This window comes from Ruminococcus sp. FMBCY1, from assembly GCF_023921805.1.
Taxonomy (GTDB): domain Bacteria; phylum Bacillota; class Clostridia; order Oscillospirales; family Acutalibacteraceae; genus Ruminococcoides; species Ruminococcoides intestinale_A.
In genome coordinates, this window is sequence record NZ_CP074197.1 from 1,610,646 (window position 1) to 1,668,316 (window position 57,671).

At 38.3% G+C, this 57,671-nt stretch carries 51 protein-coding genes, 3 tRNA genes and 3 rRNA genes (2 of these 57 cut by a window edge); 13 read left to right on the forward strand and 44 right to left on the reverse strand.

All coding sequences use genetic code 11. The annotated features are described in order from the left end of the window. From KGF34_RS07930 to KGF34_RS08045, 24 genes are all read right to left on the reverse strand, one after another. Positions 1–26: the 5' end (the start) of a hypothetical protein gene (locus KGF34_RS07930; protein WP_249377091.1), read on the reverse strand. Its footprint begins 376 nt before the window's first position; 26 of the gene's 402 nt are visible here — the first part of the coding sequence; it begins with the start codon at positions 24–26; its stop codon lies beyond the left edge, outside the window. A 52-nt stretch (positions 27–78) separates the two neighbouring features. Next, on the reverse strand, positions 79–1,164 hold the full coding sequence (locus KGF34_RS07935) for a GH25 family lysozyme (RefSeq protein WP_252558663.1): 1,086 nt from the start codon (positions 1,162–1,164) through the stop codon (positions 79–81). A 27-nt stretch (positions 1,165–1,191) separates the two neighbouring features. Next, on the reverse strand, positions 1,192–1,380 hold the full coding sequence (locus KGF34_RS07940; RefSeq protein WP_252558664.1) for a hypothetical protein: 189 nt from the start codon (positions 1,378–1,380) through the stop codon (positions 1,192–1,194). A 27-nt stretch (positions 1,381–1,407) separates the two neighbouring features. Next, positions 1,408–1,653: a helix-turn-helix transcriptional regulator gene (locus KGF34_RS07945; protein ID WP_252558665.1), complete on the reverse strand. Its 246-nt coding sequence runs from the start codon at positions 1,651–1,653 to the stop codon at positions 1,408–1,410. Between the two features lie 413 nt (positions 1,654–2,066). After that, on the reverse strand, positions 2,067–2,390 hold the full coding sequence (locus tag KGF34_RS07950) for a hypothetical protein (protein ID WP_252558666.1): 324 nt from the start codon (positions 2,388–2,390) through the stop codon (positions 2,067–2,069). 87 nt (positions 2,391–2,477) lie between these two features. After that, positions 2,478–2,960 (reverse strand): macro domain-containing protein, encoded by a 483-nt coding sequence (locus KGF34_RS07955; protein WP_249377321.1) that lies wholly within the window; start codon positions 2,958–2,960, stop codon positions 2,478–2,480. Beyond that, positions 2,957–3,172 carry a hypothetical protein gene (locus tag KGF34_RS07960; protein ID WP_252558667.1) on the reverse strand — a complete coding sequence of 72 codons (216 nt, stop codon included), beginning with the start codon at positions 3,170–3,172 and terminating at the stop codon, positions 2,957–2,959. Before KGF34_RS07960 ends, KGF34_RS07955 begins: the two co-directional genes overlap by 4 nt. Positions 3,173–3,440: 268 nt before the next feature. After that, a complete protein-coding gene (locus KGF34_RS07965; protein WP_252558668.1) occupies positions 3,441–3,722 on the reverse strand; it encodes a hypothetical protein in 282 nt (93 codons plus the stop codon). A 32-nt stretch (positions 3,723–3,754) separates the two neighbouring features. Beyond that, complete coding sequence (locus KGF34_RS07970) at positions 3,755–4,660, reverse strand: class C sortase (protein ID WP_252558669.1); 906 nt, start codon at positions 4,658–4,660, stop codon at positions 3,755–3,757. Positions 4,661–4,716: 56 nt separating this feature from the next. Further along, entirely contained in the window at positions 4,717–6,210 is a 1,494-nt protein-coding gene (locus tag KGF34_RS07975) for a SpaH/EbpB family LPXTG-anchored major pilin (protein ID WP_252558670.1), read from the reverse strand. A gap of 67 nt (positions 6,211–6,277) precedes the next feature. Beyond that, positions 6,278–9,367: a SpaA isopeptide-forming pilin-related protein gene (locus KGF34_RS07980; protein ID WP_252558671.1), complete on the reverse strand. Its 3,090-nt coding sequence runs from the start codon at positions 9,365–9,367 to the stop codon at positions 6,278–6,280. Between the two features lie 151 nt (positions 9,368–9,518). Continuing rightward, a complete protein-coding gene (locus tag KGF34_RS07985; RefSeq protein ID WP_252558672.1) occupies positions 9,519–10,463 on the reverse strand; it encodes a hypothetical protein in 945 nt (314 codons plus the stop codon). Between the two features lie 136 nt (positions 10,464–10,599). Continuing rightward, complete coding sequence (locus tag KGF34_RS07990) at positions 10,600–11,160, reverse strand: molecular chaperone GrpE (protein WP_252558673.1); 561 nt, start codon at positions 11,158–11,160, stop codon at positions 10,600–10,602. 150 nt (positions 11,161–11,310) lie between these two features. Continuing rightward, positions 11,311–11,496 (reverse strand): hypothetical protein, encoded by a 186-nt coding sequence (locus KGF34_RS07995; RefSeq protein WP_252558674.1) that lies wholly within the window; start codon positions 11,494–11,496, stop codon positions 11,311–11,313. Between the two features lie 100 nt (positions 11,497–11,596). Next, complete coding sequence (locus tag KGF34_RS08000; RefSeq protein ID WP_252558675.1) at positions 11,597–11,923, reverse strand: BlaI/MecI/CopY family transcriptional regulator; 327 nt, start codon at positions 11,921–11,923, stop codon at positions 11,597–11,599. Between the two features lie 33 nt (positions 11,924–11,956). Beyond that, positions 11,957–12,544, reverse strand: a complete 588-nt coding sequence (locus KGF34_RS08005) for a leucine-rich repeat protein (protein WP_252558676.1) — start codon at positions 12,542–12,544, stop codon at positions 11,957–11,959. Positions 12,545–12,563: 19 nt separating this feature from the next. Beyond that, entirely contained in the window at positions 12,564–13,034 is a 471-nt protein-coding gene (locus KGF34_RS08010; protein WP_252558677.1) for a hypothetical protein, read from the reverse strand. 21 nt (positions 13,035–13,055) lie between these two features. Then, a complete protein-coding gene (locus KGF34_RS08015; protein WP_252558678.1) occupies positions 13,056–13,946 on the reverse strand; it encodes a 3'-5' exonuclease in 891 nt (296 codons plus the stop codon). A gap of 17 nt (positions 13,947–13,963) precedes the next feature. After that, the gene (locus KGF34_RS08020; RefSeq protein WP_252558679.1) at positions 13,964–14,992 is read right to left on the reverse strand and encodes a replication initiator protein A; all 1,029 of its coding nucleotides are present in this window, start codon (positions 14,990–14,992) and stop codon (positions 13,964–13,966) included. Then, complete coding sequence (locus KGF34_RS08025) at positions 14,989–15,198, reverse strand: hypothetical protein (protein ID WP_249377310.1); 210 nt, start codon at positions 15,196–15,198, stop codon at positions 14,989–14,991. The genes KGF34_RS08020 and KGF34_RS08025 overlap by 4 nt, the downstream gene beginning before the upstream one ends. Next, positions 15,198–15,470 carry a septation protein SpoVG family protein gene (locus KGF34_RS08030; protein ID WP_252558680.1) on the reverse strand — a complete coding sequence of 91 codons (273 nt, stop codon included), beginning with the start codon at positions 15,468–15,470 and terminating at the stop codon, positions 15,198–15,200. The genes KGF34_RS08025 and KGF34_RS08030 overlap by 1 nt, the downstream gene beginning before the upstream one ends. Next, positions 15,460–16,740 (reverse strand): ParB/RepB/Spo0J family partition protein, encoded by a 1,281-nt coding sequence (locus KGF34_RS08035; protein WP_252558681.1) that lies wholly within the window; start codon positions 16,738–16,740, stop codon positions 15,460–15,462. The genes KGF34_RS08030 and KGF34_RS08035 overlap by 11 nt, the downstream gene beginning before the upstream one ends. Positions 16,741–16,743: 3 nt before the next feature. After that, complete coding sequence (locus KGF34_RS08040) at positions 16,744–17,532, reverse strand: ParA family protein (protein ID WP_252558682.1); 789 nt, start codon at positions 17,530–17,532, stop codon at positions 16,744–16,746. Positions 17,533–17,617: 85 nt separating this feature from the next. Then, positions 17,618–18,646, reverse strand: coding sequence for a site-specific integrase (locus KGF34_RS08045; RefSeq protein WP_252558683.1), 1,029 nt, complete (start codon positions 18,644–18,646; stop codon positions 17,618–17,620). A 347-nt stretch (positions 18,647–18,993) separates the two neighbouring features. Between KGF34_RS08045 and KGF34_RS08050 the strand changes: the two genes are divergently transcribed. The 3 genes from KGF34_RS08050 (at position 18,994) to KGF34_RS08060 (ending at position 21,507) form a co-directional block, all read left to right on the forward strand. Next, positions 18,994–19,950 (forward strand): glycosyltransferase family 2 protein, encoded by a 957-nt coding sequence (locus KGF34_RS08050; RefSeq protein WP_022234670.1) that lies wholly within the window; start codon positions 18,994–18,996, stop codon positions 19,948–19,950. Positions 19,951–19,952: 2 nt separating this feature from the next. Further along, positions 19,953–20,411: a GtrA family protein gene (locus tag KGF34_RS08055; protein WP_022234671.1), complete on the forward strand. Its 459-nt coding sequence runs from the start codon at positions 19,953–19,955 to the stop codon at positions 20,409–20,411. Between the two features lie 187 nt (positions 20,412–20,598). Continuing rightward, positions 20,599–21,507 (forward strand): glycosyltransferase, encoded by a 909-nt coding sequence (locus KGF34_RS08060; protein ID WP_252558684.1) that lies wholly within the window; start codon positions 20,599–20,601, stop codon positions 21,505–21,507. Positions 21,508–21,794: 287 nt separating this feature from the next. On the opposite strand, the gene KGF34_RS08065 is transcribed toward KGF34_RS08060, so the two are convergent. Then, the gene (locus KGF34_RS08065) at positions 21,795–22,559 is read right to left on the reverse strand and encodes a dockerin type I repeat-containing protein (RefSeq protein WP_252558685.1); all 765 of its coding nucleotides are present in this window, start codon (positions 22,557–22,559) and stop codon (positions 21,795–21,797) included. 296 nt (positions 22,560–22,855) lie between these two features. On the opposite strand from KGF34_RS08065, the gene KGF34_RS08070 reads away from it, so the two are divergent. Then, entirely contained in the window at positions 22,856–25,630 is a 2,775-nt protein-coding gene (locus tag KGF34_RS08070) for a YfhO family protein (RefSeq protein ID WP_252558686.1), read from the forward strand. Positions 25,631–26,379: 749 nt separating this feature from the next. Here KGF34_RS08070 and KGF34_RS08075 read toward each other — a convergent pair. Continuing rightward, the gene (locus KGF34_RS08075; protein ID WP_252558687.1) at positions 26,380–28,275 is read right to left on the reverse strand and encodes a glycoside hydrolase family 13 protein; all 1,896 of its coding nucleotides are present in this window, start codon (positions 28,273–28,275) and stop codon (positions 26,380–26,382) included. A gap of 365 nt (positions 28,276–28,640) precedes the next feature. Between KGF34_RS08075 and zapA the strand changes: the two genes are divergently transcribed. From zapA to lexA, 6 genes are all read left to right on the forward strand, one after another. Next, the gene (zapA, locus tag KGF34_RS08080) at positions 28,641–29,135 is read left to right on the forward strand and encodes a cell division protein ZapA (protein ID WP_252558688.1); all 495 of its coding nucleotides are present in this window, start codon (positions 28,641–28,643) and stop codon (positions 29,133–29,135) included. A gap of 26 nt (positions 29,136–29,161) precedes the next feature. Further along, a complete protein-coding gene (locus KGF34_RS08085; RefSeq protein ID WP_252558689.1) occupies positions 29,162–31,228 on the forward strand; it encodes a U32 family peptidase in 2,067 nt (688 codons plus the stop codon). Between the two features lie 200 nt (positions 31,229–31,428). Further along, the gene (dut, locus tag KGF34_RS08090; RefSeq protein WP_022234248.1) at positions 31,429–31,869 is read left to right on the forward strand and encodes a dUTP diphosphatase; all 441 of its coding nucleotides are present in this window, start codon (positions 31,429–31,431) and stop codon (positions 31,867–31,869) included. Positions 31,870–31,929: 60 nt separating this feature from the next. After that, positions 31,930–32,436 carry a flavin reductase gene (locus KGF34_RS08095; RefSeq protein WP_252558690.1) on the forward strand — a complete coding sequence of 169 codons (507 nt, stop codon included), beginning with the start codon at positions 31,930–31,932 and terminating at the stop codon, positions 32,434–32,436. Between the two features lie 301 nt (positions 32,437–32,737). Then, entirely contained in the window at positions 32,738–34,432 is a 1,695-nt protein-coding gene (locus KGF34_RS08100) for a hypothetical protein (RefSeq protein WP_252558691.1), read from the forward strand. Between the two features lie 593 nt (positions 34,433–35,025). Beyond that, positions 35,026–35,613, forward strand: coding sequence for a transcriptional repressor LexA (gene lexA / locus KGF34_RS08105; protein ID WP_022234250.1), 588 nt, complete (start codon positions 35,026–35,028; stop codon positions 35,611–35,613). Between the two features lie 563 nt (positions 35,614–36,176). Here lexA and KGF34_RS08110 read toward each other — a convergent pair. From KGF34_RS08110 to KGF34_RS08135, 7 genes are all read right to left on the reverse strand, one after another. Further along, entirely contained in the window at positions 36,177–36,350 is a 174-nt protein-coding gene (locus tag KGF34_RS08110; protein WP_252558692.1) for a hypothetical protein, read from the reverse strand. A gap of 58 nt (positions 36,351–36,408) precedes the next feature. Beyond that, positions 36,409–36,843 carry a hypothetical protein gene (locus KGF34_RS08115; protein WP_252558693.1) on the reverse strand — a complete coding sequence of 145 codons (435 nt, stop codon included), beginning with the start codon at positions 36,841–36,843 and terminating at the stop codon, positions 36,409–36,411. A gap of 11 nt (positions 36,844–36,854) precedes the next feature. After that, on the reverse strand, positions 36,855–38,984 hold the full coding sequence (locus KGF34_RS08120) for a hypothetical protein (RefSeq protein WP_252558694.1): 2,130 nt from the start codon (positions 38,982–38,984) through the stop codon (positions 36,855–36,857). Positions 38,985–39,108: 124 nt separating this feature from the next. After that, on the reverse strand, positions 39,109–39,306 hold the full coding sequence (locus tag KGF34_RS08125; RefSeq protein WP_186935618.1) for a hypothetical protein: 198 nt from the start codon (positions 39,304–39,306) through the stop codon (positions 39,109–39,111). Between the two features lie 75 nt (positions 39,307–39,381). Next, positions 39,382–39,510, reverse strand: coding sequence for a hypothetical protein (locus KGF34_RS11765; RefSeq protein WP_271229671.1), 129 nt, complete (start codon positions 39,508–39,510; stop codon positions 39,382–39,384). 402 nt (positions 39,511–39,912) lie between these two features. After that, positions 39,913–40,086 carry a DUF6472 family protein gene (locus KGF34_RS08130; protein WP_022234144.1) on the reverse strand — a complete coding sequence of 58 codons (174 nt, stop codon included), beginning with the start codon at positions 40,084–40,086 and terminating at the stop codon, positions 39,913–39,915. Then, complete coding sequence (locus KGF34_RS08135; RefSeq protein WP_186935619.1) at positions 40,079–40,669, reverse strand: TIGR00730 family Rossman fold protein; 591 nt, start codon at positions 40,667–40,669, stop codon at positions 40,079–40,081. Before KGF34_RS08135 ends, KGF34_RS08130 begins: the two co-directional genes overlap by 8 nt. A gap of 128 nt (positions 40,670–40,797) precedes the next feature. On the opposite strand from KGF34_RS08135, the gene KGF34_RS08140 reads away from it, so the two are divergent. From KGF34_RS08140 to KGF34_RS08150, 3 genes are all read left to right on the forward strand, one after another. Beyond that, positions 40,798–42,174, forward strand: a complete 1,377-nt coding sequence (locus tag KGF34_RS08140; protein ID WP_252558695.1) for an MATE family efflux transporter — start codon at positions 40,798–40,800, stop codon at positions 42,172–42,174. Between the two features lie 253 nt (positions 42,175–42,427). Then, positions 42,428–43,537, forward strand: coding sequence for a hypothetical protein (locus tag KGF34_RS08145; RefSeq protein ID WP_252558696.1), 1,110 nt, complete (start codon positions 42,428–42,430; stop codon positions 43,535–43,537). A gap of 112 nt (positions 43,538–43,649) precedes the next feature. After that, positions 43,650–44,453, forward strand: coding sequence for a hypothetical protein (locus KGF34_RS08150; RefSeq protein ID WP_252558697.1), 804 nt, complete (start codon positions 43,650–43,652; stop codon positions 44,451–44,453). A 180-nt stretch (positions 44,454–44,633) separates the two neighbouring features. Here the strand turns inward: KGF34_RS08150 and KGF34_RS08155 are convergent, their stop codons facing one another. The 11 genes from KGF34_RS08155 to KGF34_RS08205 form a co-directional block, all read right to left on the reverse strand. After that, positions 44,634–45,722 carry a hypothetical protein gene (locus tag KGF34_RS08155; protein WP_252558698.1) on the reverse strand — a complete coding sequence of 363 codons (1,089 nt, stop codon included), beginning with the start codon at positions 45,720–45,722 and terminating at the stop codon, positions 44,634–44,636. Next, the gene (locus KGF34_RS08160; protein ID WP_022234138.1) at positions 45,715–46,209 is read right to left on the reverse strand and encodes an RNA polymerase sigma factor; all 495 of its coding nucleotides are present in this window, start codon (positions 46,207–46,209) and stop codon (positions 45,715–45,717) included. Before KGF34_RS08160 ends, KGF34_RS08155 begins: the two co-directional genes overlap by 8 nt. Positions 46,210–46,531: 322 nt before the next feature. Then, on the reverse strand, positions 46,532–47,029 hold the full coding sequence (locus tag KGF34_RS08165; protein ID WP_252558699.1) for a DUF4854 domain-containing protein: 498 nt from the start codon (positions 47,027–47,029) through the stop codon (positions 46,532–46,534). A gap of 102 nt (positions 47,030–47,131) precedes the next feature. Then, positions 47,132–47,689: a DUF4854 domain-containing protein gene (locus KGF34_RS08170; RefSeq protein ID WP_252558700.1), complete on the reverse strand. Its 558-nt coding sequence runs from the start codon at positions 47,687–47,689 to the stop codon at positions 47,132–47,134. 227 nt (positions 47,690–47,916) lie between these two features. Continuing rightward, positions 47,917–48,141 (reverse strand): hypothetical protein, encoded by a 225-nt coding sequence (locus KGF34_RS08175; RefSeq protein ID WP_252558701.1) that lies wholly within the window; start codon positions 48,139–48,141, stop codon positions 47,917–47,919. A gap of 197 nt (positions 48,142–48,338) precedes the next feature. Then, positions 48,339–51,169 (reverse strand): 23S ribosomal RNA (locus KGF34_RS08180). Between the two features lie 371 nt (positions 51,170–51,540). Continuing rightward, a tRNA-Ile gene (locus KGF34_RS08185) sits at positions 51,541–51,617 on the reverse strand. Between the two features lie 35 nt (positions 51,618–51,652). Beyond that, a tRNA-Ala gene (locus KGF34_RS08190) sits at positions 51,653–51,728 on the reverse strand. Between the two features lie 107 nt (positions 51,729–51,835). Next, positions 51,836–53,367 (reverse strand): 16S ribosomal RNA (locus KGF34_RS08195). Between the two features lie 1,039 nt (positions 53,368–54,406). Continuing rightward, a 23S ribosomal RNA gene (locus KGF34_RS08200) occupies positions 54,407–57,237 on the reverse strand. Together the 16S and 23S rRNA genes with 3 tRNA genes alongside form the textbook arrangement of a ribosomal RNA operon. Positions 57,238–57,608: 371 nt before the next feature. Beyond that, positions 57,609–57,671, reverse strand: a tRNA-Ile gene (locus tag KGF34_RS08205) (it continues 14 nt past the right edge of the window).

The following is a 57,671-nucleotide window of genomic DNA, read 5'->3' on the forward strand; positions in this document are numbered from 1 at the left end:
GTTTTTTTGTATTCGGAAATACTCATTTTCATCCTCCAATAATTTAATATTAATACTTGTGATAATGTTTTCTTACAATTAACAGTTTAAATTATATATGTAATTCATATCAACCTTTTCGGAAATTCCATCAACCTTGCCTTTCCAACTGTACTGATGAATGTCAACAAATGGCGGAAGCTCATTGTACGAATTATTTGGTGCTGCCATCCAAATTAAATATTTGCTTGCAAGCTCATCAGGATAAGCACTGTCAACAAGCATTGATTTTGCACTATACATTCCAACATCAAATCCATAACCCTTTACTCCGTCACAAAAGGTTGAAATAATATCAGTCAATGTTCTGCGTGGCAAAACAGCCTGTCTGTATTCTTCAACATCAAGAAAAACAGGCAAGTCAAACTCTTTGCCCCTAATGGTTTTCATACAATTTCTTACTTCCGCTTTTGCGGCATCGACAGATGTAGCGTAACTATACCAATACGCACCTACATTCAGTCCTGCGGCTTTAGCCTGTCTATAATACTCATTGAATTTATTATCTTCTTGGTTCGGGTCTTTGCCATAGCCTGCTCGGAGAATAACACAAGTTATGCCTGCGTTTTTTACTTTGCTAAAATTAATATCACCGTTCCATTCAGAAACATCAATACATTTTGCTTTTTCAACTTTTACTTTTGTTGTAATTATTTTATTACATTGTTTTATAGTAACAGTTGCATTGCCAACTTTATTCACTTTTACTTTTGCCAAACTTTTTTCCGTTGAAATAATTTTAGCAACAGAACTGTCAGATGATGTAAAGGTGATCTCATTTACATCATTATTTGTATCAACAGAAATCGTAAAAGTATCACCGACATTTTTGCAATATTCTTTTGTTGATATACTTATCTGTGTATTATTTTCTACGCTCTGATTGCTGATTTCAATTTGTAAAAACGATACATCGTTTACATCAATTCTACCGTCACTGTTCAGGTCATAGTCCATATTGTCGGTAAATTCTGATATTTCGCCCTGTAAAAAGGTTACATCGTTTACACTAACGCTATCATCGTTATTCACATCAAAGCCGGCAGCAAATACAGATGTGCTGTAACAGATGACTGACAATATTGCTGTTGCTGTAATCAGCAATTTCTTGAATATCTTATTCATTTTCCGTTCCTCTTTCTTTTCTCTAACTTAATCGTCAGTAAAAAATATTATAATTGCGGTTATGAACCATAAACCTACATAAATCAGTGTAGGTGACAACACATACCACCAGCTCCAATTAGTTACATTAAGCAGCTTTAATCCAATAAATACAATTTGCACTAATGTCACAAGCACTGCTGCACAGCAAATGTTAAAAGATGAATTATCGTTCATTTTTTCACTCCCTTTCGTTTATTTGTATTAATTTGGGGTTTGAAGGTCATAGCAGAGCAAGGTATTGAAGTCAACAGAAAAGTATCTTGCAAGCATTAGTATAGTTACATATGTCATTGTAGAAGTTCCCAATTCGTAGTTAGTATAGGTACTTCTGTCGACTCCCAAATAGTCTGCAACTACTTTCTGAGAAACACCTTTTTGATTTCGCAGCTGTTTTAGTCTTTGTCCTACTTGCTTATAAATAAAGCGTGATTTAATTCTATATCCCATAAGTAATATCTCTCCTTAACAAAAAGCAAAGCTGCTTTTTCATATATTCAATTATTTTCTACACATCGATAAAAATATTTTTTTAATGCCTTGTTCTAATGCTAAATAGGTTATAATATATAAACCGTATTTAAAAATCATATATGCAACAAAATATACAATAAAACATAAAATAAAAGGAGAACTGCCTTTATCAAACACGAATATTAATATACTCATTAAATGGTTAATTTCATCGTGAAAGCAATATAAAAATAATGCTAAAGGAAACAAATTTGCAAAGATAATGCAAAAACATTCTTTTAATGCTTTTGTCAAAGGTTCTGTAAAAAGACAAATCCAAACTTGAAAATAGATGTAAAACACCATAATATTTAAATATAAAAACATTTCTTTGCCACTCCATTTTGTACTTAATAATTATTTTGCAAAGTCTTAACTAATATACAAATCCATTTTGAAAAAGCAAATGCAACTTTGTCATTGTGAGTCCAAGTTTCGTGCTTGAAAATTGTTTTTTCAAGTTCGTCAGCACGCATAATTTTATAATACAAAACTTCTAAATCCAGTTGCTTTTCGATTAGCTCCTTATGATTTTCGATTGAATCAATATAATCAATATCGAAACTTTTTGCCTTTTCAAAATCATCTTTTGGAAAAAACACTGCAAAACTTTCAAATCCTGTTTTGTCGTAATTATAAAAATCGTATTTATTTAGTAGTTCTTTGACTGTCATTTTATTTAATAACTCCTTACATCTTTCAGTAGCTTATTTAATCATCAAATAAGAAGATTTCAGCTAACATTAATAAAACATCATAAATCAATAAGGTAATACAATATAAAAAATCACTTTGCTGCTTACAAGATTATTTATCAGTAGTTCTTTAACCGCTTTGCGATTAAGTTTTCCTGTACCTGTACCAAGCAAAGGCACTGCTACAGAGCGAAGATTTAATTTTTCGGCTGTCAATTTTATTTTAGGTATAAGTTTTTCTATTGTTTCAAATTTCGCTTTACCACCCGGAAATCGCATTGTTACAGCGTGAATAATTTTTTTATATTCCATATTTGGAGCATCTGTAACAAACACCTCTCCGGGAGCATAGCCGAATATATGATGAGCTTTACATTCTTTTTTAGCAAGCTTCTCAACTGCTCCTTTTGTAACATACTGTATACTTTCGGCTACACCTTTATGTAATTCCTTAACGCACACTCTTCCACCCATATAGCCAATACCGTTAGAAGCATTCACAATAGCTTCTATATCATCGAGCTTTGTTATATCACCGTAAATAATCATATATACTCCTCAAATGCCTGTTTAGCTTCACATTCGCTGAAAAAAGCGTTTTCACCAATAGTCCAAAATTCATTGCCTGATGTTTTGCACCTTACGCTCATACCGTTTTCTTCTATAAGAATTGCGGTAACGGTATCACTGCACATCAGCATTTCTCCGTCACCTAAGTCATCAATCAAGAAAACTTTTTTGCCTATCATATTTTCTACCATATCAGTACCTCCCTTTATCATAACTGGAACTTTTGAGATTGTTTTCTGTTTTTTAATTTCCTTTTGCTCTTTTTCCCTTCCGCAACATTTAAAAGCATTGTAGATAAAAAAGATATATAATATAATTAATGAAAGTAATAAATAAAAAAGATAATTATGTATAGTATCAAAAAATTCTGTATTGGAAGACAAGAAGAGTATAGGTGTGATATTAATATTCATTTTATTATACACCTTATAATTTTTTATAATATATTGTTTAATTCGGTTATATATTTGAATATAGGTCACTTGTTTGACTTGAAAAAATGTAATTTGTATCGATTTTTCTTTTTGACATCATTGATAAAATTTCATTTCTTTTGTTATAAATTAATTCTTCTTTTTGGCTTAATGGCAAAGAATTTTCAATAGGACTCGGTTTAATATATTCATCTATAATAATTCTATCTATGATAGTAACCAATGTATCTGCTATATCGTCATCACAAGTGAGATTTTGCAAAAATTCAGATATATTTCCTTTTAAATCAATTTTTAACTTTAACAAAAAATCAGTCCTTTCAGAATTGAATTAACAGATTATTTTTGCTTTAGTAATCTGCGTATCCATTTAATTTTTGCAATAGTCCATTCTTTAATCGCCTTAAAGGGATAGAAAGGTGATCCACGAAATACATAAATAACAAACATAAGAAAACAGAGCAATGCAGAGAAATAAACCAAATCCCACCAAGTATAAACACGATTACTTTTATTACTAATCACCTCATCAGCTGTTGCAGTATCAGTAATCGTATCTTCAACCCTTTCGCCACGAACGCAAAGCCGGTGTGTATTAATTGAGTACGGATAGCAAGTGACTAATGTCACATAGTCTTTGCCGTTCTCAATTTCAAGTTTACTTGAATCGTCAGGGTCAACTATATTAATCTCACACACCTTGTATGTGAGTGTTTTATTCAGTACATTTATTTTAAAGGTATCTCCGATTTGCAGTTTGTCCAACTCATCAAAGAACACCTGTTCAGGATAACCGGAGTGAGCGGATATAACAGCGTGTGTGCTTGCACCGCCAATGGGCAAGGAAGTGTTTGCCAAATGTACACAGCCGTTTTTGAGTTTTTCTTCTCTGTTGGTGCTGTCGTGATACACCGGTAAGTCAACATTTATCTTTGGAATTTCGATAGTACACATTATATCGTCATAGTTGAGAATGTTCTCATACTCTGACATTGCTGCATTGTATTCGTCTTTTTCTTCATCGTTTAACGCACTCTTTGCGAGCAATTCGTTAAAATTTTGAGCCTTAGCAAGCTCATTGTCGATTTCATAATCAGACATTGTTTGAGTGCTTTCACTGTAGTTTTTTATAACTGTTTCATTGCTTTTACTGTTGATGTAATCGGCAATGTTGGGATATACTATAAAGCCTATTCCGACCGCAGCAAGAACGCAGAGGGATATAAAAAATATTTTAGTTTTCATAATTTTTTGTGAGCAAGGGCCACCGATAAATCGGCAGCCCTTTTGTTATAGTTTAATTATTTAGCTGTCTTAGCTGATTTCTTCTTGATGAGGTATGCAAGTACCAATGCAAGAGAAATGCCTACACAAGCCACACCAGCCACTCTGATGAAGCCTACATATCCGCCTGTCTTAGGGAAGAATACGATTGTATCTGTTACAGTAATTTCTACTGTGCCGTTATCAGGTGCGTTCTGTACCCAAGTGTTTTTAGTGAATACTGAATTATACTGTACAGGGATTTCAACTTCAATTACCTTGCCGTAAACATTGTAGCCTGCAGGAGCAACAGTTTCTACAATGTAATATGTTCCGCTCTGTAATGAGATTTCCTCATTTGCTGAATTTTTAAAAATTACATTACCGTTGCTGTCTGATGTACCCGTTCCAATAACATTTGTATGAGCTTTATCGTTATACAGGTCAAAGGTTGCACCTGCAAGCGGATTGCCTGCCTCATCGAGCTTGTTTACACCAATGCGATAAGTGTAAACATATACCTTATTGCCCGGAACGCTGTCAACACCTGAATCATTACCGTATTCAAGTTTTACATCTTCATTCGGGTTGCCTGCTGTACCGACTACAGCGTATTTGTTGACTGTTGTAGAATATGTTACAATAACAAATTTTGTGTTGCTTGTATAAAAATCTGACTTTGCAAGATACTCGGAAGTAAGTGCAACATTAAACTTTGTGTTTTTGCCCTCACCCTCGCTTGTTACATTTACCTTGTAATCTGTGCCTTTGGTGAGGTCGGCTACTTTAGCACCTTTAGCGTCAACAAGTGTAACCTTGAATGAACTTTTGTTAAGTGTAAGACCTGCTGACATATCATCATATACAGCATATGTTGTGAGCTTAATGTCATTTGAGCCTGCTACTGTATTCTTGAGCTTAAAGTTTACAGTGTCGCCAAGGCTTACATCTGTATAGTTAGTATTGTTCTTTGTGCTGTTGGTAATTGACTTTTCTGTTGACGGTGTGCTGTCAGCTACCTTGCTTGCAAGATTGATTTCAGCGTAGCTGTATACCCAACCGTTATTGTAATATGGGAGAGCAAGAACAGAGTTTGTGATACTTGTAACACCGGCAGGGTACTTAACACACTTGATGTAATAAATACCCTGTTTAAGGTTTGAAAAGCTCTGTGTTGTGTTTGTTGCTGATGAAGTAAATGTACCCTGTGATACTGCCGTACTTAAATCAGCGTTATCGAGTGCGTCAAGAGCAGCCTTTGAATCGCCTGCAAGAATTTCTGCGCTGATTGAATTTACAAGAGATGTGTACTCTGTTTTGAACGGAGTAGCTGTTGTGCTCTTGAGGTCCGCAACTCTGAAAAGTTCAAAAGTATAGCCCGGTTTAGTGCATTTTACACTGATATTTACCTTTTGGTCTGTCTTAAGTGCAGTAGCCGCACTTGCTGTTGGGATCGCCGCAAAGAGTAATGTCAACATCATTACTACTGCGAGCAGTTTGCCTGTGAATGATTTTCTAATTGATTTTCTCATAAGAAAACCCCTCCTTAAAAATTTTTTGCGGACAATTTGTCCGTTGTATGGAAAAAGCCCAACAGATTTACTGTTGAGCCTTTTTGCCGATGTGTTTCTTCTTTTTCCTTATACCAAAACCAATAGCACCCACAAGAAAAGTAAATGCTAATACAGCGGCGCCGATTTCAATGTAAATCGGTCTGTTGTTGCCTGTTCCGCCGGTTTCAGGAATGAAGACGCTGTTATTCTTAACCGTAAGCTGTATATCAAGTGTATCTAAGCTGTCGGGCGAAATGGTAAAGTTAATTTTGCCTGCATACGGCATATTACCTTTGCTGTCTGTTTCAATGAAGTAATAATCACCAGGCAAGAGGTTATTTACAATAATTCTGCCGTCGCTGTCGGTAACGAGCTTTGTTACCGTATCAGCCGTCTTGCTGTCGGCAGCTTCGTACATAATACTGCTGTTTTTATTTATAACATTAACAATGCCTGTTTTTGTGTTGTAGAGTTCAAACTCAATACCCTCAAGCGGATTGCTGTTGCCGTCTGTTTTTAAAAGCTCTACACTGCCACGCTTGAGCAGGTTTTTCATCGTAACTACAAAGCTTTTGCCGTCCTCAAGTGTAACTGTCTGAGCCGCAGGCTTTACATACTTAGCAGGGAAGTAATATGTACCGTCTGCATTTTTAAAGCCTAATTCGTCAATTGTGTATTTAACCTTTTCGTTGCTTGTATTATATACAGCAAGGTTAGTAAGCTGAGCAGTGCCGTCCTCGCCTGTTACAAGCACCTTATTTGTTTTGCCGTCATCAGACTTTACCGAGAAGTAAAAGCCGCTTACAATGCCGTCCTCAGACTCTTTTTGAACGATTAAGCCTGTCTTTTGCAGTCTGTTTGCAAAATAAAATGAAAGAGTAACATTTTCCTTTAGCGTAACGGTTTTTTTAGCAGGAGGAATATATCTGTCAGGTATCGAGTATGTACCGTCTGCATTTTTGTAGCCAAGCTCTGTGATTATGTATTTTACATATTCTCCGCTTGCTTTGTAAACAGGCAAGTCGCTGAGCGTTGCTGCACCGTCTATGCCCTTGCTTTTTGTTACTATGTTTTCGTCTGTCACTCCGTCATCAGACTTGACATTAAACCATACATCCTTAGCAGTATTAGCTCCTCGCTTACTGTCATCTGCGGTTTTGTAGATTGTAAGATTACCATAAACAGTATCTCTGGGTTCAGGTACTTCAATCTCGTTAAAGGTTGTGATTGAGCCTGTGGCTTCATCAACCTTAATTTGTCGGATAAACAATTCAGGATTGATTTTGTAGCCTGTCGGGGCTTTGGTTTCTTGCACAGTAAAAGTTCCTAATGGTAAGGTAGGATTGCCTGTTGTTGTAACATAGAATTTTTCGTTATAGTCACTATCTGCTCTATATTCATCAGCTAAGCGACAGTAACCGTCACCGTCAGTCTTTAACACCCATTTTCGTTCAGGCTTTTTCCCCTCAAGTTCACTTTCAGAGTAATAATATCCCTGATAATAACATAATGTAAATTCAGCATCAGCCATATTAGTTGTCTGACCTGTTATAGCATCTTTCTTTCGTAAAACAATACGAACGGGGTCATTTTCAGGTCTATCGATAATAGTAGCAGATAGAATAGCAAAACCGTTATCGGTATCACTTAATGTGAACTTTGTGGCTGATTTATTTAGCATATAGCCTTTAGGTGCTACCATTTCGACAGCATAATAGCTGTCACTGTATGCAATTTTATACAGGTCTGAATTTGCGTTATAGTCCCAAGAGTTGCCGTCTTTAGATATAGCTTTACAATCACCGTTGCTGTCGGTGATGAAGTATCTAACGATGTTATTCTTTACACTGTTATCTGCAAGATAATCATAAGCACTCTTTTTGTTTGCAAATACAGCAAACATACCACCGTCTAATGAATAGCAGTCATTGTCTGTTGTCAAATCAGGATTACTGCTTTCTTTTTTGAATTTCAGCTTAACGATTTCGGTATCAGACAGTTGAAGAATATCAAGTATTCTTTCGTTATTGCAATCATCTGTTGTGACTGTAACATTGTATTTCTTGTCGCTAAGAGCGAAGTAACCGTTTGCCGGGGCTTTGGTTTCCTTGAGGTAATACTGACCTGAAACAATCTCAAAGTAATTCTTTGTAATCCAGTCCTGATTGGAATACGAATACTTAATTTTAGCAATGTTACCGTTTTTATCAAGCTCCGCAACTGCAACTGCTTTGTTATCATCGCTATACAAGGTGTACTGTGCACCTGCGAAATTCAAGTAATCTTTATCAGTTGTCTGTTCTGTCAGGTTTTTGATTTCTTCGCTTGTACCTGACTTTTCAAGATATAATTTAGCTTTTTTCGGTATTCTTACTATTAAGTGTTGGCAATATGTACCGTCAGACGGCTTCGGCTGACAAATGTAAAAGTTACTGCTTTCACTTCTTTTTTTAATTACCGACCAGTTACTTGACGATTTAGCAATACTATGGGCAAAATCAGCAAGCTCGTTAATGATTGTATCGGTATCGCCATACCAAGCTTTCCATTCAGATGTTGGATCACCTAACATCTGATGTTCTAACTGGCTTAAAGTATAGTGAGATAAAATATAATACTTTTTCTCGTTTGCTTTGCTGCCAAATTCCTTATCAATTTTGGCAAACAACGGCTCATACAAAGAGTTGTTAATATATTTATCCAAAATGCTTTTAGCTGATTTTCCATTAACCTCAAAGTTGCTGAAATAATCACCATAAGCTACACCGTAAAAGGTATTAAGAGCAGCTATTAGTGCTTTTTCATTCTCGTTATTGGAATTTGGGTCAAGTTTAATTACTTCTTTGCCTGTTTCTCCAAAAAAGTCCGTAAATTCAACAGTCTTGCCCTCTGTTTTCTGTGCAGGTGTATTTGGGTCTATGCAATACCCAATCTCACCGTTAATTTTAAACTCATAAGCTACAAGGCTGTCTGTCCAAGGGATAGGCTTTGCTGACGATTCAAGCAAAATTTTGTTACCAATTTCAGACAGCCCTGTATATGAATAAGCACTTGCCGTAATATTAGCAATAGGAAACATCGCAAAGACAGTAACAAGCGAAATGATTACGGCTGTAAACTTTTTAAGAATTTTCATTATTAAGTTTTTCTCTCCTTTCAATGAGATAGTATATATCTTATTAGTTTGGTGGACTTCTGCTCATATTGGTGCTCCTTTCAGATTTTTTGTAATAAAAAAAGCAGCTAAGTTCAAAACTTAACTGCTTTAATTGATGTATTTTATTTGATTAATACCAACCTGCTGCTCTTACGAGAGTTGTTTTTGTTTCATAATGACCTTTTTCGGGAACTGTTTCAGTTTCATAGCCAACAATTGTTGATACAGTTTCGACACGATAACTAAAATCATCGCCGTTTGGTAAATGAACCGCTTCATCGTGACCTTGAACATTGCCAGTGATTTCTGCACCGCATATATTACATATTGTAACTGTACGGTCTTCATATATCGGACATTGCCAAGTGTAACCTTCTTCATCAACTACCCAAACTTTTTCGGTTTTGTACTCTGCATCGTGCCAAGTTTTGCCCTCGTGTGGGTCTTTTGTTGCAGGCTGTGTAGCCGGTGCCGGTTCAGGCTTACTTGAAGATGATGAGCCGGAGCCACTTGACGGCTTGCTCTGACTTGAGCTGCTTGATGAACCGCCTGACGGTTTACTCTGACTTGATGAACCGCTTGAGCCTGAATTGCTTGCAGGCTTGTTTGTGCTGCCTGATGAGCCGTTGCTCTTGCTTGTCTGACCGTTGCCGCCATTGTTATTATTGTTGTTAGTCTGATTGCTGTTGCCGTTGCTGTTATTGTTGCTCTGACCGCCGTTGTTCTGCTTGCTGTCGGTCTTTGCTACATTCTGTGCCTGAGCTTCCGTAGCTTTTTCCGACTTCTCCGCAGGCTGTGTCTGCTTAACCTCAACGACTTTTGTTTCTTCTTCAATATGTGTATTGCCCTGACTGTCCGTCACAACCTGTGTAACAGTCTGAACAGATGTGCCAATAACCTCATCTGCTGTTTCCGTAGGCTGTTTATTTTCGCAAGCGGTCAGCATAGCAATAATGACCGCCGCCACCGTTACTGCCGCAACCGCAACAATACCAATAGCCTTTTTCTTATTCGTCTTTTTCTCTGCTGATTCATTCGTATTTGTAATGTTTGTGTTCATTTCCTGTGTAGTCATAACTCTGACCCCTTTCGTATATGTCTTTATATCTTAATTTTACAATTCACATTTTTGTTTGTCAATATCAATATTCTTTCAAATTTTTGGATATAAAAAGCAGTCAAGAAATTTACTTAACTGCTTTGGTCTTGTCCTATTCATTGATTAACCTCTCCTTTGCTTTCCACCATTCGTTGACTTTTTCGACTTCTTTCTCCCAGTCGGCTTTCTCATTCTTTTTGAGATAGTCCGATTTGATTTCTGCGATTTGCTTCTCCCAGTCATCAATATCGGTTTTCAAAAATTCGATTTCTTCCTCGTCAAAAACACTCTGGTCTTTTTTGTAATCTTCCAGTTCTGCATATCCATTTTCAATATCATCTATGATTTCTAAAAAATCATCATACACATCATAACCCGTGTGCAAAAGAAATTTTAAAAGTGTTTCTTCGGGGAACATTCCAAACCAACAACGCTCGAACCACTTGTTGGCATAATCTCTTTCATCACTTCCGTTTGAGTAAGTACCACCAACTAAATCTCCGACAAAATTCTCTATCAGCTCTCCAATAGTCAGACCATACTCCCCACATTTTCTCGCCAGTCGGTCACAATCTGCGTCCGAAAGCCTTACAGTGATTTTTCTCTCTTTTATTGTTTCAATTTCTTTCTTCTGTTCGTTGTCCCAACTCATATTCTTTACTTTTACTTTCATATGCTATCTCCTTATTTCATATAATAAAAAAACAGTCAATTTTTTTATACTTAACAGCTTAATTTTAGATTATTTAATTGTCAGTTTTTTCAAATTTTTCAGAATTTACTTTTAACATTTTTATTTCCTTCCTTTGATAATTGGATAATCTCAATTTAGTAAAATTGGGAACAAACATACTAAACCTATGACTTCAACTGCAAACCAATAAGCTGCCATTAATATTCCATATTTATCTACATATTTTATTTTTCTGTATATTTCAATGATGTTGTAAAGTGAAATTGTTATAAAAATCGGTGAAACAGTTATCATAATAAGATAGATTATATTCATAAATTACCTCACTTATTAATGCATAATGCAAAGGTACAACAGCTCCGCACAAGCTGTTGTGCTTTTGCCATTTGTTAAAAAGGAGAATAGGGTTAAATCATCAAGTGCGGTTTGTAAGTAAATCATTGCATAATGATACAAGTTCTTTAGCGTCTTGCTCATTTGGATTGAGCAAGTAAAAACAAAATTCTGCTTTGGTAAATGTTGGCTTATACACTATTGAGCATCGTGTAACACCGGCACGCAAGCCACAAGATTTAATGAAATTGCGTTTTTCTAATTGTCTTACAACATTAAATATGTATGTATCAGTATATGGATATTTTAATTTTGCACAATGCTCTGCTATTTCATTGCGTGTGCATTCTTTGTATTTCCAAAAAAGGTTCATTATCCTTAATTCAGCTTCTTTAACGTATTCAACCATAATCTTTTCTCCTCTATCGGACAATTTGTCCGCTTATCCAAATTTAAAACTACTTATCGGACAGTTTTCAAATGATGAACTGTCAATATGGCACTTATCATTTTTTATTGTAACTGTAGTTAAGTTTTTGCAATTTGCAAAAGCATAATCTCCGATTTTTCTTATATTATCTGCAATAGTTACTTCTGTAAGCTGATATTTACCATACAAAGCTTTGTTACCTATTGCTGTGACTTTGATTGCTTCCTGCTTATCTGTATACATATAATTGGGGACGCTGAGCTTTTTAGCTGTACCTCTGTAGTTAGTTATCGTTGCAGTGTTGTTTGCAACGGTATAAAAGAAATCGTTATATATGAATAATTGATTAGTCATATACAGTTGTATAGCTGATATATCATTGACGGTTATACTGCCGTCACCATTGAAATCAGCGTAATACAAAGTGAAATTAGCGGGGGTATGACCGGCTATATATATTTGTGTAAGTGTTACATCGGTAATGTTAATATTACCGTCTTTATTTACATCGCCTTTTTGGTATGTAGCAGCTTGTCCAACTGTCGAACAAGTTGCTACTGCTATAACCACAAGAACAAAAGAAACTATTTTTTTAAACACGCAAATCCTCCTTATTCTGTTATACAAAAGTGTATTCATAAGTTGTAACTATAAAAAGACTTCTTAAATCAAAGTTTTTATTTTCTGTAATTATCAATTTTTTCGGAGTATTATTTTGCACTTCAATTGAGGTAATTGAATCATTTTTGATTTCTCCTAAGATGTCGACTCTAACATTGTTATATACTGTATTGTCAGCTGTAGTGTATGTATATTCATTAGTATCAAAAAAGCAATCATCTTTTAGTGTATTATCTTTTATAATTTTGAATTCTGTTATTTCGATACTTTTAGTGGATATTGATGATTCTGTAGGAATTGGTGGAATGACGATACAAAGTAAATATGTAAAAATACATATTAAAACACAAATAAATCCATATAAAGACATAACCAGAATCTTTTCATCTTTATCATAATAATTATTTTTTAAGTTGATAATCATCTTAACAATCACAACTACAAATGCAACTAAACCCAACCAAATCATATATATTTTTCTCCTTTTTCTCTACTCCTTCAACATTTTTTGGTAGCAATATAATGTTGCACGACAATCAGCCAAACTATCGTGAGCAATGTCTGTTCCCCAATCATATCCGTAATATTCTGCACACTTAGTTAGTTTCTGACATTTATTGCAGCCATACTTATCACTCCATTCGCCGTATATGTCTGCAAAATCTTGCATAACATCTATGGCAGTCGCCTTGCTGTTTTCGATACCAAAAGCAGCAAGAAATTCTAAATCGAAAAGTATGTTGTATCCAACAATCACATTCGCTGAATTAATTATCTTGTTAATTTCTTGCTTGACTTCAATGATGTTGGGTGCGTTTGCTACCATTTCGGGGGTTATATGATTTACCGCCATAGCTCCATCCCAATTTTCTGTGAAAAGCGGCTTAATATAGCTATTAAATAGCGTATTTCCCTGACTGTCTATAATTGACACCTGTAACAGCTCATCGGTATCGGCATTAAGTCCTGTTGTTTCTGTATCTATGACTATTTCGTCATATTCTATGCCTGAGTCAAAATTTTGAGCTGTAAAAGTGTTTTTAATAATGTCCTGTGTGATTTCTCGACGCAGTTGCAGTAACTCTTCCTCCTTCTTTACCTTTTGTTGCTGTAAGAAGGCTTTTTGATGAGCAACTCGCTTTTCTTTCTCTTTTGTTCGGCAGGCTGTAAGTTCTTCATCAGTCATTTTGCGTACTTCCTCATCCCATAGATACAGTTTTTGATTAGGACAATAAGCATTAACCCATAGATACTTACCGCATTTATCGTTAAGCTTAACATAATGCTTGAGCTTCCACTGCCTTTCGGTCAGCAAAAGTCTATCTTGCTTAACATTTATCCTTGTCCTTACGCTTGTTTTATAATCGTCCCAAATGCTCATATATACGCTCCTTTCTATCAATCACCTTTATAAGCTAACTGTGAATCAATATCAATATCAATTATCACAGGTGCATTGTATAGACAGCTTATAGTGTATTTTCGAATGTTTTTGATTTGTTGCGATTTAAAAGCCTGCTTTAGCTTGCTAATCACATATGTTATGTGTGTATCATCAAGCAAGCTAAAGCGTTTGGCAACTCTTGCAGAAGAAACGCTTATGTTGTTGATATTAAACATATCGCCTGAATTTTGATTGATATATACATCGGCAATCAGACTTATGATGAAATTAAGATAATTTTCTTCTGTACCTTGTGAATACAAACTATCGTATGATATTTGTTCTTTAATATTTTCAATACATTGAGAATATTCCACTATTCCGTCACTCAATCCCTCAGAGATAGAAGATAGATTGTTCTGACTATTCTCAGTATGACTATTCTCAGTATTATTACATTCCGATTTTTGGAAGTCTTGACTTTCAATTTTCGGGGGTCTTGAACTGTCTTTTTCGGAGTTTAAGACTTCTGACTTTTGAAGGTCTTGACTTTCATTTTTTGGAAGTCTTGACTTCCTTTTTATCTGTTTCAGACTTTCACTTTTCGTAAGTCTTAAGTTGTCTTTTTTGGCATTCAAGACTTCCATTTTGCTTTTTTCAGACTTCTGATTTTCGGAGGTCTGAGCCTGAGATAATGGTTTTGCAAAATTCATAACATAAATCTTACAAGGATTGCCTTGCCCTTGTCGGATACGAATTATCAGTCCTATTTCATCAAGCTCGCTGAATATCTTAGTAGCCTTGCCTGTTCCAATGTTGAGCTTTTCTTTGGCTTCGTCTTGCGTGAAATACACATAGACTTTGCCGTCCTCGTCAGTCCACTTATTTTTAGCTGATAGAGCCGTTCTGTCAAGCAAGAAACCATACAGCAGTTTAGCTTCAGACGAAATATATCTAAATTCATCATCAGTAAAAAGAACTTGTGGTACTCTGTAGAACAAGTATTGTTCACATTCGTTTCCTCTGAAAAAATCGAATTTCATACTGCACACTCTCTTTCGATTTTTTTAAACTCCTTATGATAAGTATTGATTTTTGCAGCTCCAATGTTTTCGATAAGACTTGCTACTTGCATAATGCTTGTGGCTGTTGCAGAATTGGTAAGCAAGATTGAAAATAACAATTTTGCTTCTGCTGAGTAATTTTTGTATTCAGCTGTCATTAATGATTTTGGTATATAAATATCCATTAGTGATCCTCTTTCATTATATCAGTGTAACTATCAATCACTGCTTTAGTAATTGTCTGACGGATTTTATTGTTAATCGGCACTATACTTTCTTGCCCGATTTTTTCAGCAACTTTAGTTGCCGGAAATTTCAAGTGATATTTGTCGGCAATCTTAATAAGCTGTATGTCATTGATGATAAAAGAATCATCAATGACAACAGAAGCAATAGCTTTGATGTTAGAACCTTTGCGGTATCGTTTAATGCGGAGCTGTATGTTACTAATCTTCATTTTCTACTCCAATCTTTATGATTTTGACAATATCATCTGTGGTATAATGTTCCCGAATATACTGTCTTACTATGCGTTCAAGGATTTTATGCTGCATAATATATGTTGTTTTATTAACCTTGATTGAAAACATATTGTGAGCTGCCCGAAAATTATACGATACCCTGCAGTCGTCAATTTTTACCCCGACAGCACTGTAATAGCCTTCAATATAATTCTTCTTAAGGTAGTTATAACAATCATTTGCATCAAAAAATTCTCTGATAATGTAATAGTCAATTCTTGTAGCAGTAATTACTGTCTTTGCAATTATGCTTCTGTCAGATAAAGAAATATTTTCAGGAGCAATTACTTGAATGGTGTCAGCATCAGTTTGTCTTGTTTTTTCTACTGCTGGTGATACTGATAACTGTTCTGATGTCAGAGAACTTTCTGTATTCTCTTTCTTAACTCGTTCCTCAGCCTTTTCTTCTTTTGTATCTGAAACGGCAGATAAATTATCTGTTTCAGTATCAGAAAAATCATTTGTCGGATTATTTACAATATAATTGTCATAATCAAAGTGCCAAAAGTAATATTCATAATTTGCAAAATCTTTTTTGAGAGCTTTTGCTATTTTAAAACTCACTTTACAGCTTGTATTGTTCAGCAGAAATTCAAAAAGCTTTGTTTGTTCATTCTCGCTTAAATACGAAAGCTCTACTGCAGCAAGCACCGGGATTTTCTCGTTATCCGTCATATCAAGCAACGGCTTGATTAAGTTATTAAGTCTTATATACCTGTAAATTTTCTTTTCGTCAGTATCGGTTTCCGCTGACATCTGCTGACGAGTGTAACCAAGTTCCTGCAACTCCTTGTAACCATAAGCAAGCTCCGAGGGGAGATAGTCGTTATTTCTTGCAAGGTTAGTAGTAAGCTGAACCTTTTTATATGCAACCTTATCGGTTGCTAAATCGTTGCGAATGATACATTTTACAAACGGCAAGCCTGCTTCTTTGACAGCTAAATATCTGTGTCTGCCGTCAACTATTTGATACTTATTATCAGTGAGAGGAATAACAATGCAAGGTGAAATTTGACCATCAGTCTTAATGCACTTTGCAAGAAAACTTATAGTATCATTATGTATTTTAAACTGTTGTTCATTGTCTATAGAGAGCTTGTCAGTTTCAATTTCTACAACAGTATTATCGTTGAGAATAGCGGTAGGGTTTCCTGTGCCTGTTACATTAAAATTAAGACTACCTGTCTGAATTGACATCTTTTTCATTGTTTAGCCCTCCATTCTCTCAACGATTTCATTGACAACTGACATATATTCCTGACCTAATGTATTCGCTTTAGCATTCGATTTAACGCTACTCTGATGATAGCCAACAGCGTTTTTGGCAGCTGTCTTATAAGAAATAGTTGTATTAAACACTAAATCTTCATAAGACGCTTTGAGTGCATCATATACTTCTTTGCTGTGGGTTGTGCCTTTCTGATACATTGTACCTAAGATACCAAGTATATACTTCGATACATCAGTATCATTTTTTGTGTTGACGAGTTGCTGAAGAATGTCATTGACCTTGTTGTATGACATTATGTCGCACTGCACCGGGATAAGCAGCTTGTCTGCTGCTGCAATAGCGTTAGTTACAAGTAGGTCAGTTGCAGGAGAACAATCAATGAGTATGTAATCATATTCACTAAAGCTATCTGCAGATAACAGCTTTTTTAAAATATTTGTGCAATCGTTTTTGCCGGCGAGGTAGGAAGGAATACCGTCAAGACTTGCACTCAATGCCGGTATATAATCAAAACCCTCAGAAGAAAAATGTCTGATACAAGCGTTGTAATCAATATACATTCCGCTGACTGAAAACATTATCATCTCTGCGATAGTAGGTTTGCCGTCAAACTCATAGTTGAGCCAAAACGATAGATTGGCTTGCTGGTCGAGGTCGATGAGCAATACCCTTTTGCCCTCTTTTGAAAGTCCTGCTGCTAAGTTAAGTGCAGTTGTTGTCTTGCCTACTCCACCTTTTTTGTTTACGATTGCGATTGTCTTTTTCATAAGTCTTACTCCTTTTCTGGACAAATTGTCCACTTTTTATAAAATAAAAAAGCCGACTACAATGTAATCGACTTTTGTTTACTAATTAAATATTTTCTATGTCTAAATCTGACTGAATATAATTGTCAAATTTGCTTATATTTAGTTCTCTAAATTGCTCGTCAAGATGTGTATATATTTTAAGAGTTATTTCTATGTTGCTATGTCCTAACAGCTCCGACGCTGTAAGCACATCAACTCCTGATATATACAGAAGCGTTGCATATGTATGTCTGAGCTGATGAGCACTAAATGTATTTATAATTTTTGGAATACCTGTTGGAGTATGTTTGCTTTCAGGTTTTATTCCTGCATCGGCACATTTTTTGCAATAGGCTGTGTAGTTTATTTCGTTCTGATAGGATTTCCATAAACTTCTCCATTGAGTTGGAGATTGGAGCTCTCCGACTCTATTTGGAATCACAAGGTATGAATTTGATATATCCTTTTGTTTTTTTAACCAAGCTCCTAAATTAACAGGAATTGAAACATAACGGCACTTGCCATTTTTTGTACCTTCTGTTACAATATACTTATTGCTCGAAATTCTTTGCGTTCTTTTATTGACAGAGAGCTTATAGTTGACTAAATCAATATCTCCCCATTCAAGAGCAAGCACTTCACCGGTTCGCAATCCCATAAACATCATTATTACAGCTGCAATTTTGGCTCGGTGTTCTGTATCAATTACGAGTTGCTGCTGTTCGGGAGTGATTGCACCAACTATTTTTGTCGGTGCATTTTTTGGAATGACTTTCTTTTTGTTTCTTGCTGGATTTTTGTAGATTAGCTCGTTTTCGATAGCGTAATCAAAAATTCGAGTAGCACAGTCAACTATATTTTTCAAGACTTTTTTGGAAGTCGGTTTTTTGGTGTTCGGGTTTTCTATATACAGCCGTCTTATTATTTCGTCAATATGAGCAGGCTTTACATCAGTCACTTTACATTCACCTATTCCATTATTAAGGTGATTGATGTAAGACTGTAAATTCTGCTGATAGGTATAAGTTTTACCCAAAGACGACACAGATAGCCATCGTTGTGATAGCTCTTTAAATGTAATTGATTTTTCCATTGTTTACCACTCTTTCATTTATTATACTAATATATTATAGATTTAAAGCAATGGAAAATAAAGAGGGAAATATGGAAACTATAAACTATATATCTCACACTCATAACCCGAAGGTCGTCGGTTCAAATCCGGCTCCCGCAACCACTTAAAAACGGCTTAACTGCTAAGGTTTTGCCGTTTTTCTTTTTGTAAGTTTATTTTTTTGTTATTCCAACTTTAACAAAAATAAATTTACCTTTCGTCACTTCTCAAATAATTTATAAAAATATAGACTTTTGTGTGTACTTTTGGTATAATAAAAATAATTATAGGCTTATACAAATTTAACAACATAAAGGCGAATTATTATGAAAACTATAGATTTAATAGTACCGTGTTACAACGAAGAAGAGGGACTTGAGCATTTTGTGCTTGAAACCAATAAGGTTATTGACTCAATGCCTGAATATTCATTTCGATATATCCTCGTCAATGACGGCAGTAAAGATAAAACTTACCTTGTTATGAAAAAGCTTGCAAAGCAGTTTTCCAATGTAAAGTATATTTCATTTTCAAGAAATTTCGGTAAAGAAGCGGCTATGTACGCAGGACTTCAACATTCCACCGCCGATTATGTGGTGGTTATGGACGCCGATTTGCAGCATCCGCCGACACTTTTCCCACAAATGGCAGACGCTCTCGAAAACGAGGGCTACGATGTCTGCGCCACAAAGCGTGACGAACGAGAGGGTGAAAGCAAATTCAGAGGAATTTTCTCAAAAATGTTCTTTGCTCTTTCAAATAAACTCACCGATACCAAAATGCCTTACGGCGCTATGGATTTCAGAATGATGAAAAGACAGGTCGTCGATTCTATTCTTGAACTCGCCGAAGTTCAGAGATTTTCAAAGGGAATATTCTCTTGGGTAGGTTTCAACACAAAATGGATTTCATTTAAAACCGTTGACCGTCAGCTTGGACAGACAACATGGAAATTCTCAAGTCTTTTTCGTTATGCGATTGACGGAATTACCTGTTTTTCGGTTGCTCCCCTCCGTTTTACGGCAGTAATGGGTGCGATAATCTTTGTTATTTCGCTTATCTATATAATGATAACCCTTGTTCAGACGTTGTTTTTCGGAATTACCACACCGGGTTATGTAACTACCTTGTGTGCGGTTCTGTTTTTGGGCGGAATTACCGAAATGTCTATCGGTATTCTTGGCGAATACATAGGCAGAATTTATATGGAAACCAAGGACAGACCGATTTACATAACAAAATTCTCTAATTTTGAGGACGAAAACAACGAGGAAAAGGAATAATTATGGGCGATTTTATAAAAAAGTTTTTTGATATAAAGTTTTGGAAGTTTATTCTGGTCGGCGTAATCAATACCCTCGTTGGCAACGGCTTGCAGTTTGTGCTCTTTGCGCTTTTTGCGTGGGACAGATACGAATGGGGTGTGTGGCTCGCCTCGGCTCTCGGATACTTAATCGGCAGTATTGTAAGCTATTTTCTTAACAAATACTTTACATTTAAAAATACAGAAAAGGGTTGGAAACCGATTTTACGCTTTGCGCTGAACATTGCCGTTTGCTACGCACTATCGTATTGCATAGCGATTCCGCTAATCAAATGGATTTGTACGGCGAATAATTTTACAATGTTCTCATTTACGGTTGAACAGTTTGCAGGCTATACCTCAATGATACTCGGCTCTTGCCTGTTTGTAGCGTTCAACTACATAGGACAAAGATTCTTTGCCTTTAAAGAAAAGAAATGATAAAACAAGAATACTCCCGACATTAACATAGGTTATATCGGGAGTATTGCGATTTTTAAACGGTTATTTTTTAATTGAGAGAAATTAGAGATTACCTGAATTTTTAACCGATTATAAAAGCTTGGTCAACCTTTTATAATTGTTTGGCAAAATACTACCCTAATCATTAAAACAAAGATGTGATATTATGAGTAAAGCAATGGACATTGCCAAAAAAATATCAAAAAGTCCTCTTGCACCGCTTGCAAAAGTTGCGTTTGATATATTTGCAAAGTTACAGTTCGGATATTTGAATTTAAAATGGAAAATCAGCGGAAAGAAAATGCCGACTGCCGAGCAGGCACACGAAGTTACACAAAATGTAACATTTATGTTCAAGTCCTTTGAAAGGCAAAAGCAGGCAAAAAAGCTGTATAAAAACATTCAAAAACACTACCCCGGTGCAAAAGTGGTGATTGCAGACGACAGCAAAGTTCCGCTTGAAATAAAAGCAAAACACAATCCGCCTACCGTAATTCATATGCCGTTCAACAGCGGACTCAGCAAGGGGCTTAATCTCGCACTTGCCGAGGTTAAAACCGAGTATTTAATGCGTATGGACGATGACGAGCTTTTAACTCCGCTTTCAAATATTTATGACGAGCTTAGTTTTCTTAAGTCGCACAAAGACATTGACCTTGTCGGATTTGTGCCTCTTACCGCAGGCAAATGTACTCCTGTGCAGAAAATCGCCCGAAATTACAATGAATTTGATATGAAAAATGCCTATAAACCGCTTAAAATACCGCATTTGACAAAGATAGACGAAAACCATATTGTATATGGAAAAGTCCCGAATATTTTTCTTGCGAGAACGCAGAAAATCAAAGAAATAGGCTGGGACGATAACATAAGAATGATAGATCACCACGAGTTTTTTCTCCGTGCGGCGGGAAATATTGTGTCGGTAATGAATCCGAACACGGCAGTATTTCACATTCACAATCCGTTTGACAATTATTACAACAGTTTCCGCAGTGATTTCAGAGATGATTTTTACTATATAAAAGGCAAAATGCTCGCAACAAGAAAGTCCTTACGACAAGATAAAAGTTAATAATAAATAACGTATCGACATTGCTGTTCATACAAAAGCTGTGATATGCTTTATAGGTAAAAAACTGAAAGTCTATTAATAACTATCGGATAATAAAAAGTTTTGTCAAACTTAGTCTTAGCACGCAAACAGTCAAGCTGTTTACACCCGACAGATTGCTATGACGGAAAATTTTATCCCTTGTTTTTGTAGATTTTTGACAAGTACATTGGTACTACTGACAATTTAACTCCTGCAATATTGTATCAAACGCAAAACCCCCTCTCCACTCGGAGAGGGGGTTAGATTTACTGTGCTAAATATTGTGTATAAAAGTTAATTTCTGTAATATTTTCGATGTCAGCCTTATTCAGTCTGTAAATATTATTGCGACAACACTTTTCGCCATACTCCCAAAAAGTTTCGACCTCATAATCATATACTATCAGCTTGTTTCCGTCAACCGCAAAGGAGTTTATTCCTGTATAATCATACCAATCCCTGGCTGTGAGTATTACAAAAAGAGCGTTATCTTTGAAAAACTCGTCGTCAAATTCCGGCGACTCCGCTTTAAACAAATCGACAAACTGTTCCTTTGATGTTATGAGAGAAATTCCTTTAACTGAATTTCTCCTCATTTCATCAACAGTCATAATGTAATTCTCCGGTGTGTAGATTGTTTCATATTCAATAATATCGCCTTTAGAGTTACCGTTATAGTCATAGTCATAATAGCGCATAGGAATGTTTTTATATGAGCTGTCTGTTTTTTGATAGCAAGTATATTCCGTACCGGCAACCATTTTCTGCAATTCTGTAATGTCATTTACATTAAAAGCGCCGTCACCGTCAAAGTCGATATGCTCAAGAGCAGTGCCCGAAATTGTACCATTTCCGCCAAGCTGTAACTGTAATGCAGTAATGTCTGATACACTTGCTACACCGTCTGCGTTGTAATCGCCGATTTTTGTAAAAGTAAAGCTTTCATTATCCGCCGCAAATGCAGGTGTTACTGCCGTTGCTCCCATACAAAGTGCAAGCGCCGTTGATACTAATATTTTAGATTTTTTCATAGTCCTGCCTCCCTTTTTCATTAATTTAATAAAATCATACCATAAAACAACGAATATGTATATAACAGTGAAAAAAAATCAACATAAAATTTTATCCCCTGTTTTTGTCGATTTTTGACAAGTACATTGGTACTACTGACAATTTTTCAAAATTCATTTTCTTTTTTTAAAATATTATTTACCTTGACTAAATAAAGTGTTACAATATATAAGTTATAGTATATGCAAAAGCATAACTAATCGGTAACGCCCTGTCTTTAAAAGGGCAAACACAATTTTATGGAGGTTTAATTCTTATGCTTATGACAGCTTTACAAACAAAAGCAAAAAAGCTGCCCGAAAAGCCTGCGGTTGAGCAAAAGGGATTTAAGGCATTTTTAAAGAAAAACATTTACATTATAATTGCCTTTTTCCTGCCGTTTGTTCTTATGACCATAGGCTTTGCGATAATGGAGGTTTCTCCGTTTGGCGACAAGCAAATTCTTGTTACTGACCTTTGGCACCAGTATTATCCGTTTTTGGTAGATTTTCAGGATAAGCTTAAGCACGGCGAATCACTGTTCTGGTCTTGGACGCAGGGCGGCGGCGTAAATTACTTTTCGCTTATGTCATACTACCTTGCAGGCCCTATGAACTTCTTGTGCGTATTTATTCCGTCACAGTGGCTTAGGGAATTTCTTATGTTCAGCGTTTGTGCAAAGGTTGCCTTTGCAGGCTGCTTTACTGCGATTTTCCTGCGCTCGGTTTTCAAAAAGAACGATTTTTCTCTTGTTGTGTTCGGTACAACTTTTTCGTTCTGCGCATTCTTTATGGGCTACTATTGGAACACAATATGGCTTGACACGGTCTGCATTACTCCGCTTGTGGCACTCGGAATTGTTAAACTCCTTACAGAGGGCAAATTCAGACTGTTTACAATTACTCTTGCGGTTTCTTTGCTTTCAAACTACTACATAGGTTTGTTTACCTGTATTTTCGTTCTTCTTATTTTCATTGCATACAGCATTGTTAAGTGGGACGGCTTTAAAAGCTTTTTTACAAAACTTGCAAAAACCGCACTTTTCTCATTACTTGCAATCGGTATGACGGCATTCTTCCTGTTGCCTGCGTTCTTTGCCCTGCAAAACACCCACGCAACCTCGAGTACATTCCCGTCTACATACGCAATTAACATAGGCTCTACAAACGACCTTTTGGGTACGCTTGAGGCTATGAAAAAGATTTTCTCAAATCTTCTTACATTCATAACTCCGGCAACAAAGGAGGCTGACGCCCTGCCTAACATTGCCTGCGGTACAGTTTCTTTGGTACTCGGCATCGTATTCCTTACATCTAAGAAAATCACACTTAAGGAAAAAATCGTTGACGGCTGTCTTGTTCTCTTTATGATGTTAAGCTGCGTTATCCGTCAGCTCGACTACATTTGGCACGGCTTCCACTTTACAAATATGATTCCTTACCGTTTCAGCTATCTTATCAGCTTTGTAATTGTGGTTATGGCTTACAGAGCATTTATGCTGATTGACTTTACCACCTGTTGGGATGTAATTTTGGCGGCGCTCTTCTCGGCAGTTATCATTCTGATTGCCATTGATACACAGGAAACATACGCTATCGTGGGTACAGCTGTTATTGCGGCACTCGTATGCATTGTGCTTTTCCTCTATACAAAAAGAATTATTCCAAAGCAGGTGCTTTTGATTATACTTGCGGTCATAGTCGTGGGCGAAAGCGGCGCTACCGCATATATCGGTGTTAAAACCACAACCGTAACGGGCACATTCGATTACCCTCGAGGTGAGGGAAACACAGCCTCTGTAATTGAATATATGGATAACCTCGAAAAAGATACCAAGGAAATGTGGCGTGCCGAAATGACAAGCACACAAACCCTCAATGACGGTTCACTCAACGGCTATAACGGACTTTCAATGTTCAACTCAATGGCTAACGAAGATATGACCGTATTCTTTGAGAACTTCGGTATGATGGGCTGGCAGAGCGGCAACCGTTACACATATGCCGAAAGCTCGCCTGTAACAAACACATTTATGAACCTTAAGTATCTGATTTCAAGAGAGGGTACTTACAAAAACAGTTATGACCTTACAAATACCTACCAGTCGGGCGGCATAACCTTGCTCAAAAACGAACATTACATTCCTATGGGCTTTATGGTTAATTCCGACTTGCTCAAGTGGCAGGTAAACAAAAACGAGGACCAGTTTAACCCGTTTGACCAGCAAAACGAGTTCTTTAAACTTGCAACAGGCGTAAACGAAAATGTATATACACAGCTTGAGGTTGTTTCGCAGGGACACACAGACTACTCACAGTTCCCCGTAAATAAACTTTCTTACGGCAACTACAGCTACAACTGTACCGATACAACCACAACACCGCACCTTAAGTGGAACTACACAGCGCCGTACTCGGGATATGTGTATGTTTATGCCGACATTGACGGTAAAGACGATGTTTCATTTATGATAAACGACGATTCGACAAATACGCAAACTCTCGGAATGGGCAGACCGTACATTGCTTGCGGCGGATATGTAAACGAGGGTGATAAAATCTCTGTTTATGCCGAACTTCCGCAGGGACAGGCAGGCAGTGCGCATGTGTATGTAAATATGCTCGACCAAAATGTTTATGAACAGGGATACGCACAGATAAGCAAAGATGTTATGACAACAACCGAGCTTACAGGCTCATCTATGAAGGGCACAATAAGCGCAAGCGAGGACGGACTTTTCTACACCTCTGTTCCTTATGAAGAGGGCGGCTGGACCGCATATGTTGACGGCAGAGAAGCTGAAATTACACCTGTCGGCAATGCGCTTATAGCATTCAACCTCAACAAGGGCGAGCACAGCATAGAGCTTGTGTATTATCCAAAGGGATTTAAGCCGGGCGCTGTTGCAACGGCGGTATGCCTTGCAGGATTTGTGGCAATTTGCGTTTATGTTTACATTATTAAAAAGAAAAAGGGCGGAACCGCAGTGGAAGAAATCGCCCCTACCCCACCGCCTGTAAAAACTCAAAAAAGCAAAAGCCCAAAACATTAATACTTGATTTGATAAAAAGGCAGTTTCGTAAATTCGGAACTGCTTTTTTGCGTGTATTTTGGCGGTTCTTTATCAAAAGTTGGGGTAAATTGTAGTTTGGCGGAGTGTCGGTCGGGCATTGAAATTTAGCTAACGCTAAATTATCCTCCCAAAAACAAAAAAGTTTACTCAATTTTTTCAAAAATTGCGGGTTTGGGCAGCGCCCATAAAATCTTCCGATACAACAATTTATCAGGCGCAAACAGCCACGCTGTTTGCGTGCTAAAACTAAGTTTGCTAAAACAGGCGACAGCCATTAAAAAAGCCTATATTTTATTAATGAAATAACGAATTTCTTTTCTTATTGCTATCGCATTTATGGGCTTTCGCCGTTGCGTTCAAGCCGCCAAACAGCGAGCTGTTCGCCTATCGTTAGCTTGCATAAACGGAAAGTATTTGTGGGCTTTGCCCACACCCACGACCTTTGAAAAGGTCGACCAAACTTTTATAATTGATTGGCAAATCAATTTGCTAAACCATAATTTATTATTGTTACCCCAACATTTAGAACAAAACCATTTTGGCTTATAAATATAACATTATAGATTTAATAATTTAAAAATTCAGTTCAAGCCTTTTAAAGGTTGACTAAACTTTTATGATTGCACGGTAAAGTATTTTCCAAATACATAATTTAAAGAACAAAAGAACGGTCTGCACGCTGCAAACCGTTCTTTAAGATTTGGTATAAATAAAATTTGTAGTTTTAATTAATAAGCAAGGCTCAATCTTCTGTCTGTTTCATTAATAATAAATGCGCAGCTGAGCGGTGGAATTGTTAATTTTCCGTTTTCGAGCTTTGTATCTAAAATAGGTGTACCGTCTGCATATCCCGGCGGTGGGTCCAGAATTCTTTCTTCATTGCTTGCATTAAACGCACAATAAAGCGATGACTTGCTGTCAAGACGGATATAGCTCAGAAAATTTTTGTCAGCCGTAACCTTTACAAAATCACCGTCCCAAAGCGGTGAGCAGGACTTTCTTAAATTACCGAGAGCCTTATGCCACTCGATAAGTTCCTTATCCTCTCTGCCCCACGGATAACAGCAACGGTTGAACGGGTCACGATAGCCCTCAAGACCTGCCTCATCACCGTAATATACGCACGGGAAACCCGGTAAAGTATACTGCATACCTACGGCAAGCTTTAAAAGTGCTATACCACGCTTACGCTGGTCGTAGCTTAACTTTTGATTTGCCTGCCACTGACGATCTCTGCCATTGAGCGGCTCGCCTGCAATAACTGTAAGCGCACGCTCTGTATCGTGAGTTGAAAGTGAGTTCATAAGAACACGGAGAACCGGACGAGGATAGTTCTCTATGACACTCATAATCTGGTTCATAACATATTTTGCGTCTGCACCACGGCAGAAATCAAGGATTGCGTTTCTGAAAACATAGTTCATAACCGAGTCAAGCTCTTCGCCGAGCAAGAATTTTCTTCTTGCGCCGTAACTCTCCTTGTTACTTGCGTCTTCCCATACTTCGCCTACAATAAAGCCCTCGGGATCTTCTTCCTTTACCGCTTTACGAAGATTTTCCATAAACTCGTCGGGAAGTTCATCGGCAACATCAAGACGCCATCCCGAATTTCCGTAACGCATATAGGTTCTTACGATACCGTCTTTGCCGTTGATATATTCATTGAACTTCGGGTCGGTTTCGTTTACCTCCGGCAAGGTGTAAAATCCCCACCATGAGTGGTAATCATTCGGCCAATTGTTAAACTTATACCAGCTGTAATACGGAGAATTTTGATCTCTGTAAGCGCCTGTATGCTCGCCGTATCTGCCGTTTCTGTTAAAATACTTACTGTCAGAACCTGTATGAGAGTAAACACCATCGTTAATAACATGGATTCCTCTCTTTTTAGCCTCTGCACAAAGATTTATGAAATCCTCGTTTGTACCGAGGATAGGGTCAACCTTTGAATAGTCGCCTGTATCGTAACGGTGGTTTGAGTATGCCTCACTGATAGGATTAAGATAAATACAACTTACACCCAACTCCTCAAGGTAGTCGAGTTTTTGAGTAATACCCTTTAAATCTCCCATAAAGAAATCGCTGTTTGTAATTTCGCCGTTCTCGTTAGGCCACCACTGTGGGAGTGCATACCAATCGGTATTACGCTGAAAATCTGTACGGGTAAGGTTCTTTTCTTCGCCGCTAAAATTAAATCTGTCAGGCAAAATCTGATACATTACACCGCCAACAGGCCACTTTGGAGTTGTAAAACCCTTTTTGTAGCAGGTAAGCTGCCAACTTCTGCCCGGTGAAGTTTCTATGGTGCTGATATTATACGGATCAGACGGTACAATATATCTGAGGCCGTATTTTGTTTGAAGTTTAAAGCCATACCAGTACAGACCGATTTTGTTAGGAGTAAAGTCAGCCTCCCAGATTTCAGTAGCGTCATCAAATGTGCCGCACCAGAAAAAGCCGAAGTATTCCCAGTTGTAATCGTAGTCATACTTTACTGCCAAATCCGCTCTCTGAGTGTGGAGATCTCTTGGCAAAAGTATTCTTAAATGTATGGTCGTTCCCTCTTCTACCGCACCGAAAGGTGTACGATAGTAAATTTTTTGTGAATCAAAAGGAACTGGCATATAATCACTTCCCTGTAAAATAATATTCCGCAAAAGGCTTTTTGATATGTAATATTAATAAACTGTTATTAATTACTATCAAAAAAAACAATATTATCATTAGTAAAACAATGCGAAATCGACAAAACTCTACCGTTTTGTCGCACATACTATATATTAACACAAGAGTTAGCAGTTTACAATATAATTGACAAAAAACAACAAAAAACCGACATATAAGGATAATTATATCAAAATTAGATTACAACTTTAACATAATTCTTTAATAACGCATCTTTTTATATTATAATTTAGTGTGGATTATAATTTATTGTAAAAAACTCTGTTATTTTGCAGGCAGAGTCTGAATATGGAGAGGTGCTGTAATGAATACTAAAAGAAAAGTCAGCGTGCAGATTGAGGGCAGGAGCTATGCGCTGATTACTGCAGATGACGAAAAATATGTGCAAGGCGTTGCCGATGATGTTATAGCACAAATCAAGAAAATTGTAACATCAACAAATCACCTTGACACAAGAGATTGCGCTATATTGGCGGCACTTAATTTTTGCGATGACCGCAACAAGGCTTTGCGCAATAAAAAAGAGTGCATTTCAAAGGCAGATAAGATTATTCGTCAAACAAATGACCTTAATAAGCAGTGTACGGAGTACAAAACCCGACTTGCAGAGGTTATTAACGAAAACACTGCACTTACCCGCAAATATAAAAGACTTGAAAAGGAAAACGAACAATTGAGAAACGCTCTGCAAAAGGCGGTTAATTCTGCGCAGGCAGAGGAAAACGAGGGCGAAGATGATGAGGAAAGCGATGAAATCATCCGCAAAATGCGCCAACAGCAGATCTCGCTTTTTGATTAATTATTTGATTGATTACAATAATGGTTATGGAAAATAAAATTGAAATTCTTGCGCCTGCAGGCAGTATGGACAGTGTTATTGCTGCCGTACGAAGCGGAGCAGACGCTGTTTATCTGGGCGAAAAGGAATTTTCCGCCCGTTCTTCTGCGCATAATTTTGACGAAAACGAGCTTAAAGAGGCGGTTCGTTACTGCCATATTCATTCGGTAAAGGTGTATGTCACCTTAAACACAATTGTTTTTGACGATGAAATGCAAAGGCTTAAAGAGGCTGTGCTGATTGCCGCAAGAGCAGATGTTGACGCACTTATTGTACAGAATATGGGTGTCGCACGCCTTGCCCGTCAGCTTGTGCCGTCAATGCACCTACACGCATCCACACAAATGAGCGTTCACTCGTACCTCGGTGTAAAGGCTCTTTATGAAATGGGCTTTGAACGAGTTGTTGTGTCAAGAGAAATGAGCAAGGCAGAACTTGAAAAAGCCGCCGAAATCCCCGTTGAACTCGAAGTATTTGTGCACGGTGCGCTTTGTATGTGCGTTTCGGGACAATGCTACTTCAGCGCAATGCTCGGCTCAAGGAGCGGAAACCGAGGTGCTTGCGCCCAGCCGTGCCGTCTGCCGTTTTCGGTAGGAAAGGTTAAGGACGGTCACGCACTAAGCCTTAAAGACAACAGCATTATACCATATATTACGCAGTTGCAGGAAATGGGTGTAGCCTCTGCTAAAATTGAGGGAAGAATGAAACGCCCCGAGTATGTGTCTGCCGCCGTGCGTGCCTGCAAAGAACAGCGTGACAACGGATTTATAAGCGAAGATACGGCAGAAATTTTGAAAAATGTTTTTTCACGAACAGGATTTACCGACGGTTATTATACAGGCAAAACAGGCTATGAAATGTTCGGATACCGCAGAAAAAACGATGTTGTATCGGCAGACGAAAAACTTTTTTCAAAAATCCGTCAAAGCTACAAGGACGAACTTTCCGATATTGCAATAAACGGTACATTCACAGCGAAAATCGGCGAAAATCCGACCCTTGCAATCACGGACGGAACGCATAATATAAAAGTTACTTCCGACTTTGTCTGTCAAAAAGCAGAAAAGGTTGCGCTTGACAAAACAAAATGCGAAACCCAGCTTAAAAAGACAGGCTCAACGGCATATTTTTTTGAAAGCTTGAGTATAAATACAGAGGACAGCCTCTCGTTACCGCTTTCTGTTTTGAATGCGATGCGCAGAGAGGCACTTGCTCAACTTGACGATTTAAGGACAAAGCGGCATAACTACAAAATAAATGATATTGAAATTACAGCACCCGACACTTCCTGTGTGCCAAAAGGCAACGGAATAAGGGCAAGAATGACTACCGCAAAGTTTTCACCCGCTTTCAAAGCCTGCGAACTTATTTATGTTCCTATTTATACCGATAACGAAAAACTGAAATCGCTTATGGCTGACGGCTGCAATATAGGTGTGGAAATTCCGAGAGGACTTTTTAAAAACGAAGAAAGAATAGCAAAAAGGCTAAGCGAGGTAAAACAGCTTGGTGTAAATGACGCACTCTGCGGAAATCTTGCCGCCGTGTATATGGCAAAAAGCGAAAATATGCGTGTGCACGGAAGTTTCGGACTTAACCTTGTAAACACATATGACCTGCTCTGGGCGGAGGAATACGGACTTGAGGATGTTGAACTCAGTTTTGAACTTACTTTCGAGCGAATAAACCGCCTGGGCGGCACAATCAAGAGGGGCATTATCACCTACGGATATCTTCCTCTTATGCTTACGGTAAACTGCCCTGCAAAGAGCGAAAACATTTCTTGCAAAACTTGCAAAAGCAGCTCAAAAATGACGGACAGAAAGGGTGAGAAATTCCCGCTGAAATGTGACGGAATTTGTACCGAAGTGCTGAACTGTGTACCCCTTTATATACCCCAAAATGAGTTTTCAACACTTTCAACATCTTTTTATTCACTTCGTTTAACTGTTGAAAACTATGTTGAAAATGTGGAAAGTATATGCGAATTTACGCAAAATCCGATGTTAAAAGTCAAATCAACAAGAGGTTTATATCTAAGGGGTGTTAAATAGCATTGTTAAAACAATGTTAATGTTAATAACTCTGTTTAAATTGTTTAAAAGAATTAAATTAATGCCTTGTTACAGAAATTACAGGTTTTTAATATTCTAATAAAACATTATTAAAATTCAGTAAATTTTTCTTTTGCAAGGAATTTAAAAAAATCCTGCAAAACAAGATTACAAATGCAACTTAATTTGAAAGGACAGTTATGGAATTAAAGATAAAAAAAGTAAAAGATAACGCAAAAATTCCCAAAATTGCAACAAGCGGTGCCGCCGGTATGGATTTATATGCCTGCATTACCGAAAAAATCACCGTTGAGCCGCAGAAGATTGCGGTTATTCCCACGGGTATAGCAATCGAGTTGCCCAACCCGTCGGTTGCCGCATTTGTTTACGCCAGGAGCGGACTCGGCATCAAGCACGGAATCTGCCTTGCCAACGGCGTTGGCGTGATTGACAGCGACTACAGGGGCGAAATCTGCGTCGGTCTTTGCAATGTTTCGGATAAACCTTACACCGTCGAGCCGTTTGAAAGAGTGGCACAAATGGTGATTGCACCTGTAATCGTCCCAACCGTTACAGAAGTCAGCGAACTTTCCGATACAGAGCGTGGCGAGGGCGGTTTCGGCTCTACAGGCACAAAATAATAAAATAAAAACCTGCTCTCATCTATTTTAAAGCAAGAGCAGAATTTAAGGAGGATATTTATGTCAGATTTTAAGAAAATTAATCCGTCAGCCATCAACGAAAGCGTTTTTGACCTTATCGGCAAGGATTGGGCGCTTGTAACAAGCGGAAATTCCGATAAATTTAACACAATGACAATCAGCTGGGGCGGCGCAGGCATTATGTGGGGCAAGCCTGTTGCGTTTACATTTATTCGTCCGCAGAGATATACATTTGAATTTATTGAGAATAACGGTTACTACACAATGAGCTTTTTTGACGAAAAATACCGTGACGCACTCAAGCTTTGCGGTTCAAAGAGCGGCAGAGATATTGACAAAGTTGCCGAAACAGGTCTTACACCTGCTTTTACAGAGGACGGTATTCCATACTTTGCAGAGGCTAAACTTGTACTTGTATGTAAAAAGATGTACGCACAATTTTTGAACGCCGAAAGCATTGTTGATAACGACGCTGTAGATAAGTGGTACGACAACGACTTCCATAAAATGTATATCAGCGAAATCGTTGAGGTTTTGACAAAATAATATAATTATTTGCAATAATTAATCTATAAACAACAGGCAGGTGTAATATTACATCTGCCTGTTGTTTTGTGTTGAAGTTACAGTCAATAAAATGCTCTGCCGAGAAATTATAAAAGTTTATTCTGTTCTCATTTATTTTATAAAACGAACAAAAATTAATGCGAATATTTGTGCGTTAATACAAAAGTTCTTTTGCACTTAAAAAGCTTAAATAAAAATTGTGCTAATTTGTGCAATTTTCGGAGTTTTTACAGTGTAGGCGAAAAGCTTTTCAAAATAATATAAAATAAAGGAGATTTTTATGGATTCAAACTTTACTTTCTTAGAAATGATTAATAATGCAGAAAATTTTAACGAGGGAGATACTGTAACCACTTCGGGTTATTTTAATAAAGATGACGGTTACGGTTTTACTTATTCTGTTTCAAAGGATAAGAAAACATTTGGAATTAAGATCAGCGAAAATTATTATGCGGTTCCGGTTTTTACTAATGATCAGGCAAAAGCAGGAATTCCTATCGAATGTTTCGGCGTTGTAGATGCCGAAAACAACGAATTACGCCACCCTGATTTCAATGCCGCAAGCAATAACAACGGTTCTTTACTAAGTGAATTTTTTAATGCAATCGGCAGTAATAATATAAAACTGTTATTCGGTTTAAAAACATACTCTCTTAAGAGTGCTTTGTATATAAAGGACAGAGTAATATGGAGAGGCGAATTTCTTAAAGCAAACAATGAAGTTACCACAATTGAATTGTCAGACGAAGCGTTGAAGAAAACGAATAATATTAATCCGTATATTATTTGTTTTGCAAGTAATACATACATTAATAATATCACTTTTAATTGGAATACTAAAAATTGCGGATTTACTGAAACTACGGTAAATGATATTACTTATAAATCTGTGCCGTGCGCTGTCAAAATTACAAATTCTTTAGTTGACGGTGTTTCTGTCGGAAGATATCATACATGGGATAAATGTGATGTTATCGTAACACCTGATTTGTCAGAGGCACAGCCGACTGATGGAAGTAATAACGAAATCAGAGCAGGCGCTGTATTTTTTGACCTTAAGGCAGTTGCCGATTATGTGAAATTAAACAATTGTTCTTTTACTAACAAAACCTTATACGGCAGTTTAAATCAGGTAGGAGATAAAGAGGAAGAATCATCTACTGCGTTGCTGTTCTTAAAAGGCGACATTGATTATGTAGGTTTATCAAATTGTGTATTTACAAGAAATCACAGATCGGATATGGTAACAATTTGGAGTAATACATTGCCGAACGATACTGATCTTTGTAAAGAAAAAATTAAGCATATAAATATTCAGGGCTGTACTTGGAATGTTTACAACGACACATACGACGGCGGCGGTGTTCTTGCTTTTGGCAATAGCACTGTGAAAAATATATTCGGCAAAATCGATGTGAAAGATTGTAAATTTAATATCGGTAAAGATAAAGATGAGCATAACAGCGGTGATCACTGTAAGTGCCAAGAAATTATAAGTTGTGCATCAAGTAATACAACTGTTAATTTTGTGAATTGTCAGATAAATAAATTTGAGTATGATGTTAAAATTTCAAATGACAGCGAGGAAACGGTAGGAAACTATACTTATCTTTATATTCCGAGAACAGATGTTGAAAATGTAACATTAACTTTTTCGGGTTGTACATTTAATAATGTGGATTTTAATAACTTAAACAGCTGGCAAAACAGAGATCAGGTATTAACACACAAATTTATTTTTACCGATAATTGTTGCTTTAACATCAGAAAACATTTGTTTACACAGGAGAAAAAGGACGGAGAAAAGCAGGTTAAATACTGTACTCTTTATCTTGCTGTCAATACCGTAATGCAAAACTGTTCTTTAATCAATGCTATGAAAACAGAAGAAAATACAAAGACCTGTATTTACATAAAGAAAGCAACTGATTTTGTCAACAGTATTGATGCCGATATTAAATTTCTTAAGTCATAATGTTTGATGAAAAATAAATATTTGTTTGTATAAGAAGGAGGTTGTTCGGCTTTTAAGTCGACAACCTCCTTTAATATGTTTGCTTTTTGAATTGATAAATTATGATTTGGCGGAGAGCTTTATAAAGCTTAATTTTTTATCTGAACTGTGTTATAAACAATTTTGTATTTGTTAAATTGCAAAAAGATAAATAGCGTTTTTGAAAAATTTGCACAAACAATTCAAAGCGTTTTTTATAAAATACACTTTGTTCTTATATTTTTAATGTCAATCGCAAATTGAAAAGCACCGTGCTGATGATTACACGGTGCTTTCCTGTTCTTAAAAAAATGAGGGGTACAATTACGGGCCGAGTGCCCGTATTGAGGAGGGTAGAACAATATACTCGGCGGTTGCGGTTCCGCCTTTTGAGTACAGTTATATTAAACTATATTTATTTGAAAATCATGTGAAGTCAATATGAAAAACTATTGAAAAAAATATTTTTCAAAACATAAAACAAATGTTTGATTTTTCGGGGAAAATATGTTATAATATTATAGGCCGTAAATAGTTTGTTACAAATCGGCACTTTTGCAATTTGTGAGGTTACTATGAAACCATTAAGCAAGAGCCAGCAGGCTATATTTAATTTTTTAAAACAGTGTGCGGATGAAGGCAGAACTCCGTCTGTGCGTGAAATATGCGAGGCTACGGGGTTAAAATCAACTTCAACGGTTCATCATCACCTAAGCGCACTCGAAGAAAAAGGACTTATTGAGCGTGAGCACGGTTTAAACCGCTGCATACGCATCGCAGGTGAAGAGCGCAGTGTAAATGTTCCTCTTGTGGGCAGTGTTGCGGCAGGTTATCCTATCCTTGCCGTTGAAGAAATCGAAACATACATACCTATTCCCGAAAGTCTTAGCCGTGGCAGGGAACTTTTTGCACTGCATGTAAAAGGCGAAAGTATGATAAAAGCAGGTATTTTTGACGGTGACATTGTAATTGTAAACCGCACACCTGTTGCGTCCAACGGCGAAATAGTAGTTGCCCTTATCGGCGACGAGGCAACGGTTAAACGATTTTATAAGGAAAACGGCCATTTCAGATTACAGCCTGAAAATGACGATTTTGAACCGATTATCGCAGATGAAGTCGCTATTCTGGGTAAAGTTATTTCATTAATCAGATATTTTTAATTTGCCCCCAAACAGCAAAATAAAAAATGTTTACTAACAAAAATTCCGGTACATTAAGGTATAGCGGAATCCTTTGTCAAGCAATTATAAAAGGTGGTGGGTGTGGGCAAGCCAACAAATACTTTCCGTTTATGCAATCTGACGATAGGTGCTGTAAAAAGCAGCATATCAAAAAGCCGAGATTCACGAAATAGTGAGCCTCGGTGATTTTTTTGCTTGCATTCTTGAAATTGTATAAAAATATGATATGAAAATATAAAGAATGTTAAAAATGTTTAAAATTTGGGCATAACTCGAAAAGGTGCAAAACCAAGCACCTTTAATGTAGAAAACTTTTTAGTTTTATGTACCTTGTTGATATGGTTTTTCATTGATATTAAATTATATCACAAAAATGACTGCATTCCTACCTTTAGGTTAGAATGCAGTCGTTTTTTTATTTAGGCTGTTTTTTACAGCTCCTTTAAATGCCGTTTAAAATCGTTTAATTTGCGTTTTAATTGATTAGTAGTGTAACTTTACTTTTTATATAACAAAACTAACACAACAAAAATATAGTTGTGTTATATTTGAGATAATAGTTCATCATATACAGCATATATCTGTTTGCCTTTTGAATTTATTGCACCTTCTTTATCCATTCCGTATTCGACAACATTAAAGTAAATAATATCCTGAAAACTACTAATATCATCTACAAAGAAAATGGCATTATTATTTTCAAAAGAATGTTTCAAAATAAAATTACGCAAATTGCAATAGTAAGTTGAAACAATTTTTAACTCATAGGCTTTGTCAAGAAAAGTGTGTAAGTTTTTTAAAAATCATAAAAACGCAGATTGTAAAATGAAGATGAAAGAATAAAAAAGAATATCCATAGAAACGATTTCGTAGTAGAATTAAGTTACCACAACAAAAATCCGAAAGGAAACCGTCACTATGGATACACTTAAGTTTATTTTCTGTACCGTCGGCGCTGTTTACGGAAAATCTTGTTGCGCCAATCATACAATCCTTTGAAAAATTACCGTATGTGCTCGGGTTACTGCTTTTATTGGTTTCATTATCCCGGGTGAGCACACTGTCAAGCGGAGTGAGAGCTGAAGTTTCGGTAATGTAAATTTTTCTCGGATTCTGCATTCTCATATAAAGGTCAAAGCAAAGGTAATCAACACCGGGAGTTGCCTGCGACCAATCGACATCTTCGTCGGGCTGTGCCGACTTATTCATAGCATACCTGCTTATTCTCCGCAGAAATATATGCCGATAATTCCCGTTGACTGTATTCTTCTGTTTTGAGAAACAGTTACCTTACAATCAGCTGTTTCTTTGATTTTACCTGCAATCTCGTCGGCAACCTCACTTCCAACACCTGCAAAGCTGATAAATACAGGCTGTCCCTCAACACCGCCGAATGAAGAAACAGTGTCGCCGATAGCTACATCGTATCTTGTAACGCCTGCATAAAGTTTTAAGAGTTTTGCGGAACCGTGGGTGTACATTGTGAGTGTAATACCCTTTGGTGTGGGCGCAATCATAATTGCTCTGATTGCCGCTGTTGCCGATACAAGGTGGTCGGCAAAGTCTGTTCTGCCCTCAGATGCGTATTTTTCGGCAAGCATTGCCATAAGTCCTACCGAACCTGCCGCATAAGCCGCCTCGAATACCTCTTTTTTCTTCTTAAAGAGCTTATTTTCGCCCTTTGCCTCTGCAATTTTTTCTTTTGCTGTTTTTTCAGCCTGACGAACTTCGTCTTTAGCTTTCTTTTTAACATCAGCTATAGTATCGTTCATCTTCTTGGTAGTTTCTTTTTCAAAATCAGCCATTCTCTTTTCGCATTCTTTGGTAATGGTCTTGATTTCTTTGGCGTGGTTATCGTTAAGTTCTTTTACATTCTTAGCGTTTTCCGCATTAATATCGGCAATCTGCTTTTCGTAATTCTTAATCTGCGAGGTGTAATCCGCTTTCATGGAAGTAAGCTGTCCCTCGTAATCGGATTTCAAATTAGCTGTTGCGGTTGCGTTTTCTTTATTAATAGTATCAATTCTGTTTTCATAATCGCTCTTAAGCTGTGCAACCTCGTTGCTGTGGTTAGTATTTAACTCGGCAATCTTATTTGCATTATCTGTGTTGAGCTTTGTTACATATTCGTTGTGAGCGGTCTGTGCGTCGTCAAATTCTTTCTGCTTTGCACTAAGTCGGTTTGCAAAATTTTCTTCCGCAATTCTTGTTTTCTCGGCAAAGTCGGCATTCATCTGCTCTACCTGCTTTGCGTGACTTTCTCTTTCGTTTTCAAGAGCAGCGATTTTGCCCTCCTGTGTCTTTATAATGTTTGCCTGCTCCTCAATCTTTTGCTTTTGCTCTGCGATTTTCTGCTTAAGTTCCGTAATCTCCGCAGTAAGTTTTTCAATTTCTTCTTTGTGCACTGCCTCTGTCTGTGCCTCAAGTACCATTTCCTTTACCTTTTCTGGGCGGTCAGACTCTTCTTTGGCAAGGGCATTTTCTTCTTCGTACTTTTCCTGCAACATTTTTCTGAGTGCGGGGTTAGTGGTAATCGACATCATAAAATGCTGAAATTCCATAGCAAGATATACATCTTCCTTGTTCTCGTCAGTCATCTTACCGTTGTACTCTTCGCCTACGAGTTCAAAGCCCTGCTTTTTGTATGTATCAAGGAAGCTCCACAACTCTACTGCCTTTTTAAAGTTAGGGTTTTCCTTGAGCAGGTTAGTCTGTGTGAGCGGCGGTTTTACCTGCGGTTCTTTTGCAATCTCTTTCATAAGCGGAGTTGCAAGACACTCGTTAAGTCCCTGACGAATTCTGCGGATACGGTCAAAATCTGAAAGCGACTCAATATCCTCTATATCAAGGTCTTCTGCAAGTGATTCGTGGTCTTCGTTTACATAATTAACGCTGAAATCAAGCTTTTGCTGATTAAGCTCAAGGTGACGGTTCATTGTTATATTATTGTAAGAATCGTTAGGTACATCTTTCATTTTTGAATATTTGTCATCAACAAACATAAGCGCCTTGTGAATAAGGGTCAAAAGCACACGATTTTCGTAAATAGCAAAACCCTCCTCACGCTCAACCGTAAGAATTTTCTTTGCCTTTTTAATGCGAACAACATTTTCTGCCTGTTTGATAAATCTGCCCTGTTCTTCAATTGCTTTTTGAATATACGGCAGTGTTTCTTCGATTGCGATAACCCAATCCATATCAATTACTTTTTCATTAGTTTTGCCGAATATAGAATCTTTGCCCTCGTCCCCGTCTTTGAGAGCCTCTTCTATATAATTGTGAGTAAAATCCGATTTCAGCATATCCTGCATATACTTGTAAGATCTGTAATACTTACTAAAATCCACCATTTTAGACACTCCTTATAATTTTATTTTAGCGTAACAAAAGCCATTATATATAGTTTATCAGCAAAAATGAACAATGTCAATAAATCAGCTAAAGGGCAAACAAAGTTCGCCCTTATTTTGCAAATTATACAAGCTTTTTGAGCATCTTTAAGTAGTCTTTACATTCGTTCATATTCTCTTCACCGAACAGCTCGTCAAGATAAGCAAGCAAGCCGTCAATTTCATCTCTTATATAAGAGAGATTAAGCGCCTCAAACTTTCTGAAAACTTTGCGGGCAAGAACATAATCAAGTCCGTCGATTTCTGTACCGTAGTTTTCCATACCTACTTTCAGCTGTGCGCTTACGGAAATGCTTAAATTGAGGTTATCTACACCGGCAAAAGTATTTACGCTGAATCACGCAACCGTTGTGGTAACCATAGAGAGCAAAGTGATGACAGTTATAAAGATTATCAAGCGTTTACGCTTATGACGGGAGATATTTTCGGTCATCATACGCTCAATAGCTTTACCCAAAAAACTCATCACGCACTCCCCCTCTCTTGTAATTTTCCGCATTCACAAAACAGTTTGTTTGTAAACATTACTACATTTTTTCTATAAGCCACTATATTATTTTAATACTTTTGGCACACCATTTCAACGGAAATATCAATATTTGAATAACTTTTGTATAGTTGCACTAACAAAACAACAAAAGTTCGGTATTTTGAATAGTTTATATTTTTACGGATTATATCTTTTTATTATTCTATCTGTTTATAAATGACAATAAAAACAAAAAAACTTCCTTGAAAAAAGGAAGTTTTTTTGATAAGATATAAAAAAGAACAAAAATTGAATTTTTCTGAGATTTTAAATAAATATTATAAATCTTTAATCAATGTGAATTTTATATTCACATTATATTTTTGGAATAAAGAAGATTTAATTTTGTTTCTGCACGATTTTGTACTCGTCATAGAGCCTGAAATAATGGCATTGTTCGGTATTGCCTGTCAAAAACTTTTCCATTTCGTCTTCATCAAGACTCAAAGAACAGTAGTCACCGTACTCGTCATCTTCTACAAAATATGTGCATTGGTCACAACGATCAGCCATTGTTGTCACCGTCCCTTAAAAAGCCGTACTTATCGTAGGTATATTCTTTATAGTTGTCTATCTGCTCAAAAACCTCTTGTTCGGTATTTGCTACGGTAAAGAGTTTAAGACAATCGTCACTCATAAAGCCCTCTGATACGGACTTTTTCATCATATTTATGAGTGAATCGTAATATCCGTTTACATTGTACATAACAATCGGCTTTCTGTGCTGACTAAGCTGTTTGAGAGTAAGCACTTCAAAAAATTCTTCAAAAGTGCCGATACCGCCTGCGCAAATTACAAAAGCGTCCGCACGGTCTTCCATTACACCTTTACGCTCACGCATCGTGTCCGTAAAAACAAGTTCTGTGCACTTGTCGTAAAGAACATTGTCTTTCTTGAAAAATTCAGGCGCTACACCTATAAGTTCACCTTTTTCAGAGGTTACGCCCCTTGCGGTCGCACCCATTACACCGTATTTTCCTGCGCCGTAAATTACGGCGTCGCCACGGTTTGCAATCGCTCTGCCCAGACTTTCGGCGGTATCTATATAAATTTTCTCTATCTGCTCGCTTGAAGCACCGAATACGCAAATTTTCATTTTATTTATCCTTTCATAATATAAAATCTTAAAAACAATTATAAGCAATATAAGGTTTATTTTCTGACCTTATTATACAATATTAAAATATAAAGTCAACATACATCTTATAAAGGAAGTGTTTTTTTATGGCTGAGTCGTCTGCCAAATTAAAGGAAAAACAAGTTGATCCCTTAAAACGAACGGTATTCAGTCTTGCACTGCCGATATTTTTTCAGTCACTGCTCGGACTTTCGCTCGGCTACATTGACACTATTATGCTGTCAAACTACAATGACATTGCAGTCGGTGCAATAGGCAATGCAAACTCTATTCTCGGATTTTTAAACCTTGCGTTCAACATTATATCGAGTGCAACGGGCGTTATTGTAAGCCAATACCTCGGCGCAAAGCAATTTGAAAAAATGAATAAAATCTACACGGTTGCAATTTCATTTAACCTTGCGCTAAGCGTGGTAATAAGTCTTATTGTATTTTTGTTCAGCGAACCCCTACTTATTATTATGCAGGTACCTACCGAAATGATACCTGACGCCAATATGTATATGAAAATAGTCGGCGGTACAATATTTACACAGGCGGTCTTCAATGCTTTTTCAGCAATATTTATGAGCCACGGCAAAACGGGATTCGGAATGTTTGTATCCCTCGGTATGAATATTGTAAATATCGTGGGTAACTACTGTTTCCTTTACGGCCCGCTTTCTTTTCTTGACCTTGGCACAGAGGGTGTTGCGATTTCTACATGCTTAAGCCGTATTTTTGCGCTTGTAGCCGCAATTATTTACTTCTATAAGGTTATTCAAGGCAGACTCGGTATTAAATACCTCCGCCCGTTCCCTATAAATATTCTTAAAGAATTGTTAAAACTCGGAATCCCGACCGCAGGCGAAAACATAAGTTATAACTTTTCACAGCTTGTGCTGCAGGCACTTATCAACACAATGGGAATGGTCGCAATTAACGCACGAATTTACGCAAATATGATGTGTACTTTTACATATATGTTTGCTTATTCCGCTGCCATTGCAACGCAGATAATTGTAGGACACAGCGTTGGCGCAAACGACTACGACTTTGCATATAAAAGAGTTATGAAAACGCTAAGAATCGGTATGATAGTTTCGATTTCCATTGCCGTTATTAACTGGCTTGTATCGGGATATACTTTCAAAGCATTTTCAGACGATATGGCAGTTGTCGAGCTTGCTTCAAATATGATGTTCATTTCGATTTTCCTTGAAATAGGCAGAACAACAAACATTGTAATCATTAACTCCATGAAAGCCGCAGGCGATGTAAAATTCCCGACAATACTTGCAATCTTCTCAATGTGGGGCATAAGCGTACTGCTTGCGTATGTGCTCGGAATTGTAATGAATATGGGACTTGCAGGCGTATGGATAGGTATGGCGTGCGATGAAATATTCAGAGGAATTATTGTGTTTATCCGTTGGCAGAGAGGCACTTGGAAAGGCAAAAGAATCGTATCTTCCGCCGCATAAGTTTTATTTAAAATTGTATATTATAATCAGTCCTGTAAGGCTTTAATGCTTTGCAGGACTTTTTGTATGATTTTTTGGATTTTTATTAAAGGTTGACCAAACTTTCAGAACAAAACCTTATTATTTAACGAAACCCACTCTTAGGCAAATTCTGATAACCAAACAAAAAGCATTGACAAACAATTTTGTTTCTTATTATAATAAACAGGCAGAAAATTCTGAATATATCAAAAATAAGGAATATAGGAATAATATGAACGAATTTAAATTTTACGGTGAAGAAAACACGGAAAACGATGATGCCGTTCAGTTACGGGAACAACAGGCAGAAAAAGAGGCAGAAAAAGAAAGAAAATACAAAAAACACTCTGTTTTGGACAACACGGCTTTATTTCTGTTTATCGTGTTAATTGCGGAAAATACGATACTCTTTGCAACAAGAATATTTTTCCAAGAAGAAATGTATGCAAAAGCTATGCCTTTTTTTATGGAACTGTTTATACTTGTTCTGGGCGCAGGCATTTTTTCGGCATACAGATATATTTACCACTCGCTCACAATAACTAATATGAAAGCAATAATCATTACGGAGGCTGTTCTGATAGTCGGCGAATTTATTGTATACAGCTTTTGCGTCCCCGTACTGCTGTGGTTTTTGATTGCTTTAAGCGTCGCTTTCATTATATATGCGGTAAAGTATTTGAATTGCAATATATTTATACGGCTTGCTATGTGCCTTGTGCCTATTACAGTGCTTTTGGTGTGCAATATCATTTGTTTAAGAAGTTTTGAATTTACTCCACGGTATGTTTATATATCAACTTCGGGTTATAGCGACAAAACAAACGATGAAAGTAACTTTTATTATAAAGACCCAATCAACACAGTATATGCTGACGCTATTGACGAATATGTGTACTCCGACGACTCGAAGGGCAACGCAATAGACGAAATAATAAACCTTACAGATACGGTTTCCGGTACATTAATGGGAATACGCAGTACCAAAGATACATATGACAGCTTAAACTATTTAAATGAGATATACAGTAAAGTTATGCCTATGGGTGATGTAATTAATGTTGACAACAGATATAACGACGAATTTTTTAAAAAATATTCGTTATACTTATGTGCGGTAGAGTTAGACAACAAAGACGATACCGTGGTATGTACAAATATGTACTACTCCGAAAGATATACAAGTCCCCACATAACTTACTGCCGCAGTAAAGAAAACAGCGAAGATAACGAAAAAGCCGTATGCATTATTATTTATGAAGTGCCCATTGATGTTGAAGCAAAGGTTTATACAAAACTCGGAGGCTTTTCGGAGAAAACCGCACAAATCAGATACCGCTGACACAACGGTGTGCATAAATTATTGCAACGATATTGACTTTTACAGCAGATAATAATAAAATTAATATGTTGAGGAAAAACCGCCTCAAAATTAAATTTGGAGTAATTTTGCAATGAAAAAAATTTTTACTAAGTCGATTATAACCACACTTGTATGTTCAATGCTTGTCGTAACTGCGGCCGGTTGTTCAAACGGCACAAATGCCGAATCGAGTAGCAGTACACCGACAGAAACTCAAGCGACACAGGCACAGACAACCGCACCCGAAGGAGTGAATTTCAGCCTTGATGCTCTGCATGCACCGCTGGAAAATCCGGCAGACCCATTTGCCGGATTTTGGAGAATAGCGGAAGGCGCAGGCTCTAAACTTGAAAGTTTTACTTTTTTGTTTAACGGTAAAGGCGGAGCGTCAATTATTGTGGGAAATATGGGATATTGCGGCAAATATTCGGTCGGCACTGACGAAAGTACAGGCGAAGAAACCTTTAAATGTCAGCTTATGTTCGGCATTAACGGCGAGTATTCATATACAGTTGCCGAGGACGGCAAAAAAATTACAATTACAAATAACGGTGAAGATTCAGTGCTTGAAAAGGTGGATAATCCGACCTTTGTTCCAAGCGCACCGGAAAATCCGCAGATAGACGAAAAACTTGTAGGCGCATGGGACAGCGGAACAGGACTTTACTATTACTTTGGCGAGGACGGCAGAATGTACTGCAACTCCTACGGCACAACATTTACATATTTCACATACAATACAAAACTCAATAAGGTGAAAGCCGTTTATGATATGGACGGCGAGCAGACAGACACATATGATTATACCTTTGACGGCAATGACCTTGTGTTTGACGGAATGAAATATACACAAATAACACCTGAAAAAATGCTCTCTGCAATACAGTCATATTGATAATCGAATATTTAAAGACCGCTATTTTGATGATAGCGGTCTTTTTTGTATGTTTATTAAATTACAGATTTTGAAAAGCATCAAAATTCCTGCCAAACAATTATAATAGTTTGGTCAACCTTTTCAAAGGCTTGACCTAAATTTTTAAATTTATTAGTTTGACTATTCGCTAAACCAAACTCACACCAATCTGAAAGTAATACTCGGGAAATTATCTTCCCCGCCGCAATTGCCGTTATTGTAAGAAATTCTGATTTTTTCGCTTTGAACACTTCCGTCCGTAAACTGCACGCTTACATCAATCTCTGCCCCGTCAACAATTTTTGAAAGTATGCTGTTATTTATATTTTCCATCTTTGTTTCAAGAGCATTTTCCTCATCTGTAACTTGATTTTCTCCGTCATCACTCATACAATTTTTCGCTCTCATACTTAAAAGTTCACTGTCAAGTCGGTAATATTCGTCTGCCCAATTGTCAATTTCACTGTCTGTTCTGTCGGTTTCAACCATAAGATTTATCGCTTTATCAAGTTTTATCTCCTGTTCGTTTTCACTCGGGTTTTTTACCGTAAATGTAAATCCGTCACAAAACTCCCCATATAAACCGTCCGAATGTTCTTTAAATTCCGCTTTTGTATATTGTGAATTATCAAGACTTCCGTAATTTGAAAAATCTCCGATTTCGGCTATGGCTATACTGTTATAATAATTATAACTATTGCCGTCTTCTGCATCTTCCGAATTTTCATTATCGTTTATATATGAATTTATAAGAAAATAAATTCCTTTTTGTTTTGAATTAAATGTCACGCTCTCAATATTTTTTCCGCTGATTTTAAGGTTTGTAAGTTCAAAATCATTAAAATAATCGGTTTTTCCCTGTGCGTTTCGATAAATCGTGTCATCATTATTAAAATCTTTCAATAAATATTGACTTCCGTTGACCGACGAAAATACACCTATTTCAGACTTGTCCTCAATTTCGGCGGCGTTTGCCGTTATTGTAAAAATATTTTTATTTGAGGAAATTCGCTCTGTATTCGGTTTAAAAAATCCTGCATATATTGCAACAAATACAAACACTGCGGCTATTGCTGCCGCTGTTCCTGTTTTCAAATTGAAAACTTTGTGCGATACATTGTTTTGTTTATATTGTTTTTCGGTATTACGCATTACTTTTATCAATTCAGCTTTCTGCTTTTCGCTAAGTTTAATATTTTTCACATTATTTTTATATACTTCCGCATTAAAATCTTTTTTATCAGTCATATGATTGCTCCCTTTCAATAATTTCTCTAAGTTGTTTTCTGCCCCTTGCTAGTCTTGATTTAACCGTTGATTGTGTTACATTCAGTATTTTTGAAATCTCACTGATTTTTAAATCTTCATAATAAAACAAATAAATCGCAACGCTGTACTTTGGCGGCAATTGCATAACGAATTGAAAAATTGCTTTATCAAAAGTATTATCCGACACACCCTGTTCTCTTGCCTCGGCAAGCGGTACGCAATGGCGAACATATGCCGATGTTTTGCAGCTTTTGGCGCAATTTACGGCAACACGCAAAAGCCATGCTTTCAGATGACTGCGGTCTTTGATTTTATGTTTGTTTTTAATTAATCTTATAAAAACTTCCTGACACACATCAAATGCGTCAGCACTGTTTTTTGTTATGTTCAAAGCCACCCTGTAAATCGTATCGGAATATTCATTTACGACATCTGTAACAAAATCATCGTTGTTTAAATCATTCATTATTTCACCACCTTTGTATATAACACTTTTTTAATTATAAAAAGGTTGCAAGAATATTTTTATTTTAATGGGAATTTATTGAAAGTTGGGAAAATTATGGTTTAACACAGTGTTTAAGGCAAATAATTTAAAAATTCAGGTCAAGCCTTTTCAAAGGTTGACCAAACTTTTATAATTTTTACGAAATACTCTGCTAAACCCTAATTATTAACTTTATTCCAAAATTCAAACAGACCATTTAAACTCCATACAAAAATAATCACCACCCCTAACAGGTGATGATTAAAAATTATTATAAAATTTGTTAGTTATATTGCAGCTTTTATTTTTCGGATACAGATTCATCAAGAACGGTTTTATCATATTCTTTTTCCGAAATTACAGAACCGTCGCTGTTACAAAACCTTAATACCACAATCGGATTTTCTTCCATTACATTGCCTACAAGCTGCTCCATCAACGGCTTTACGACCGATTTCATTTCTTCAAACTTTTCGTCAAACGCTTTCTTTATCTGCGGCAATGCCTCATCGCCTACAGTTTCAAGATATTTGTACTCGTAAACAAATTTGTTATCCTCCGCATAGCAATCAAAATCATACATACACTCATATGATTTTTTCATACTGTCTATGGCCTTTTGGGTTTCTTCTGCGTTTATATAGTCCTCTATGCTCGCAAAACTTTTTTCATCACCGCTGTTCTGTGCGGATATTTGCGTAGTTTTGGTTTTACTGCTTTTTGTTTCAGAATTATTTGTGCAGGCAACAAATATCAATGCTGTAGCAATGCAAATGAATATTGCAAAAAATCGTTTCATAAAAAACTCCCTGTTGTTTTATAATATTTTCATTTTATCATAAAAAGTTATATAAAACAACAATCACTACCCATAAAAGGTGGTGAGCTGACAACTTTTCACTTATACCGATTTCTCATCGCTTGAATTAACATCTGATGTTGTTTCCTCAAGAATTGACTTATCAAATGATTTTTCTGTGATTACAGAACCGTCATTATTTACATACTTTACAGAAATAATCGGATTTTCAATATCTACATACTCTAAAAGTTCTTCCATAAGATCAGATAAAGTAGAATCCATATCTTCAAAAGTATCATCAAGTATATTCTTCACATTTTCAAGCTTATCATCGGAAATCTGCTTTGTAAACTTATATTCATATATGAGTGCATCACCGTCAGCATAACAATCAAAATCATAAAGAGTTGTTGAAAGGGTGCTTTTCATAGTTTCAATAGATTTTTTCGTATTTGGATATTCAAGATATTCCTGAATACTCGCAAACATTTTAGAATCATCTTTGTTTGACTCTGCCTGCGAACTCTCATCGTTTGATACTGTACTATTAACAATTTCTGCACTGCTTTCAACATTATCGCCTTTGTTACTGCCTGTACATGCTGTAGCAGATACTATCATAACAGCACAAATAACTACCGCAAAAAATTTTTTCATTTAATATACTCTCCTCTTTTTTGTCGTTTATTAACAACATATTTTGTATTATTATAACATAAAACCAAATAATTGCAATAAAAATACACATTTTACAAACCGCTAAGCAATATTTTGAAAGTATAACTATATCATACAAAATTGTATATTTATTATTGATAATAGTGATATGTAAATTTTGATACTATTATAATGTACAAACAAATTTTATTATGTTAGCCTAGCAATTATAAAAGTTTGGTCAACATTTTCAAAGGTTGTAGGTATGGGCAAAGCCCACAAATACTTTTTACTAACGCTGTTGTGTTCAAGCCGGCAAACAGCGAGGCAGTTTGTGTCAGATAAAGTATATAATATTGGAAGATATTATGAGCTTTGCTTAACTCGTGTGCTGAACCATAATCTGCTACAACTTTTAATAAAGCAGCAATATAAGCTACCCAAAAATTCATAATTCAAAAATAAAGTACAACACATACTTTCACGCACAAAAGGCAAACAAAAAAGCACTACCGAAGTAGTGCTGTAATCTCAAAACTCACCTTAAAGGTGTATATTAAAGGGAGTACCCTGAAAACTGAATAAAGGTTAAGCAAACCATTGAGAAGTAATATTATAAATACTTTAATAAGCTGACCAAAAGACTCTTGTGGTCAAGCCCTCGACCTATTAGTACTGCCAAGCTAAATGCCTCACGACACTTACACACGCAGCCTATCAACCTCGTAGTCCTCAAGGGGTCTTACTTGCTTATGCAATGGGATATCTAATCTTGGAGTCGGCTTCACGCTTAGATGCTTTCAGCGTTTATCCGTTCCGTACGTAGCTGCCCAGCCGTGCCATTGGCATGACAACTGGTGCACCAGAGGTACGTCCATCCCGGTCCTCTCGTACTAAGGACAGAGCTCCTCAAATATCCTGCGCCCACGACAGATAGGGACCGAACTGTCTCGCGACGTTCTGAACCCAGCTCGCGTACCACTTTAATCGGCGAACAGCCGAACCCTTGGGACCGAATACAGCCCCAGGATGTGATGAGCCGACATCGAGGTGCCAAACCTCCCCGTCGATGTGGACTCTTGGGGGAGATCAGCCTGTTATCCCCAGGGTAGCTTTTATCCGTTGAGCGACGGCATTTCCATTCACATACCGCCGGATCACTAACTCCAACTTTCGTTACTGCTCGGACCGTCATCCTCGCAGTTAGGCTGGCTTTTGCGTTTACACTCAGAGGCACGGTTTCCGTCCGTGCTGAGCCAACCTTTGAGCGCCTCCGTTACCTTTTCGGAGGCGACCGCCCCAGTCAAACTGCCCACCTGACAATGTCCCCCGACCGGATTCACGGTCGCAGGTTAGAATTCCAGAAACCTAAGGGCGGTATCCCAACAATGACTCCGTATAAGCTGACGCTCATACTTCCCAGTCTCCCGCCTATCCTGTACATAGATTTCCGAAACCCAATATCAGGCTACAGTAAAGCTCCATGGGGTCTTTCCGTCTTGCCGCAGGTAACCGGCATCTTCACCGGTACTACAATTTCGCCGGGTGGGTAGTTGAGACAGTGCCCAGATCGTTACACCATTCGTGCGGGTCGGAACTTACCCGACAAGGAATTTCGCTACCTTAGGACCGTTATAGTTACGGCCGCCGTTTACCGGGGCTTCAATTCGGAGCTTGCACTCCTCCTCTTAACCTTCCGGCACCGGGCAGGTGTCAGCCCCTATACTTCATCTTTCGATTTGGCAGAGACCTGTGTTTTTGCTAAACAGTCGCCTGGGCCTATTCTCTGCGGCTCTTTCGAGCACTCCTTATTCCGAAGTTACGGAGTCAATTTGCCGAGTTCCTTAACTACCCTTCTCCCGCTGGCCTTAGAATTCTCTTCCTGTCCACCTGTGTCGGTTTGCGGTACGGGCGTCTACTTCTATTCACAAAGCTTTTCTCGCCATACGCCACATTTACTTCCCTACTCTTATTTCAGTCCCTTGCGCCCGGGTCAACCATCGCCCGGGTTAAACGCTTTGTATGTGTCCCTTTGTTTAAATTGTAGACGGTAACGGAATATCAACCGTTTGTGCATCGGCTACGCCTTTCGGCCTGACCTTAGCTCCCGACTTACTTGGAGCGGACGAACCTTCCTCCAAAAACCTTAGACTTTCGGCCATTAAGATTCTCACTTAATTCTCGCTACTTATTCCGGCATTCTCACTTCTGTACAGTCCACCGCCGCTTTCGCTACGACTTCACTCCGTACAGAACGCTCTCCTACCATACCTTGCGGTATCCTAAGCTTCGGTGTATAGTTTAGCCCCGTTAAATTTTCGGCGCAGAATCACTCGACCAGTGAGCTATTACGCACTCTTTTAATGAGTGGCTGCTTCTAAGCCAACATCCTGGTTGTCTATGCAATTCCACATCCTTTTCCACTTAACTATACTTTGGGACCTTAGCTGTAGGTCTGGGCTGTTTCCCTTTTGACAATGAAACTTATCTCCCACTGTCTGACTCCTGGAAAACGATTATCTGGCATTCTTAGTTTGATAAGGTTCAGTAACCTCTCGGCCCCTAGCCAATTCAGTGCTTTACCTCCAGTAATCTATTCCAAGGCTAGCCCTAAAGCTATTTCGGAGAGAACCAGCTATCTCCGGGTTCGATTGGAATTTCTCCGCTACCCACACCTCATCCGCTACCATTTCAACGGGAGTCGGTTCGGCCCTCCATGAAGTTTTACCTGCACTTCAGCCTGGACATGGGTAGGTCACCCGGTTTCGGGTCGAATACAACTGACTTCATGCGCCCTTTTCAGACTCGCTCTCGCTACGGCTTCACACCTTAAGTGCTTAACCTCGCCAGTTACATTCACTCGCCGGACCATTCTACAAAAGGTACCCGATCGTTCGTTGATGAACTTTCGGTGCTTGTAAACACAAGGTTTCAGGTTCTCTTTCACTCCCCTTCCGGGGTGCTTTTCACCTTTCCTTCACAGTACTTCTTCTCTATCGGTCACCGAGTAGTATTTAGGCTTGGAGGATGGTCCCCCCATATTCCCACCGGGTTTCACGTGTCCGGCGGTACTCTGGATACAGTCTGATGTCTTAACTTTTCGCCTACAGGATTTTCACCTTCTTTGATTGCCCTTCCCATGACATTCGGCTAAATCTCGACAATTCATTCTACTGTCCGAACCCCTAACATATTACTACATTAGGTTTGGCCTCTTCCGCGTTCGCTCGCCACTACTTACGGAATCTCAGTTGATTTCTCTTCCTCGCCCTACTTAGATGTTTCAGTTCAGGCGGTTCCCCTCATATACCTATGTATTCAGTATATGATGATTAGACTTTCCTCTAATCGGATTGCTCCATTCGGAAATCTACGGATATAACGCTCACTTACAGCTCCCCGTAGCTTATCGCAGTTAGTCACGTCCTTCTTCGGCTCTCGGTGCCAAGGCATTCCCCTTGTGCTCTTTGTAGCTTGACCATTTGAGATATCTTTTGGTTCTTCTTTGTAATGTAAATTACTCTTTTTTCGCAGTTTAATAAGCCATTAGTTGTTAACTAATCTTTTATTACCCTTTAAGCTAATTGTAGTATTTATTACCTTCGTTTAACGCTTTCTCTTATTTGAGTTTGTCAAGTTTCATTCTCTTCGCTATTCTTTAAATAACTCCCACTCGTCTAATCTGTTGCAATCACTAAAGTGATTTTACAGCTTAGTCCTCATCAGTCGTTATTTAAAGGCTTCGAGATTCAACTCTTCTTGTTAAAACCTGTCAATAATTACTTTTCTCGCTTTATCTGCTATACTTTATTCAGTTTTCAAGGTACTTTCTTTGAGTACTTTCGTACTCTTGGTGGGCTTAAGTGGACTCGAACCACCGACCTCACGCTTATCAGGCGTGCGCTCTAACCGGCTGAGCTATAAGCCCATATTTCCGGCTTTTCGGTTATTCCCTCAAGCCTTTGGTGGAAATAAGCGGGATCGAACCGCTGACCCCCTGCTTGCAAAGCAGGTGCTCTCCCAGCTGAGCTATACCCCCGTATATCTCGGGCAGGACCCTGAAAATTAAACAACGATTAAATAAATTTTTCCGTAACTGACCTTGGATGTTATATCAGCTTGTTTCATCTGATAAGTTCTCCATAGAAAGGAGGTGATCCAGCCGCACCTTCCGATACGGCTACCTTGTTACGACTTCACCCCAGTCGCCAATCCTACCTTCGGCAGCGTCCTCCTTGCGGTTAGACTACTGACTTCGGGTATTACCGGCTCCCATGGTGTGACGGGCGGTGTGTACAAGGCCCGGGAACGTATTCACCGCAGCATGCTGATCTGCGATTACTAGCAATTCCATCTTCATACAGGCGGGTTGCAGCCTGCAATCTGAACTGAGAACATTTTTAGGGGTTTGCTCCACATCACTGTATTGCTTCCCTCTGTTAATGTCCATTGTAGTACGTGTGTAGCCCAGGTCATAAGGGGCATGATGATTTGACGTCGTCCCCACCTTCCTCCGTTTTGTCAACGGCAGTCCTATTAGAGTGCTCTTGCGTAGCAACTAATAGCAAGGGTTGCGCTCGTTGCGGGACTTAACCCAACATCTCACGACACGAGCTGACGACAACCATGCACCACCTGTCTCTACTTTCCCCGAAGGGCACCTAACATATCTCTATCTCGTTAGTAGGATGTCAAGACCTGGTAAGGTTCTTCGCGTTGCTTCGAATTAAACCACATACTCCACTGCTTGTGCGGGCCCCCGTCAATTCCTTTGAGTTTCAACCTTGCGGCCGTACTCCCCAGGTGGATTACTTATTGTGTTAACTCCGGCACGGAAGGGGTCAGACCCCCCACACCTAGTAATCATCGTTTACAGCGTGGACTACCAGGGTATCTAATCCTGTTTGCTACCCACGCTTTCGTGCCTCAGCGTCAGTTAAAGCCCAGCAGGCCGCCTTCGCCACTGGTGTTCCTCCCCATCTCTACGCATTTCACCGCTACACGGGGAATTCCGCCTGCCTCTACTTCACTCAAGCTCTGCAGTTTCAAATGCAGGCTATGGGTTGAGCCCATAGATTTCACATCTGACTTGCAAAGCCGCCTACGCACCCTTTACACCCAGTAAATCCGGACAACGCTTGCTCCCTACGTATTACCGCGGCTGCTGGCACGTAGTTAGCCGGAGCTTATTCATTAAGTACCGTCACTTTCTTCGTCCTTAATAAAAGAAGTTTACAATCCGAAGACCTTCATCCTTCACGCGGCGTTGCTGCGTCAGGGTTTCCCCCATTGCGCAATATCCCCCACTGCTGCCTCCCGTAGGAGTCTGGGCCGTGTCTCAGTCCCAATGTGGCCGTTCAACCTCTCAGTCCGGCTACCGATCGCGGTCTTGGTGAGCCGTTACCTCACCAACTAACTAATCGGACGCGAGTCCATCTCTAAGCGATAAATCTTTGATATATCTACCATGCGATAAATATATGTTATGCGGTATTAGCATTCTTTTCAGAATGTTATTCCCCTCTTAGAGGCAGGTTACTCACGCGTTACTCACCCGTCCGCCACTAAACTTAATCAAATTCATTCCGAAGAAATCTTTTAAAGAAGTTCCGTTCGACTTGCATGTGTTAGGCACGCCGCCAGCGTTCGTCCTGAGCCAGGATCAAACTCTCTAAAATTTGTATATTAAGCTTTCGCTTACTATCAATTTCAGAGCTTTAATCGCTCATTCCGAATACTAACGTATCCGTAATTTCTTGATGCTTTGTTGTGTGCATCTCACTGTAAATCTTTGAGTATCCTCAAAGTATTACGGGTTCCTTTATCTTTTCGTTGTTTAATTTTCAAGGTCCTACGCACTTTTTGGAAAGTTTTTTGTCGGTTCTTACCGAACCTCTCTCAACAGTGCGTGAATTATTATATCACATTCATTTTCGTTTGTCAACACTTTTTTCAAAGTTTTTAAAAAGTTTTTTGAAATCTCTTTCATTACTTTTAAAAGCTTTTTTCTGTGCTTTCAAACCTTTCTGTTGTTTGTGCTTTCCTCAAGCGACCTTATTATTATATCATAATTATATAGAAAGTCAATATTTATTTAAATTTCTATTAACCAATCAATTTGTCTTTTCAACTTATATTTTATACAAAATGCTACATCTTTCTATTATATTTTATAAATATGACATCTTTTATTTATATCAGGATAATATATCAACAAAAACTATTATTTTGATTTTATTAACATCTTTATAACAAAATGTTAATTTATTTATTATTTTGTTTTAATACTTAATTATTTTTACCAAAACACTTTGTTAAGCAATTATAAAATGTTGTAGGTATTGGCAAAGTCCACAAATACTTTTTACTAACGCTGTTGTGTTCAAGCCGGCAAACAGTGAAGCAGTTTGTGTCAGATAAAGTATATAATATTGGAAGATATTATGAGTTTTGCTTAACTCGTGTGCTAAACCATAATCTGCTCCAGCTTTTAATAAAGCAGCAATATAAGCTACCTAAAAATTCAAAAATAAAGTACAACACATACTTTCACGCACAAAAGGCAAACAAAAAAGCACTACCGAAGTAGTGCTGTAATCTCAAAACTCACTTTAAAGGTGTATATTAAAGGGAGTACCCTGAAAACTGAATAAAGATTAAGCAAACCATTGAGAAGTAATATTATAAATACTTTAATAAGCTGACCAAAAGACTCTTGTGGTCAAGCCCTCGACCTATTAGTACTGCCAAGCTAAATGCCTCACGACACTTACACACGCAGCCTATCAACCTCGTAGTCCTCAAGGGGTCTTACTTGCTTATGCAATGGGATATCTAATCTTGGAGTCGGCTTCACGCTTAGATGCTTTCAGCGTTTATCCGTTCCGTACGTAGCTGCCCAGCCGTGCCATTGGCATGACAACTGGTGCACCAGAGGTACGTCCATCCCGGTCCTCTCGTACTAAGGACAGAGCTCCTCAAATATCCTGCGCCCACGACAGATAGGGACCGAACTGTCTCGCGACGTTCTGAACCCAGCTCGCGTACCACTTTAATCGGCGAACAGCCGAACCCTTGGGACCGAATACAGCCCCAGGATGTGATGAGCCGACATCGAGGTGCCAAACCTCCCCGTCGATGTGGACTCTTGGGGGAGATCAGCCTGTTATCCCCAGGGTAGCTTTTATCCGTTGAGCGACGGCATTTCCATTCACATACCGCCGGATCACTAACTCCAACTTTCGTTACTGCTCGGACCGTCATCCTCGCAGTTAGGCTGGCTTTTGCGTTTACACTCAGAGGCACGGTTTCCGTCCGTGCTGAGCCAACCTTTGAGCGCCTCCGTTACCTTTTCGGAGGCGACCGCCCCAGTCAAACTGCCCACCTGACAATGTCCCCCGACCGGATTCACGGTCGCAGGTTAGAATTCCAGAAACCTAAGGGCGGTATCCCAACAATGACTCCGTATAAGCTGACGCTCATACTTCCCAGTCTCCCGCCTATCCTGTACATAGATTTCCGAAACCCAATATCAGGCTACAGTAAAGCTCCATGGGGTCTTTCCGTCTTGCCGCAGGTAACCGGCATCTTCACCGGTACTACAATTTCGCCGGGTGGGTAGTTGAGACAGTGCCCAGATCGTTACACCATTCGTGCGGGTCGGAACTTACCCGACAAGGAATTTCGCTACCTTAGGACCGTTATAGTTACGGCCGCCGTTTACCGGGGCTTCAATTCGGAGCTTGCACTCCTCCTCTTAACCTTCCGGCACCGGGCAGGTGTCAGCCCCTATACTTCATCTTTCGATTTGGCAGAGACCTGTGTTTTTGCTAAACAGTCGCCTGGGCCTATTCTCTGCGGCTCTTTCGAGCACTCCTTATTCCGAAGTTACGGAGTCAATTTGCCGAGTTCCTTAACTACCCTTCTCCCGCTGGCCTTAGAATTCTCTTCCTGTCCACCTGTGTCGGTTTGCGGTACGGGCGTCTACTTCTATTCACAAAGCTTTTCTCGCCATACGCCACATTTACTTCCCTACTCTTATTTCAGTCCCTTGCGCCCGGGTCAACCATCGCCCGGGTTAAACGCTTTGTATGTGTCCCTTTGTTTAAATTGTAGACGGTAACGGAATATCAACCGTTTGTGCATCGGCTACGCCTTTCGGCCTGACCTTAGCTCCCGACTTACTTGGAGCGGACGAACCTTCCTCCAAAAACCTTAGACTTTCGGCCATTAAGATTCTCACTTAATTCTCGCTACTTATTCCGGCATTCTCACTTCTGTACAGTCCACCGCCGCTTTCGCTACGACTTCACTCCGTACAGAACGCTCTCCTACCATACCTTGCGGTATCCTAAGCTTCGGTGTATAGTTTAGCCCCGTTAAATTTTCGGCGCAGAATCACTCGACCAGTGAGCTATTACGCACTCTTTTAATGAGTGGCTGCTTCTAAGCCAACATCCTGGTTGTCTATGCAATTCCACATCCTTTTCCACTTAACTATACTTTGGGACCTTAGCTGTAGGTCTGGGCTGTTTCCCTTTTGACAATGAAACTTATCTCCCACTGTCTGACTCCTGGAAAACGATTATCTGGCATTCTTAGTTTGATAAGGTTCAGTAACCTCTCGGCCCCTAGCCAATTCAGTGCTTTACCTCCAGTAATCTATTCCAAGGCTAGCCCTAAAGCTATTTCGGAGAGAACCAGCTATCTCCGGGTTCGATTGGAATTTCTCCGCTACCCACACCTCATCCGCTACCATTTCAACGGGAGTCGGTTCGGCCCTCCATGAAGTTTTACCTGCACTTCAGCCTGGACATGGGTAGGTCACCCGGTTTCGGGTCGAATACAACTGACTTCATACGCCCTTTTCAGACTCGCTCTCGCTACGGCTTCACACCTTAAGTGCTTAACCTTGCCAGTTACATTCACTCGCCGGACCATTCTACAAAAGGTACCCGATCGTTCGTTGATGAACTTTCGGTGCTTGTAAACACAAGGTTTCAGGTTCTCTTTCACTCCCCTTCCGGGGTGCTTTTCACCTTTCCTTCACAGTACTTCTTCTCTATCGGTCACCGAGTAGTATTTAGGCTTGGAGGATGGTCCCCCCGTATTCCCACCGGGTTTCACGTGTCCGGCGGTACTCTGGATACAGTCTGATGTCTTAACTTTTCGCCTACAGGATTTTCACCTTCTTTGATTGCCCTTCCCATGACATTCGGCTAAATCTCGACAATTCATTTTACTGTCCGAACCCCTAACATATTACTACATTAGGTTTGGCCTCTTCCGCGTTCGCTCGCCACTACTTACGGAATCTCAGTTGATTTCTCTTCCTCGCCCTACTTAGATGTTTCAGTTCAGGCGGTTCCCCTCATATACCTATGTATTCAGTATATGATGATTAGACTTTCCTCTAATCGGATTGCTCCATTCGGAAATCTACGGATATAACGCTCACTTACAGCTCCCCGTAGCTTATCGCAGTTAGTCACGTCCTTCTTCGGCTCTCGGTGCCAAGGCATTCCCCTTGTGCTCTTTGTAGCTTGACCATTTGAGATATCTTTTGGTTCTTCTTTGTAATGTAAATTACTCTTTTTTCGCAGTTTAATAAGCCATTAGTTTATAACTAATCTTTTATTACCCTTTAAGCTAATTGTAGTATTTATTACCTTCGTTTAACGCTTTCTCTTATTTGAGTTTGTCAAGTTTCATTCTCTTCGCTATTCTTTAAATAACTCCCACTCGTCTAATCTGTTGCAATCACTAAAGTGATTTTACAGCTTAGTCCTCATCAGTCGTTATTTAAAGGCTTCGAGATTCAACTCTTCTTGTTAAAACCTGTCAATAATTACTTTTCTCGCTTTATCTGCTATACTTTATTCAGTTTTCAAGGTACTTTCTTTGAGTACTTTCGTACTCTTGGTGGGCTTAAGTGGACTCGAACCACCGACCTCACGCTTATCAGGCGTGCGCTCTAACCGGC

Excerpts from the sequence above, each read along its gene's own strand:
- KGF34_RS07935 (WP_252558663.1), bottom strand. The coding sequence starts at position 1,164 with ATGAATAAGATATTCAAGAAATTGCTGATTACAGCAACAGCAATATTG.
- KGF34_RS07940 (WP_252558664.1), bottom strand. The coding sequence starts at position 1,380 with ATGAACGATAATTCATCTTTTAACATTTGCTGTGCAGCAGTGCTTGTG.
- KGF34_RS07945 (WP_252558665.1), bottom strand. The coding sequence starts at position 1,653 with ATGGGATATAGAATTAAATCACGCTTTATTTATAAGCAAGTAGGACAA.
- KGF34_RS07950 (WP_252558666.1), bottom strand. The coding sequence starts at position 2,390 with ATGACAGTCAAAGAACTACTAAATAAATACGATTTTTATAATTACGAC.
- KGF34_RS07955 (WP_249377321.1), bottom strand. The coding sequence starts at position 2,960 with ATGATTATTTACGGTGATATAACAAAGCTCGATGATATAGAAGCTATT.
- KGF34_RS07960 (WP_252558667.1), bottom strand. The coding sequence starts at position 3,172 with ATGGTAGAAAATATGATAGGCAAAAAAGTTTTCTTGATTGATGACTTA.
- KGF34_RS07970 (WP_252558669.1), bottom strand. The coding sequence starts at position 4,660 with ATGAAAACTAAAATATTTTTTATATCCCTCTGCGTTCTTGCTGCGGTC.
- KGF34_RS07975 (WP_252558670.1), bottom strand. The coding sequence starts at position 6,210 with ATGAGAAAATCAATTAGAAAATCATTCACAGGCAAACTGCTCGCAGTA.
- KGF34_RS07980 (WP_252558671.1), bottom strand. The coding sequence starts at position 9,367 with ATGAAAATTCTTAAAAAGTTTACAGCCGTAATCATTTCGCTTGTTACT.
- KGF34_RS07985 (WP_252558672.1), bottom strand. The coding sequence starts at position 10,463 with ATGACTACACAGGAAATGAACACAAACATTACAAATACGAATGAATCA.
- KGF34_RS07990 (WP_252558673.1), bottom strand. The coding sequence starts at position 11,160 with ATGAAAGTAAAAGTAAAGAATATGAGTTGGGACAACGAACAGAAGAAA.
- KGF34_RS07995 (WP_252558674.1), bottom strand. The coding sequence starts at position 11,496 with ATGAATATAATCTATCTTATTATGATAACTGTTTCACCGATTTTTATA.
- KGF34_RS08000 (WP_252558675.1), bottom strand. The coding sequence starts at position 11,923 with ATGGTTGAATACGTTAAAGAAGCTGAATTAAGGATAATGAACCTTTTT.
- KGF34_RS08010 (WP_252558677.1), bottom strand. The coding sequence starts at position 13,034 with ATGATTTGGTTGGGTTTAGTTGCATTTGTAGTTGTGATTGTTAAGATG.
- KGF34_RS08015 (WP_252558678.1), bottom strand. The coding sequence starts at position 13,946 with ATGAGCATTTGGGACGATTATAAAACAAGCGTAAGGACAAGGATAAAT.
- KGF34_RS08020 (WP_252558679.1), bottom strand. The coding sequence starts at position 14,992 with ATGAAATTCGATTTTTTCAGAGGAAACGAATGTGAACAATACTTGTTC.
- KGF34_RS08025 (WP_249377310.1), bottom strand. The coding sequence starts at position 15,198 with ATGGATATTTATATACCAAAATCATTAATGACAGCTGAATACAAAAAT.
- KGF34_RS08030 (WP_252558680.1), bottom strand. The coding sequence starts at position 15,470 with ATGAAGATTAGTAACATACAGCTCCGCATTAAACGATACCGCAAAGGT.
- KGF34_RS08035 (WP_252558681.1), bottom strand. The coding sequence starts at position 16,740 with ATGAAAAAGATGTCAATTCAGACAGGTAGTCTTAATTTTAATGTAACA.
- KGF34_RS08040 (WP_252558682.1), bottom strand. The coding sequence starts at position 17,532 with ATGAAAAAGACAATCGCAATCGTAAACAAAAAAGGTGGAGTAGGCAAG.
- KGF34_RS08045 (WP_252558683.1), bottom strand. The coding sequence starts at position 18,646 with ATGGAAAAATCAATTACATTTAAAGAGCTATCACAACGATGGCTATCT.
- KGF34_RS08050 (WP_022234670.1), top strand. The coding sequence starts at position 18,994 with ATGAAAACTATAGATTTAATAGTACCGTGTTACAACGAAGAAGAGGGA.
- KGF34_RS08055 (WP_022234671.1), top strand. The coding sequence starts at position 19,953 with ATGGGCGATTTTATAAAAAAGTTTTTTGATATAAAGTTTTGGAAGTTT.
- KGF34_RS08060 (WP_252558684.1), top strand. The coding sequence starts at position 20,599 with ATGAGTAAAGCAATGGACATTGCCAAAAAAATATCAAAAAGTCCTCTT.
- KGF34_RS08065 (WP_252558685.1), bottom strand. The coding sequence starts at position 22,559 with ATGAAAAAATCTAAAATATTAGTATCAACGGCGCTTGCACTTTGTATG.
- KGF34_RS08070 (WP_252558686.1), top strand. The coding sequence starts at position 22,856 with ATGCTTATGACAGCTTTACAAACAAAAGCAAAAAAGCTGCCCGAAAAG.
- KGF34_RS08075 (WP_252558687.1), bottom strand. The coding sequence starts at position 28,275 with ATGCCAGTTCCTTTTGATTCACAAAAAATTTACTATCGTACACCTTTC.
- zapA (WP_252558688.1), top strand. The coding sequence starts at position 28,641 with ATGAATACTAAAAGAAAAGTCAGCGTGCAGATTGAGGGCAGGAGCTAT.
- KGF34_RS08085 (WP_252558689.1), top strand. The coding sequence starts at position 29,162 with ATGGAAAATAAAATTGAAATTCTTGCGCCTGCAGGCAGTATGGACAGT.
- dut (WP_022234248.1), top strand. The coding sequence starts at position 31,429 with ATGGAATTAAAGATAAAAAAAGTAAAAGATAACGCAAAAATTCCCAAA.
- KGF34_RS08095 (WP_252558690.1), top strand. The coding sequence starts at position 31,930 with ATGTCAGATTTTAAGAAAATTAATCCGTCAGCCATCAACGAAAGCGTT.
- KGF34_RS08100 (WP_252558691.1), top strand. The coding sequence starts at position 32,738 with ATGGATTCAAACTTTACTTTCTTAGAAATGATTAATAATGCAGAAAAT.
- lexA (WP_022234250.1), top strand. The coding sequence starts at position 35,026 with ATGAAACCATTAAGCAAGAGCCAGCAGGCTATATTTAATTTTTTAAAA.
- KGF34_RS08115 (WP_252558693.1), bottom strand. The coding sequence starts at position 36,843 with ATGAATAAGTCGGCACAGCCCGACGAAGATGTCGATTGGTCGCAGGCA.
- KGF34_RS08120 (WP_252558694.1), bottom strand. The coding sequence starts at position 38,984 with ATGGTGGATTTTAGTAAGTATTACAGATCTTACAAGTATATGCAGGAT.
- KGF34_RS08125 (WP_186935618.1), bottom strand. The coding sequence starts at position 39,306 with ATGGAAAACTACGGTACAGAAATCGACGGACTTGATTATGTTCTTGCC.
- KGF34_RS11765 (WP_271229671.1), bottom strand. The coding sequence starts at position 39,510 with ATGAGTTTTTTGGGTAAAGCTATTGAGCGTATGATGACCGAAAATATC.
- KGF34_RS08130 (WP_022234144.1), bottom strand. The coding sequence starts at position 40,086 with ATGGCTGATCGTTGTGACCAATGCACATATTTTGTAGAAGATGACGAG.
- KGF34_RS08135 (WP_186935619.1), bottom strand. The coding sequence starts at position 40,669 with ATGAAAATTTGCGTATTCGGTGCTTCAAGCGAGCAGATAGAGAAAATT.
- KGF34_RS08140 (WP_252558695.1), top strand. The coding sequence starts at position 40,798 with ATGGCTGAGTCGTCTGCCAAATTAAAGGAAAAACAAGTTGATCCCTTA.
- KGF34_RS08145 (WP_252558696.1), top strand. The coding sequence starts at position 42,428 with ATGAACGAATTTAAATTTTACGGTGAAGAAAACACGGAAAACGATGAT.
- KGF34_RS08150 (WP_252558697.1), top strand. The coding sequence starts at position 43,650 with ATGAAAAAAATTTTTACTAAGTCGATTATAACCACACTTGTATGTTCA.
- KGF34_RS08155 (WP_252558698.1), bottom strand. The coding sequence starts at position 45,722 with ATGACTGATAAAAAAGATTTTAATGCGGAAGTATATAAAAATAATGTG.
- KGF34_RS08160 (WP_022234138.1), bottom strand. The coding sequence starts at position 46,209 with ATGAATGATTTAAACAACGATGATTTTGTTACAGATGTCGTAAATGAA.
- KGF34_RS08165 (WP_252558699.1), bottom strand. The coding sequence starts at position 47,029 with ATGAAACGATTTTTTGCAATATTCATTTGCATTGCTACAGCATTGATA.
- KGF34_RS08170 (WP_252558700.1), bottom strand. The coding sequence starts at position 47,689 with ATGAAAAAATTTTTTGCGGTAGTTATTTGTGCTGTTATGATAGTATCT.
- KGF34_RS08175 (WP_252558701.1), bottom strand. The coding sequence starts at position 48,141 with ATGAATTTTTGGGTAGCTTATATTGCTGCTTTATTAAAAGTTGTAGCA.